The organism is Escherichia sp. MOD1-EC6819, assembly GCF_002965765.1.
GTDB classification, from domain to species: Bacteria; Pseudomonadota; Gammaproteobacteria; order Enterobacterales; family Enterobacteriaceae; genus Escherichia; species Escherichia ruysiae.
Map to the genome: position 1 here is coordinate 1 of NZ_PTRG01000010.1, position 57671 is coordinate 57671.

Consider the following 57671-nt stretch of genomic DNA (forward strand, 5'->3'; position numbering starts at 1 on the left):
CTATTTGTGCCGTCATTTTCGGGGCTGAAGGATAGGAAGATATAGAGGATTTTGGAGAAACACATCTCGATTTTTTGAAGCAATATGGTCATTTTAAAAATGGCATCCCCGTTCACGATTCCATTGCCAGAGTTGGATCCTGTATCAGTCCTGCAAAATTTTAACTGGATGCGTGACTGCCATTCCTCAAATGATAAAGACGTCATTGCAATTGATGGAAAAACGCTCCAGCACTCTTATGATAAGAGTCGCCGCAAGGGAGCGATTCATGTCATTAGTGCGTTCTCAACTACGCACAGTCTGAGCCCCTTTGGCAGATTAAGACGGATGAGAAATCCAATGAGATTACAGCTATTCCTGAACATCTTAACATGTTGGAGATTAAAGGGAAAATTATCACAACTGATGTGATGGGTTGCCAGAAAGATATTGCAGAGAAGAAATCCGTCTTCATATTGTTTGCGATGTCCCTGATGAACTTATTGATTTTACGTTTGAATGGAAAGGACTGAAAAAATTATGCGTGGCAGTCTCCTTTCGGTCAATAATAGCAGAACAAAAGAAGGAGCCAGAAATAACGGTCAGATATTATATCAGTTCTGCTGATTTAACCGCAGAAAAGTTTGCGGCAGCGATTCGAAATCACTGGCACGTGGATGTGGTAATGAATGAAGACGACTGCAAAATAAGAAGAGGAAATACAGCAGAATTATTTTCAGGGTTCAGGTATATCGCCATTAATATTTTGACGAAATATAAGGTATTCAGGCAGGGTTAAGACGTAAGACGCGAAAAGCAGCCATGGACAGAGACTACATCGCATCAGTCCTTGCGGGAAGCGGGCTTTAGTAATCTTGCTCTGGTTTTCAATTAAATACCAAAAATATGAAAGCGTGAAGGATGAAAAATACCCAGAAATTCTGATTTATTATGGTATTAAAGGTTCGGGGATAAATAGAGTAGATGGATGATTTTTCTCATGTACAAAGGATGGGGGAGCTCGTGGTTTAGGTTTAATTTGCATGGCTGACGTTGGTGAAAGTCGCTATTTTAAATCTGCAAAAATATCTATGGATAAGAATAATTTGATTATAAAGATGAGTAATGTAGAAATAGTATTTAAGATAGCAAAGTGAATATTTATTTTAACAGTATTTATGTTTTTTAAAAAGAGAAAAATGGTGTACGATTATTGGTTTACAATACAATTAATAGTGAGATAATCAAGCATTGAGAACTGTTACTTCCTAAAAATAAAAAAGTACAAAAATTAATGCAGCTCGGAAAATAGTGGAATAATTCACGCTCAGATGAAGTTGATAATATTTTTACCAACAAAATGCTTCCCCGCAAAAACGCTGCCCCACAAATATCATTCTCCATCGTCTACACTTACTCCTGTAAACCGTTCAGGAGCAGTAATGAATCAGCAACGATTTGATGACAGCACCCTTATCCGCATTTTTGCTTTGCACGAGTTACACCGTCTTAAAGAGCGAGGCTTAACTCGCGCGGCGCTTTTCGATTATCACAGCCGCTATAAACTCGTATTTCTGGCTCATTCTCAGCCCGAGTACCGCAAGCTCGGCCCGTTCGTGGCAGATATTCACCAGTGGCATAATCTGGAGGAGTATTACAACCAGTATCGCCAGCGCGTAATTATTTTGCTTTCTCACCCCGCCAACCCGCGCGATCACACCAACGTTTTGATGCACGTTCAGGGGTATTTTCGTCCCCATCTTGATTCCACAGAACGTCAGCAACTGGCGGCGCTTATCGACAGTTATCGATGTGGCGAGCAACCGCTTCTTGCGCCGCTGATGCGTATCAAACACTATATGGCGCTTTATCCTAATGCCTGGCTTTCAGGGCAACGTTATTTCGAACTTTGGCCGCGTGTTATTAACTTGCGCCATGCAGGAGTTTTATGACCACCCATCTGGTCTGGTTTCGCCAGGATTTACGTCTGCACGATAATCTCGCGCTGGCTGCTGCCTGCCGCAATTCATCTGCACACGTGGTGGCGCTGTTTATTGCCACACCGCAGCAGTGGGCAGCGCATAATATGTCGCCGCGTCAGGCTGAACTTATCAATGCTCAACTGAACGGGCTACAAATCGCGCTGGCGGAAAAAGGTATTCCTTTGTTATTTCATGAAGTGGATGACTTTGCTGCCAGCGTCGAAATGGTTAAACAGGTGTGCGTGGAAAACGGCATTACCCATTTGTTTTATAACTATCAGTATGAAGTGAATGAGCGAGCGCGGGATGCTCTGGTTGAGAAAACGCTTTGTAACGTGGTGTGTGAAGGATTTGATGACAGCGTGATCCTGCCACCTGGCGCGGTGATGACCGGTAACCATGAGATGTACAAAGTCTTTACGCCATTTAAAAATGCCTGGCTGAAACGGCTGCGGGAAGGGATGCCGGAGTGCGTCGCTGCACCAAAAGTACGTAGTAGCGGATCGATAGACCCCGCACCATCCATTTCGCTGAATTACCCTCGTCAGCCTTTCGACACAGCATATTTCCCGGTGGAAGAAAAAGTGGCGATTGCGCAATTACGCCAGTTTTGCCAGAACGGAGCAGGGCTGTACGAGCAACAGCGTGATTTCCCGGCAGTGGAAGGCACCAGCCGTTTGTCCGCTAGTCTGGCAACGGGAGGATTATCGCCTCGCCAGTGTTTACATCGCCTGCTGGCGGAACAACCGCAGGCGATGGAGGGCGGGGCAGGTAGCGTCTGGCTTAATGAGTTGATTTGGCGCGAGTTTTACCGTCACCTGATAACGTATTACCCCTCGCTGTGTAAACATCGTCCGTTTATTGCCTGGACTGACCGCGTACAGTGGCAAAGCAATCCCGCGCATTTAAAGGCCTGGCAGGAAGGCAAAACGGGATACCCGATTGTCGATGCCGCCATGCGTCAGCTTAACAGCACTGGCTGGATGCATAACCGTCTGCGGATGATCACAGCTAGCTTTCTGGTGAAAGATTTGTTGATCGACTGGCGCGAAGGGGAGCGGTATTTCATGTCGCAGCTGATTGATGGTGATTTGGCAGCCAATAACGGTGGCTGGCAGTGGGCGGCTTCCACCGGAACCGATGCTGCGCCGTATTTTCGTATTTTCAACCCGACAACCCAGGGCGAGAAATTTGACCGCGAAGGCGAGTTTATCCGCCAGTGGTTACCGGAGCTGCGCGATGTGCCGGGAAAATCGGTGCATGAGCCGTGGAAGTGGGCAGAGAAAGCGGGTGTGAAGCTGGATTATCCAGAGCCGATTGTCGATCACAAAGAAGCGAGAGTACGAACGCTGGCAGCGTATGAGGCGGCGAGGAAGGGGAAATAACAGACGCGTCGGGCAATTGTGCCCAGTTGCCGGATGCGGCGTGAACGCCGTATCCGGCCTGATAGTGCAAATTTAATGAGCCATTCAGGCGTGATAAGACGCGTCAGCGTCGCATCAGGCGCTTATTAAGACTCCAGCGCCAGCGCGCGGTTTCTGAATTTCAGCGTCTGGTACAGCCAAATCATCAGTACCAGTCCTACACACGCCAGTGCGCCCCAGGTGATTTGATCAAACACTTCAATATATGCATTGATGGAATAGTTGATCGCCCCGGAAGCATCAAACGAAGCTTGCGATGTCTGATCGGCAATGACGCCAGCCAGATAGTTCGCAATCGCGCCGGAAAGCAGCATATAAATTCCGGTTAATACGCCGGTCACGCCGGGGATTTCAATACGCGTAATTTGCGACATGGCTACCGGATCGATAAACAGTTCGGCAAAGCCCATCACTGCCAGCCCCAGAACCATCAGCGGCAGGGAAGAGTGTCCATACATCGCAGACCAGCGGGCGCTTAAGGTCAGAATGCAGAATCCGGCGCTCATCAGACCGAGGCCAAGAGCAAATTTCCCCCAAATGCGCACGGTACGATTTCCCGCGACGCTCTCTTTTACCACCCACGCAAGGAACATCCCACACAGCATGACTGCGAAGGCATTAATCGACTGGAACATCGCCGTAGGAACGGTATAACCGAAAATATCGCGGTTAACGAAACGGTCGATATAAAGGCTAATCGAACTGCCGCCCTGTTGTGCGAAGGCCCAGAACAACATACTGAAGAAGGTAAGGGTAACAATCAGCCCCAGTTCTTTACGCTGTTTCTGATTTTCTGCCTGGCGATAAATTTTTGCCAGCACCGCCAGTCCAATCACCGTGGCAACAACTAAGGCGTATACCGACCATTCTTTCCAGAACAATACAGTAATCAGCGCAGGTGTTGCGACCAGCAGAACCAGCAGCCATCCCCAGTTCGGCAGGAGAAAGTTTTTCGCACACAGCACCTCCTTATTAACGCCCCGAGTATGAGCGAAATGACGATTGCCGCATAAGAAAATGACCAGCCCGGCGATCATCCCGACCGCAGCCAGGCCAAAGCCCATTGCCCAGCTGTATTCTTCCTGGGCGTAACCACAGGCGATAGGGGCGATAATAGAACCCACGTTACCTGCCGCATACATCAGCGAGAAACCGCCATCACGACGCGGATCGGTTGGCTCATAGAGTTCGCCAAGCAGGCAACTGACGTTGGATTTAAACAGGCCATAGCCGCAGACGATAATCGCCAGCGACAAATAGAGGAATGTCGGATGGATCTCGCTGGCGCCCAGCACCAGATGCCCGATCGCCATCAACAACGCTCCCAGCATTACCGCCATACGGTTGCCGAGCACTTTATCGGCCAGGAAACCGCCAAGAATTGGCGTGACATATACCAGTGAACAGTAGGCACTGAATAACGCGTAAGCGTGGGTATCGTTGTACTTCAGTTGATTGGTGAGATAGAGAATCAGCAGGGCGCGCATTCCGTAGAAGCTAAAATATTCCCAGATTTGTAGCGCGACAACGTAGTAGATAGCGCGCGGCTGTGATGCGTGTTTATTCATAATAATTCCACAGTTGGATGCGACGCCACGTAATAAAAGCGCGGTGTGCGTGTGTTTCCTTAAAGTTAAAACCTTGATACAGATCTGATTATTTATGCAATATGCTGTCTGTTTGCATAAATATACATGAACTGAGGTGTGGTGAAATAAACAATTTGCGCCTTTTGGCCGCCTGTTTGTTTCTTAATATGTCAAAAGATTGGCTATCGACGAACAGGCGAGGTAACGCTATGTTAACGGTGTAGCTATCAGAATACGGAAGGCGCGAAGATGAAAAACACCGAACTGGAACAACTGATTAACGAAAAACTGAACAGCGCGGCGATAAGTGATTACGCGCCGAATGGTTTGCAGGTGGAAGGCAAAGAGACGGTGCAAAAAATTGTTACCGGTGTCACCGCCAGCCAGGCGCTGCTCGATGAAGCGGTGCGTCTGGGCGCGGATGCGGTCATTGTGCATCATGGCTATTTCTGGAAAGGCGAATCGCCGGTAATTCGCGGCATGAAGCGTAACCGTTTAAAAACCTTGCTGGCGAATGATATCAACCTGTATGGCTGGCATCTGCCACTGGACGCACATCCGGAGCTGGGTAATAACGCACAACTGGCGGCGTTACTGGGGATCACGGTCATGGGCGAAATTGAGCCGTTGGTGCCGTGGGGCGAACTGACCATGCCTGTGCCGGGGCTGGAACTGGCTTCCTGGATTGAAGCGCGTCTGGGACGCAAGCCGTTGTGGTGTGGCGATACCGGACCTGATGTAGTGAAACGCGTCGCCTGGTGCACGGGCGGCGGGCAAAGTTTTATCGATAGCGCCGCGCGTTTTGGTGTGGATGCATTTATTACTGGCGAAGTTTCTGAACAGACCATTCATTCAGCCCGCGAGCAGGGATTGCATTTTTATGCCGCAGGTCACCATGCCACTGAACGCGGCGGTATTCGCGCGTTGAGCGAGTGGCTGAATGAAAATACCGATCTTGATGTGACCTTTATTGATATTCCTAATCCTGCATAACGAATAATCAGAGGGATCGAAAGTGCAACGAGCGCGTTGTTATCTGATAGGTGAAACGGCGGTAGTGCTGGAACTGGAACCGCCAGTGACGCTGGCTAGCCAGAAACGGATCTGGCGACTGGCGCAGCGTCTGGTGGATATGCCGAATGTGGTGGAAGCCATTCCCGGCATGAACAATATCACGGTGATTTTGCGCAATCCTGAGTCGCTGGCGCTGGATGCCATTGAGCGTTTGCAACGCTGGTGGGAGGAGAGTGAGGCGCTGGAACCGGAGTCACGCCATATCGAAATCCCGGTGGTTTACGGCGGCGCTGGCGGGCCGGATTTGGCGGTGGTCGCGGCGCATTGTGGGTTGAGCGAAAAACAGGTTGTTGAATTGCACTCCTCCGTGGAATACGTGGTCTGGTTTTTAGGTTTTCAACCGGGCTTCCCGTATCTCGGGAGCTTGCCGGAACAACTACACACGCCACGGCGCGCTGAACCGCGCTTGCTCGTTCCGGCAGGTTCTGTCGGGATCGGCGGGCCGCAGACCGGTGTTTATCCGCTGGCAACGCCGGGTGGCTGGCAGTTGATTGGTCATACTTCACTCAGCCTGTTTGATCCGGCGCGTGACGAACCCATCTTATTACGTCCTGGAGATAGCGTGCGCTTTGTGCCGCAGAAGGAGGGAGTATGTTGAAAATTATTCGTGCGGGGATGTATACCACCGTGCAGGATGGTGGTCGTCACGGTTTTCGCCAGTCGGGTATCAGCCATTGCGGCGCACTGGATATACCCGCGCTGCGCATTGCTAATCTGCTGGTGGGGAATGATGCCAACGCTCCCGCACTGGAAATTACGCTCGGTCAGTTAACGGTTGAATTTGAACGCGATGGTTGGTTTGCCCTGACCGGCGCAGGTTGTGAAGCGCGGCTGGATGATAACGCCGTCTGGACCGGCTGGCGCTTGCCGATGAAAGCAGGCCAGCGTTTAACCCTTAAACGTCCGCAACATGGTGTTCGTAGCTATCTGGCGGTGGCGGGTGGTATTGATGTCCCGCCAGTGATGGGGTCATGCAGTACCGATCTCAAAGTGGGGATTGGCGGGCTGGAAGGGCGTTTACTAAAGGATGGTGACCGACTCCCGATTGGCAAAGCGAAGCGGGATTTTATGGAAGCACAGGGCGTTAAACAGCTACTGTGGGGCAACCGCATTCGCGCCTTGCCGGGGCCGGAATATCATGAGTTCGATCGCGCCTCGCAGGATGCATTCTGGCGTTCGCCCTGGCAACTTAGCCCGCAAAGCAACCGGATGGGCTATCGCTTGCAAGGGCAAATCTTAAAACGCACCACCGATCGTGAACTGTTATCTCACGGTTTGCTGCCGGGCGTGGTGCAGGTGCCGCATAACGGGCAGCCCATTGTGCTGATGAACGACGCGCAAACCACCGGCGGTTACCCGCGCATTGCCTGCATTATTGAAGCCGACATGTATCATCTGGCGCAAATCCCACTCGGACAGCCCATTCATTTTGTCCAGTGTTCACTGGAAGAGGCACTAAAAGCGCGGCAAGATCAGCAACGTTATTTCGAACAATTAGCGTGGCGGCTGCACAATGAAAATTGACCTGAACGCCGATCTGGGCGAAGGCTGTGCCAGTGACGCTGAACTGTTAACGCTGGTTTCCTCAGCCAATATTGCCTGTGGATTTCATGCAGGCGACGCGCAAACCATGCAGGCTTGCGTGCGTGAAGCAATAAAAAATGGCGTAGCGATTGGCGCGCACCCGAGTTTTCCCGACAGGGAAAATTTTGGTCGTAGCGCCATGCAACTGCCGCCGGAAATGGTTTATGCCCAGACGCTGTATCAAATTGGCGCGCTGGCAGCGATTGTCCGTGCAGAAGGTGGTGTGATGCGCCACGTCAAACCGCACGGTATGTTGTATAACCAGGCGGCGAAAGACGCACAACTGGCAGATGCCATCGCCAGAGCGGTATACGCTTGCGATCCGGCATTGATTCTTGTCGGGCTGGCGGGAAGCGAGCTGATCCGTGCAGGCAAGCGTAATGGCCTGACAACGCGCGAGGAAGTGTTTGCCGATCGCGGTTATCAGGCTGACGGCTCGCTGGTGCCGCGAAGCCAGCCAGGCGCGTTGATTGAAAACGAAGAACAGGCGCTGGCGCAGACGCTGGAGATGGTGCAACACGGCAGAGTCAAAAGTATCACCGGCGAATGGGCGAAGGTCACGGCGCAAACGGTCTGCCTGCATGGCGACGGCGAGCACGCACTGGCGTTCGCCCGCCGACTACGCGCTACATTTACCAAAAAGGGGATTGTTGTCGCAGCATAATCCCGCTGAACAAAGAACGAAAAAAGGATATCACCATGCCTGAAGGCCCGGAGATCCGCCGTGCAGCGGATAACCTGGAGGCGGCGATCAAAGGCAAACTACTAACTGATGTCTGGTTTGCCTTCCCGCAGTTAAAACCGTATCAATCACAACTTATTGGTCAACACGTCACCCATGTGGAAACTCGTGGTAAGGCGTTGTTAACTCATTTTTCTGATGGTTTAACGCTCTATAGCCATAATCAGCTTTACGGCGTGTGGCGCGTGGTTGATACCGGCGAAGAGCCGCAGACCACGCGGGTGCTGCGGGTAAAACTGCAAACGGCTGACAAAACCATTCTGCTTTATAGCGCCTCGGATATTGAGATGTTGACCCCGGAACAACTGACCACACATCCGTTTTTACAACGCGTTGGCCCCGATGTGCTGGATCCGAATCTGACGCCGGAGGTGGTGAAAGAACGGTTATTATCGCCGCGCTTTCGTAATCGGCAGTTTGCTGGATTACTGCTCGATCAGGCGTTTCTGGCAGGGCTTGGCAATTATTTGCGGGTGGAGATCCTCTGGCAGGTCGGGTTGACCGGAAGTCATAAAGCGAAAGATCTCAATGTGGCGCAACTGGATGCACTCGCGCACGCGCTACTGGATATTCCGCGTCTTTCTTACGCTACGCGGGGGCAGGTGGATGAGAATAAACATCATGGGGCGCTGTTTCGCTTTAAAGTTTTTCATCGTGATGGCGAGAAGTGCGAACGCTGTGGCGGCATCATTGAGAAAACCACGTTGTCATCGCGCCCGTTTTACTGGTGTCCAGGCTGCCAGCACTAGGCCGACCGCTTCGGCGCATAAGTTGAAATAAACCGCGCAATGGCAGGCCCCGTCAGCAAAATACTGAACAAGCGCAGGGTTTGCATCGCCATGATGAACGCCATATCGGCATTGCTCCCTGCGGCGATGACCGCCACCGTATCAAGCCCGCCGGGGCTGGTGGCGAGATAGGCGGTCATAAAATCAATATGCATAAACCGGGTCAGCCCCCACGCCATACCCGCACAAATAGCCAGCAGAGCAAAAATCGACAGCAGGATTTGCGGTAGTGGGCGCAATGCCCGCAGTAATATTTGTTTATCGAAACCAAGACCAATCCGCCAGCCAATTGCCATATACGCCATCGCCAGCAGCCATTCTGGTAGTTCGATGGTGATGAGCTGACCAGACTGGAGCACTGCGCCCGCCAGCATCGGGATGAGCATCGTGCCGGAAGGAAGACGTAGCAGGCATCCCACTGTACCGGCAACCACTGCGAGCAAAATCGTAAGCATGAGATTAATGCTCACTGGCGGGAACCAGATGATCTGTTGATTAACCGCTTCAGCGTTATCGCCCAGCATCATCCGCGTAACCAGAACTGCCGCACCTGCGACAAACAGTACCCGCAGATATTGCATAAACGCCACCAGACGGATATCTGCGCCGTAATCCTGCGCCATAGCGACCATTGCCGCCGCGCCGCCGGGGGAGGAGCCCCATGCACCGGTATTCCCAGGCAGTGAGCTATAGCGCACCAATAACCAGCCCACGATGGCGCTGGAAAGCAGCGTCACCAGTAAAATAGATAACACGATCGGCCAGTTAACGGCCAGGGTGGTGAGAATCGAACCAGTGAGGTTTTGCGCAATCATGCAGCCAAGAATGGCCTGCGCAGCAAGAAAAGCGGAGCGAGGGAGTTGCAGAGTCATTCCGCGCATACTGAAGATGATCCCGGCGATCATCGGCCCAAGTAATAGCGCCGCCGGGAGATGTACCGCGAGGAAGCCAATAGAAAGGAGAAGTGATAGTACACATAACATTCCCCACTGCAAAACTGGCATCCTTCGCTCCTTCATTATTATCTCTTTGGTGTATCGATACAGCATAAAGAAAGCCGGGTCTGGAAAAAATAACGGTAATCAAGGAAAAGGAGGAAATGAGTAATTATCTGAATGCGATACCCTTCTCGACTGAAAAGGGCATCATCTCGATTCAGTTGTAGTTAATCTTAAAAAGCACCACAGTATCGAAGGGACCAGCCTCGATGGGGGGGCCTGGTATGGATGACAATTCGGCGGTAAAGTTTTTTTCATAAACTAACATGTCGCTGGTGAAATCGGCATATTCGCTGTATTTATTGAAGGTATAGGGCGAGGCGTTTTCGTCCAGTAAACGTAGTTTAAGTCCATTACCAATCAACAATGCTTTATCTTCTTCAACCAACGTTTCTTCGGTATAAAACGAGGAACTGACTTTAAATCCGTCGGTGCACTGGTCATTTTGTGATTTCGTCGTCTTAATACTAAAATTTTTTGACATCGTGTGACGGCGAATATCCAGTACGTTAAATTTACCAAAATCAATCACCTGTGTTTCAGGCGAAATAGAAAAGTTAACGCTGCAATCCAGTACACGAATGTTTTCCAGACCGGTAATGTGATATTTCAGGTTTTGGGCAGAAGGATCTTCATTAACACTGCCAGCGCCATCGAATTGCACCACAATATAGTCGCTCAGCGTACTTTGATAATCATGCGGCGGCATTTCACGAACTTTAACATAGAGCCGCATACGAGCGAGAAATGTACGCGACATATGAATATTGTTGGAATCGCCGGAACAAATCTTATTTTGCCACCCCATAGCAATGATCTGCTCTGGTGTGTAGATATCAATTTTCTTGCTGTCGATACACTGGTTGGTGTCGATTCGACTTTTCCCGAGACTGGCATCGTAATCAACGCCGTTATATGTTACGCCAAGTTGATAATAGCGATCCTGCATTCCGGGGTAGGGGTTTACCCAGGCATAAACATGCTCGCTTTCAAAGTTGCCGTTAGTATTGTTGTCACAATAGACGGGAATTTTAATATCGTCAGATTCCCAGATTTTATCGCCAGGTTTAGCATTGCCCGGCACAGCAAAGGGTTGAATAGCTTCTGATTTTTCTACAGATCCGCCAGATGAGCCAAAATAGCAGTTCAGCGCCAGCGCAGACTTCAACGGCAGAAATAACAGACAGATAACGAACAACAATCCCTTGCCAGTACTCATTTCTTCGCCTCCACCGCCTGTAAACGACATTGTCCGTTACAGTTCAGAGTATTCATCCGTAATGCGCCGTAATCATCCATGTAACCCAGGTAAAATTGATTACCGTTATAGCTTCCTGTATGAGTTATGACGGTGCTAAAAGGGGCAATCATCACCGATTTAAAACCGGGGATCACACCTTTATCATTTTGCCCAAGATAGGCAATCGTCAAGTAATAGGCGGTAGGGTTTTTCAGGGTAAGTTCGTTGCCCTTCTGGCTAACCTGTAACTGTAACTCTATGTGTTCACCTGTTTTCTTGCGCAATGCCGCAGGTCGCCAGAACAACTTAATACGGCTTTGGATCGCGACCTGAAGTATCGCATGGTCGCTGCTTTTATCCGGCGCTGGCGGAATTTCGCGCATGTTGTAGTAAAACAGCGTTTCACGATCGCCGGGCAACTGTGTGGTTGACGCTTGCTTTACAATCCGCACCTGCGATGTTGCTTTTGGTTCCAGGCGCTGTATTGGTGGCAGGGCGACCAGAAGATCGTCGCTTTTCTCCCCTTTATCATTTTCTATCCAGGAATATGCAAGGTAAGGCAGTTTGTCACTCTGGTTTTCTATGCGCAGGCTGGTGGCTTTGTCGTTGGCGTTAAACACAACTCGTGTGCGATCGGGTTGCACTGCAGCGTTGCTACCCAGGCTGACGGCTAACAGAATCAGGGGTAATCCTTTAATAAATGTCATTCTCTTTTCCTTAATTAATGACAAGGTAAAATCAGGCGATTGGTCGTATCTTCCAGACGTTCTGGCAGATGAATAATGCAACTTTGTTTATCGCCCCAGAGCACAGTAAATTGCTGGTTTTCAGCTACTCCGCCAAGCCAGGCATGGCCTTCCTCGCTAACCATACCGACACTAATTCCACTGCCATTCTGCTGAATATTGGCACCGAGAGGGGGATAGTGACCGCTGGCGTCGCGAATAATAATGTTAACGTCTTTACCAGAACGGGAAGCCAGCGATTTGTAACCAATAGCGCCTTCAATCCACGTTTCTTTGATGATATTTTCAGCAACCGTTACGCCATCAGGTAAATCATTCATGTTGACTGCCACGGTGGAAGGTTGGTAACTGGAAATTAGCGGCACTACCGCAATACCAAAATGGTTGGTGTAGTCGAGATTACCCTGAACCGGAATATTTGCCACGCCGTCGGTGCTGACCATCAGCCGAGGCTCATTGGTTGAACTGCGGCGATGGAAGGCTGCGCCATATTGAGTGGCGGTAAAGGAACCGCTCCAGCTACTGCTGACAGAGCTGTAATCATTGGCGGCATAAGTGCCAGACAAATCCCATTCGCCGGCTGAACTCAGGTGTTGATAGTTACCACTCACCTGGGCGCCATTGTCAGGACGGTCGGATTGCAGCCCGGCAGACATGCCCCAGCTATTACGTTCATCCAGCGTATAGTTCCACGACATGCGGTGCGTGGTGCTGTTACTACTGTTTTGCATGTCATAGCCGACTCGACCACCGTTACCGATAGGTAATGAAATCGACAGGTAAATCTGGTTGTCGCGATCTTTGTTTTCGTAGTGGGTTGTGTTGAATGACGTCGAGATCGATATATCTTTCCAGTCACTGATATCAATATTAAAACCTGCCGTTATGTTGGCGGTCGTGGAGGTATTTGCGTTCCACCAGGTCTGATGTAACAGGTTGGCGTACAGGTTGAGGTTCAGAGGGGTTATCGGTTGGCCTACTGATAAGCTGATCGTCTGTTTTTCGTCTTGTGCATCGTTGTCGTTGTATTTGTGATCCAGATAGTTGGCGTAGCTGTGAAAATGACGATCGGAGAAGCGATAAGCAGCGAGTGAAATCGTACTATTTGTGGCGTCCACTTGTTTGCTGTAATTGAAACGGTAGCTTAAGCCCCGCTCGTCCTGCTGGGTATCAAATTGGCTACTGGCCCAGGTGACATCAAATGACAATGCCCCCAGCCAGAGCATATTTTGCCCGATGCCTATTGCGCCAGAATGGTAGTCATCTCCGGAGAGTAGCAAACCGCCATATAACGAGGTATTCGAGAGCATCCCCCAGGATATTTCATTACTAAAAAAGGTTTCATTTTCAGTTTGATGAGACATTGAGGTTCGCGGCTGACCAACAGCAAGTTTATAGCGAACCTGACCCTGGCGCGTCAGGAAGGGCGTCGAGGCGGCCGAAACCTGAAAGTTGTTCACCCGACCATCGTCTTCCGTTACTTTGACATCCAGCGTACCCTGGACAGACTGATTGATGTCATCAATGATAAACGGGCCTGGCGGGACTTTTTTCTGATAAATAACTCGCCCCGAATGACTTACGGTGACAGTGGCGTTGGTTTGCGCGATACCGCTGATTTGTGGGGCGTAACCACGCAATTCCCAGGGCAACATCCGGTCATCGCTGGTCAGTGCCGCACCGGTATAAGAAAAACCGTCGAAAATATTGGAACTAAAATCAGTTTCGCCCAGGGTTAATTTCGAACCTAATTGCGGTAGTGGGCGAAAAAGATAAGTACGTGATATTCCGCCGCTCTGGTCATGGGCATCGTCGCTTTCGGAGCGGCTCAGCTGGTAATCGCTGCGTAAGCGCCATGCACCCATGTTAATACCGGCAGTACCGTAAGCGTTCAGGTTGGTGTTGCTGCTACTGCCCTGTGGACGGTAGTTGCTGGCAAACAGGTTGTAATCCATCAGGACACCGGCTACACCTTCTTTCCATGTTGATGGCGGCATCCAGTTTTCTGAGTGCCATGCCAGCCACGCTTGCGGAATGGTGATATTGAGTTGCTGATTGGCTTGATCGAAATTGAAGAGTATTTCTGGATGCGAACTAAAATCAACACACTGATTTATCTGTACTAATGATTGACGGAAGTCTGGTTTTAAACCAAATTTATCCACCAGTGATTCATCGATGCACGGAATGGTTTTATCACCGCTTTTTTGCCAGCTAATTTTTTTCCCGTTACTTATTTGGTTATTATTAACGGTAATGCTAACAAAATATTCACCGGGGGCAATCACCCCTTTGTCTTTTAATAATGAAATATCAATGCTATCACGCATCGATTTGTCGAGGACGCTCAGGTTAAATTCGACCGCCAGCGCGGACGGCATTACCATCGTCAGGCAGGAAATAAAAGAAAGTCGATAAATATTCACGGTGTCCATACCTGATAAATATCTGCAGAAAGGCGGCTACGTCGCCGCCATAATTATTCTTATTTATAATCCAGAACGTAGGTCGCGTTAGCGGTTACGGCACCGGCAGTGACATTGACTGCATTGTCAATTTGTTCCATCCAGGCAAAGAAGTTCAGCGTTTGTTCTGTTGAGCTTGCATCCAGGTCGAGGTCTGGCGCAGCTGTACCCAATACGATGTTTGTGTCATTTTTGTCCATCAGTCTTACGCCGACACCTGTTGCTTCGCCAGCACTGGTATTGCTCAACAGAGGTGTTGCCCCCGTCGTTTTAGCCGAACCGTCGAAGGTTACGGCAACTTTGGATATTGGCGAACCGCTACCATTATCAGAACCTGGCAGGTCACAGTTTATTAAGCGAATGTCGACGGCCACTTTATTGCTGTGATGATCCCGGTTTATATGGGTTGTCGTGACTTGTCCAAGGTCAATATTTTTATCAACATCATCTGGATGAATGTCACAAGGTGCTTCAATAATTTCACCTTTAAAGTGAATTTCACCAGAGCCTTCGTCTGCGGCATAAACAGGAGCAGTGAACAACAGAGATACGGCCAATGCGGCCAATGTTTTTTGTCCTTTAAACATAACAGAATCCTTTAAGGAAATAGAAAAATAGTATAGCTCTACCAGATTATCTGATTTTGCGTGTGGAGTGTTTTTAGTTTTGCTTAAAAATATATTTAGTTTTATTAAATGCAAATGCAATTGATTGGTGTTGTGAATTAATTAAGGCGTAGAAAATAGAAGTGAATTATGGATATGCATAATACTCAGTGGATTATAAACAGGACGGAGAGATCAATTATTTTTATGAAGATATTGCATTGACTGCTATTTGAACTGGTTGTTTTTTATTTGGCGTCCGGTTTTTGATTTTATTTTTACAATTTTTTATGCTTAAACCAACAAAAAATAACCCGCCATATAAACGGCGGGCTAAATTATTTGCTGCTCAGTAATCACCGATTAACGTTTGATATCGCTTTTAAAGTCACGTTTTTCATAGCCAGTATACAGCTGACGCGGACGGGCAATTTTCATGCCGTCACTGTGCATTTCGCTCCAGTGGGCGATCCAGCCAACGGTACGTGCCATTGCGAAAATGACGGTGAACATGGAAGACGGAATACCCATCGCTTTCAGGATGATACCGGAGTAGAAATCGACGTTCGGGTACAGTTTTTTCTCGATAAAGTACGGGTCGTTCAGCGCGATGTTTTCCAGCTCCATTGCCACTTCCAGCAGGTCATCTTTGGTGCCCAGCTCTTTCAGGACTTCATGGCAGGTTTCACGCATTACGGTGGCGCGCGGGTCGTAATTTTTGTACACGCGGTGACCGAAGCCCATCAGGCGGAAAGAGTCATTCTTATCTTTCGCACGACGAACAAATTCCGGAATGTGTTTAACGGAGCTGATTTCTTCCAGCATTTTTAGCGCAGCTTCGTTAGCACCACCGTGAGCCGGCCCCCACAGCGAAGCAATACCTGCTGCGATACAAGCAAACGGGTTCGCACCCGAAGAACCAGCGGTACGCACGGTGGAAGTCGAGGCGTTCTGTTCGTGGTCAGCGTGCAGGATCAGAATACGATCCATTGCACGTTCCAGAATTGGATTGACTTCATACGGTTCGCACGGGGTGGAGAACATCATGTGCAGGAAGTTTCCGGCGTAGGAAAGGTCATTGCGCGGGTAAACAAATGGCTGACCGATGGAGTATTTGTAACACATCGCTGCCATGGTCGGCATTTTCGACAGCAGACGGAACGCGGCGATTTCACGATGACGCGGATTATTGACGTCAAGTGAATCGTGATAAAACGCTGCCAGCGCGCCGGTGATACCGCACATGACCGCCATCGGATGAGAGTCGCGACGGAAGGCGTGGAACAGACGGGTAATCTGTTCGTGGATCATCGTATGACGGGTAACGGTAGTTTTAAACTCGTCATACTGTTCCTGGGTCGGTTTTTCACCATTCAGCAGAATGTAACAGACTTCCAGGTAGTTAGAATCGGTCGCCAGCTGATCGATCGGGAAACCGCGATGCAGCAAAATACCTTCATCACCATCAATAAAAGTAATTTTAGATTCGCAGGATGCGGTTGAAGTGAAGCCTGGATCAAAGGTGAATACACCTTTTGAACCGAGAGTACGGATATCAATAACATCTTGACCCAGCGTGCCTTTCAGCACATCCAGTTCAACAGCTGTATCCCCGTTGAGGGTGAGTTTTGCTTTTGTATCAGCCATTTAAGGTCTCCTTAGCGCCTTATTGCGTAAGACTGCCGGAACTTAAATTTGCCTTCGCACATCAACCTGGCTTTACCCGTTTGTTATTTGGCTCGCCGCTCTGCGAAAGAGGGGAAGACCTGGGTACAGAGCTCTGGGCGCTTGCAGGTAAAGGATTCATTGATGACGAATAAACGGCGAATCAAGCACTTAGCAATCCGAATTATTAAACCTGTCTATCACTAATAACTGTCCTGGATGGATTGGTCAATACTTCCACACTGTTACATAAGTTAATCTTAGGTGAAATAGTGACCCCATAACTTTTACGCATTATATGCTTTTCCTGATGATGTTTGTAACAACTTTGTTGAATGATTGTCAAATGAGATGGTTAAAAATTAAATAAATGTTGTTATCGTGACTTAGATCACTGTTCTGGATAAAACCCGACAAAGCATATGTAGGTTAATTGTAATGATTTTGTGAACGGCCTATACTGCCGCCAGGTCTCCGGAACACCCTGCAATCCCGAGCCACCCAGCGTTGTAACGTGTCGTTTTCGCATCTGGAAGCAGTGTTTTGCATGACGCGCAGTTATAGAAAGGACGCTGTCTGACCCGCAAGCAGACCGGAGGAAGGAAATCCCGACGTCTCCAGGTAACAGAAAGTTATCCTCTGTACCCGTAGTCCCCAGGGAATAATAAGAACAGCATGTGGGCGTTATTCATGATAAGAAATGTGAAAAAACAAAGACCTGTTAATCTGGACCTACAGACCATCCGGTTCCCCGTCACGGCGATAGCGTCCATTCTCCATCGCGTTTCCGGTGTGATCACCTTCGTTGCAGTGGGCATCCTGCTGTGGCTTCTGGGTACTAGCCTCTCTTCCCCTGAAGGTTTCGAGCAAGCTTCCGCCATTATGGGCAGCTTCTTCGTCAAATTTATCATGTGGGGCATCCTTACCGCTCTGGCGTATCACGTCGTCGTAGGTATTCGCCACATGATGATGGATTTTGGCTATCTGGAAGAAACATTCGAAGCGGGTAAACGCTCCGCCAAAATCTCCTTTGTCATTACTGTCGTGCTTTCAATTCTTGCAGGAGTCCTCGTATGGTAAGCAACGCCTCCGCATTAGGACGCAATGGCGTACATGATTTCATCCTCGTTCGCGCTACTGCTATCGTCCTGACGCTCTACATCATTTATATGGTCGGTTTTTTCGCTACCAGTGGCGAACTGACATATGAAGTCTGGATCGGTTTCTTTGCCTCTGCGTTCACTAAAGTGTTCACCCTGCTGGCGCTGTTTTCCATCTTGATCCATGCCTGGATCGGCATGTGGCAGGTGTTGACCGACTACGTTAAACCGCTGGCTTTGCGCCTGATGCTGCAACTGGTGATTGTCGTTGCACTGGTGGTTTACGTGATTTATGGATTCGTTGTGGTGTGGGGTGTGTGATGAAATTGCCAGTCAGAGAATTTGATGCAGTTGTGATTGGTGCCGGCGGCGCAGGTATGCGCGCGGCGCTGCAAATTTCCCAGAGCGGCCAGACCTGTGCGCTGCTCTCTAAAGTCTTCCCGACCCGTTCCCATACCGTTTCGGCGCAGGGCGGCATTACCGTTGCGCTGGGTAATACCCATGAAGATAACTGGGAATGGCATATGTACGACACCGTAAAAGGGTCGGACTATATCGGTGACCAGGACGCGATTGAATATATGTGTAAAACCGGGCCGGAAGCGATTCTGGAACTGGAACACATGGGACTGCCGTTCTCGCGCCTTGATGATGGTCGTATCTATCAACGTCCGTTTGGCGGTCAGTCGAAAAACTTCGGCGGCGAGCAGGCGGCACGTACAGCGGCAGCGGCTGACCGTACCGGTCACGCACTGTTGCACACCCTTTATCAGCAGAACCTGAAAAACCACACCACCATTTTCTCCGAGTGGTATGCGCTGGATCTGGTGAAAAACCAGGATGGCGCAGTGGTCGGTTGTACCGCACTGTGCATCGAAACCGGTGAAGTGGTTTATTTCAAAGCCCGCGCTACCGTGCTGGCGACTGGCGGAGCAGGGCGTATTTATCAGTCCACCACCAACGCCCACATTAACACCGGCGACGGCGTCGGCATGGCTATCCGTGCAGGCGTACCGGTGCAGGATATGGAAATGTGGCAGTTCCACCCGACGGGTATTGCCGGTGCGGGCGTACTGGTCACCGAGGGTTGCCGTGGTGAAGGCGGTTATCTGCTGAACAAACATGGCGAACGCTTTATGGAGCGTTATGCGCCGAACGCCAAAGACCTGGCGGGGCGTGATGTGGTGGCGCGTTCCATCATGATCGAAATTCGTGAAGGTCGTGGCTGTGATGGCCCGTGGGGACCACACGCAAAACTGAAACTCGACCACCTGGGTAAAGAAGTTCTCGAATCCCGTCTGCCGGGCATTCTTGAACTCTCCCGTACCTTCGCTCACGTCGATCCGGTGAAAGAGCCGATTCCGGTTATCCCAACCTGTCACTACATGATGGGCGGTATTCCGACCAAAGTGACCGGGCAGGCGCTGACCGTGAACGAGAAGGGCGAAGATGTGGTGATTCCTGGCCTGTTCGCGGTGGGTGAAATTGCTTGCGTATCGGTACACGGCGCTAACCGTCTTGGCGGCAACTCGCTGCTGGACCTGGTGGTCTTTGGTCGTGCGGCAGGTCTGCATCTGCAAGAGTCTATCGCCGAACAGGGCGCACTGCGCGATGCCAGCGAGTCTGATGTCGAAGCTTCTCTGGAGCGCCTGAACCGCTGGAACAACAACCGTAACGGTGAAGATCCGGTGGCGATTCGTAAAGCACTGCAAGAATGTATGCAGCATAACTTCTCGGTCTTCCGTGAAGGTGATGCGATGGCGAAAGGGCTTGAGCAGTTGAAAGTGATCCGCGAGCGTCTGAAAAATGCCCGTCTGGATGACACCTCCAGCGAGTTCAACACCCAGCGCGTTGAATGCCTGGAACTGGATAACCTGATGGAAACGGCGTATGCAACGGCTGTTTCTGCCAACTTCCGTACCGAAAGCCGTGGCGCGCATAGCCGCTTCGACTTCCCGGAGCGTGATGATGAAAACTGGCTGTGTCACTCCCTGTATCTGCCAGAGTCGGAATCCATGACGCGACGTAGCGTCAACATGGAACCGAAACTGCGCCCGGCATTCCCGCCGAAGATTCGTACTTACTAATGCGGAGACAGGAAAATGAGACTCGAGTTTTCAATTTATCGCTATAACCCGGATGTTGATGATGCTCCGCGTATGCAGGATTACACCCTGGAAGCGGAAGAAGGTCGCGACATGATGCTGCTGGATGCGCTTATCCAGCTGAAAGAGAAAGATCCCAGCCTGTCGTTCCGTCGCTCCTGCCGTGAAGGTGTGTGTGGTTCCGACGGTCTGAACATGAACGGCAAGAATGGTCTGGCCTGTATTACCCCGATTTCGGCACTCAACCAGCCGGGCAAGAAGATTGTAATTCGTCCGTTGCCAGGTTTACCGGTGATCCGCGATTTGGTGGTAGACATGGGACAATTCTATGCGCAATATGAGAAAATTAAGCCTTACTTGTTGAATAATGGACAAAATCTACCAGCTCGTGAGCATTTACAAATGCCCGAGCAACGTGAAAAACTCGACGGGCTGTATGAATGTATTCTCTGCGCATGTTGTTCAACCTCTTGTCCGTCTTTCTGGTGGAATCCCGATAAGTTTATCGGTCCTGCAGGCTTGTTAGCGGCGTATCGTTTCCTGATTGATAGCCGTGATACTGAGACTGACAGCCGCCTCGACGGTTTGAGTGATGCATTCAGTGTATTCCGCTGTCACAGCATCATGAACTGCGTCAGTGTATGTCCGAAAGGGCTGAACCCGACGCGCGCCATCGGTCATATCAAGTCGATGTTGTTGCAACGTAATGCGTAATGTCCTGGCCTGATGGCCAAGGCAAAAATGTGCACGAACGGTTCCCTCTCCCTGGAAGGGCGAGGGGGAAAATCGAGCCTGCGTTAACAATTAAGCAGGTTTGTTAGAAACCGTAGGCCTGATAAGACGCGCAAGCGTCGCATCAGGCAACCAGCGCCGGATGCGGCGTGAATGCCTTATCCGGTCTACAAAAGAAATGCAGGAAATCTTTAAAAACTGCCCCTGACACTAAGACAGTTTTTAAAGGTTCCTTAGCGGACGCAGAAAATACGACAAGTCCGCAACAAGTGAACCCCGGCACGCACATCACTGTGCGTGGTAGTATCCACGGCGAAGTAAGCATAAAAAAGATGCTTAAGGGATCACGATGCAGAACAGCGCTTTGAAAGCCTGGTTGGACTCTTCTTACCTCTCTGGCGCAAACCAGAGCTGGATAGAACAGCTCTATGAAGACTTCTTAACCGATCCTGACTCGGTTGACGCTAACTGGCGTTCGACGTTCCAGCAGTTACCTGGTACGGGAGTCAAACCGGATCAATTCCACTCTCAAACGCGTGAATATTTCCGCCGCCTGGCGAAAGACGCTTCACGTTACTCTTCAACGATCTCCGACCCTGACACCAATGTGAAGCAGGTTAAAGTCCTGCAGCTCATTAACGCATACCGCTTCCGTGGTCACCAACATGCGAATCTCGATCCGCTGGGACTGTGGCAGCAAGATAAGGTGGCCGATCTGGATCCGTCTTTCCACGATCTGACCGAAGCAGACTTCCAGGAGACCTTCAACGTCGGTTCATTTGCCAGCGGCAAAGAGACCATGAAACTCGGCGAGCTGCTGGAAGCCCTGAAGCAAACCTACTGCGGCCCGATTGGCGCCGAGTATATGCACATTACCAGCACCGAAGAAAAACGCTGGATCCAACAGCGTATCGAGTCTGGTCGCGCGACGTTCAATAGCGAAGAGAAAAAACGCTTCTTAAGCGAACTGACCGCCGCTGAAGGCCTTGAACGTTACCTTGGCGCAAAATTCCCTGGCGCAAAACGCTTCTCGCTGGAAGGCGGCGACGCGTTAATCCCGATGCTTAAAGAGATGATCCGCCACGCTGGCAACAGCGGCACCCGTGAAGTGGTTCTCGGGATGGCGCACCGTGGTCGTCTGAACGTGCTGGTGAACGTGCTGGGTAAAAAACCGCAAGACTTGTTCGACGAGTTTGCCGGTAAACATAAAGAACACCTCGGCACAGGTGACGTGAAATACCACATGGGCTTCTCGTCTGACTTCCAGACCGATGGCGGCCTGGTGCACCTCGCGCTGGCGTTTAACCCGTCTCACCTTGAGATTGTAAGCCCGGTAGTTATCGGTTCTGTTCGTGCCCGTCTGGACAGACTTGATGAGCCGAGCAGCAACAAAGTGCTGCCAATCACCATCCACGGTGACGCCGCAGTGACCGGGCAGGGCGTGGTTCAGGAAACCCTGAACATGTCGAAGGCGCGTGGCTATGAAGTTGGCGGTACGGTACGTATCGTTATCAACAACCAGGTTGGCTTCACCACCTCTAACCCGCTGGATGCCCGTTCTACGCCGTACTGTACGGATATCGGTAAGATGGTTCAGGCACCGATTTTCCACGTTAACGCGGACGATCCGGAAGCCGTTGCCTTTGTGACCCGTCTGGCGCTCGATTTCCGTAACACCTTTAAACGTGATGTCTTCATCGACCTGGTATGCTACCGCCGTCACGGCCACAACGAAGCCGACGAGCCGAGCGCAACCCAGCCGCTGATGTATCAGAAAATCAAAAAACATCCGACACCGCGCAAAATCTACGCTGACAAGCTGGAGCAGGAAAAAGTCGCGACGCTGGAAGATGCCACCGAGATGGTTAACCTGTACCGCGATGCGCTGGATGCGGGTGATTGCGTGGTGGCAGAGTGGCGTCCGATGAACATGCACTCCTTCACCTGGTCGCCGTACCTCAACCACGAATGGGACGAAGAGTACCCGAACAAAGTTGAGATGAAGCGCCTGCAGGAGTTGGCTAAACGCATCAGTACGGTGCCAGAAGCCATTGAAATGCAGTCTCGTGTTGCCAAGATTTATGGCGACCGTCAGGCAATGGCGGCTGGTGAAAAACTGTTCGACTGGGGCGGCGCGGAAAACCTCGCTTACGCCACACTGGTTGATGAAGGCATTCCGGTTCGCCTGTCGGGTGAAGACTCTGGTCGCGGTACGTTCTTCCACCGCCACGCGGTGATCCACAACCAGTCCAACGGTTCCACTTACACGCCGCTGCAACATATTCATAACGGCCAGGGCGCGTTCCGTGTCTGGGACTCCGTACTGTCTGAAGAAGCAGTGCTGGCGTTTGAATATGGTTATGCCACCGCAGAACCACGCACTCTGACCATCTGGGAAGCACAGTTCGGTGACTTCGCCAACGGCGCACAGGTGGTTATCGACCAGTTTATCTCCTCTGGCGAACAGAAATGGGGCCGGATGTGTGGCCTGGTGATGTTGCTGCCGCACGGTTACGAAGGGCAGGGGCCGGAGCACTCCTCCGCGCGTCTGGAACGTTATCTGCAACTTTGCGCTGAGCAAAACATGCAGGTGTGCGTACCGTCTACCCCGGCACAGGTTTACCACATGCTGCGTCGTCAGGCGCTGCGCGGGATGCGTCGTCCGCTGGTCGTGATGTCGCCGAAATCGCTGCTGCGTCATCCGCTGGCGGTCTCCAGCCTCGAAGAACTGGCGAACGGCACCTTCCTGCCAGCCATCGGTGAAATCGACGAGCTTGATCCGAAGGGCGTGAAGCGCGTAGTGATGTGTTCTGGTAAGGTTTATTACGACCTGTTGGAACAACGCCGTAAGAATAATCAACACGATGTCGCCATTGTGCGTATCGAGCAACTCTACCCGTTCCCGCATAAAGCGATGCAGGAAGTGTTGCAGCAGTTTGCTCACGTCAAGGATTTTGTCTGGTGCCAGGAAGAGCCGCTCAACCAGGGCGCATGGTACTGCAGCCAGCATCATTTCCGCGAAGTGATTCCGTTTGGGGCTTCTCTGCGTTATGCAGGCCGCCCGGCCTCCGCCTCTCCGGCGGTAGGGTATATGTCCGTTCACCAGAAACAGCAACAAGATCTGGTTAATGACGCGCTGAACGTCGAATAAATAAAGGATACATAATGAGTAGCGTAGATATTCTGGTCCCTGACCTGCCTGAATCCGTAGCCGATGCCACCGTCGCAACCTGGCATAAAAAACCCGGCGACGCAGTCGTACGTGATGAAGTGCTGGTAGAAATCGAAACTGACAAAGTGGTACTGGAAGTACCGGCATCAGCAGACGGCATTCTGGATGCGGTTCTGGAAGATGAAGGTACAACCGTAACGTCTCGTCAGATCCTTGGTCGCCTGCGTGAAGGCAACAGCGCCGGTAAAGAAACCAGTGCCAAATCTGAAGAGAAAGCGTCCACTCCGGCGCAACGCCAGCAGGCGTCTCTGGAAGAGCAAAACAACGATGCGTTAAGCCCGGCGATCCGTCGTCTGCTGGCTGAACACAACCTCGACGCCAGCGCGATTAAAGGCACTGGTGTCGGTGGTCGTCTGACCCGTGAAGATGTGGAAAAACATCTGGCGAAAGCCCCGGCGAAAGAGTCTGCACCGGCAGTTGCTGCTCCGGCGGCGCAACCGGCACTGGCTGCACGTAGCGAAAAACGTGTACCAATGACTCGCCTGCGTAAGCGTGTGGCAGAGCGTCTGCTGGAAGCGAAAAACTCCACCGCCATGCTGACCACGTTCAACGAAGTCAACATGAAGCCGATTATGGATCTGCGTAAGCAGTACGGTGAAGCGTTTGAAAAACGCCACGGCATCCGTCTGGGCTTTATGTCTTTCTACGTGAAAGCGGTGGTTGAAGCCCTGAAACGTTACCCGGAAGTGAATGCTTCTATCGATGGCGATGATGTGGTTTACCACAACTATTTCGACGTCAGCATGGCGGTTTCTACACCGCGCGGTCTGGTGACGCCGGTTCTGCGTGATGTCGATACCCTCGGCATGGCAGATATCGAGAAGAAAATCAAAGAGTTGGCTGTTAAAGGCCGTGACGGTAAGCTGACGGTTGAAGATCTGACCGGTGGTAACTTCACCATCACCAACGGTGGTGTGTTCGGTTCCCTGATGTCTACGCCTATCATCAACCCGCCGCAGAGCGCAATTCTGGGTATGCACGCTATCAAAGATCGTCCGATGGCCGTGAATGGTCAGGTTGAGATCCTGCCGATGATGTACCTGGCGCTGTCCTACGATCACCGTCTGATCGATGGTCGCGAATCCGTAGGCTTCCTGGTAACCATCAAAGAGTTGCTGGAAGATCCGACGCGTCTGCTGCTGGACGTGTAGTAGTTTAAGCCTCACCTGCACTGTAGACCGGATAAGGGATCGCCCTCTTCGGCAATGGAAGCCTGATGCGACGCTAACGCGTCTTATCAGGCCTACGGGTGACCGACAATGCCCGGTAGCGATACGTCATACTCGGTCTACGGTTTAAAAGATAACGATTACTAAAGGATGGACAGAACACATGAACTTACATGAATACCAGGCAAAACAACTTTTTGCCCGCTATGGCTTACCGGCGCCAGTGGGTTATGCCTGTACTACTCCGCGCGAAGCAGAAGAAGCCGCTTCAAAAATCGGTGCTGGTCCGTGGGTAGTGAAATGTCAGGTTCACGCTGGTGGCCGTGGTAAAGCGGGCGGTGTGAAAGTTGTAAACAGCAAAGAAGATATCCGTGCTTTTGCAGAAAACTGGCTGGGTAAACGTCTGGTAACGTATCAAACAGACGCCAATGGCCAACCGGTTAACCAGATTCTGGTTGAAGCAGCGACCGATATCGCTAAAGAGCTGTATCTCGGTGCTGTTGTTGACCGTAGTTCCCGTCGCGTGGTCTTTATGGCCTCCACCGAAGGCGGCGTGGAAATCGAAAAAGTGGCGGAAGAAACCCCGCACCTGATCCACAAAGTTGCGCTTGATCCGCTGACTGGCCCGATGCCGTATCAGGGACGCGAGCTGGCGTTCAAACTGGGTCTGGAAGGTAAACTGGTTCAGCAGTTCACCAAAATCTTCATGGGTCTGGCGACCATTTTCCTTGAGCGCGACCTGGCGCTTATCGAAATCAACCCGCTGGTTATTACCAAACAGGGCGATCTTGTCTGCCTCGACGGCAAACTGGGCGCTGACGGTAACGCACTGTTCCGCCAGCCTGATCTGCGCGAAATGCGCGACCAGTCGCAGGAAGATCCGCGTGAAGCGCAGGCTGCTCAGTGGGAACTGAACTATGTTGCGCTGGACGGTAACATCGGTTGTATGGTTAACGGCGCAGGTCTGGCGATGGGTACGATGGACATCGTTAAACTGCACGGCGGCGAACCGGCTAACTTCCTGGACGTTGGCGGCGGCGCAACCAAAGAACGCGTAACCGAAGCGTTCAAAATCATCCTCTCTGACGACAAAGTGAAAGCCGTTCTGGTTAACATCTTCGGCGGTATCGTTCGTTGCGACCTGATCGCTGACGGTATCATCGGCGCGGTAGCGGAAGTGGGTGTTAACGTACCGGTTGTGGTACGTCTGGAAGGTAACAACGCCGAACTCGGCGCGAAGAAACTGGCTGACAGCGGCCTGAATATTATTGCAGCAAAAGGTCTGACGGATGCAGCTCAGCAGGTTGTTGCCGCAGTGGAGGGGAAATAATGTCCATTTTAATTGATAAAAACACTAAGGTTATCTGCCAGGGCTTTACCGGTAGCCAGGGGACTTTCCACTCTGAACAGGCCATTGCATACGGCACTAAAATGGTTGGCGGCGTAACCCCAGGTAAAGGCGGCACTACCCACCTCGGCCTGCCGGTATTCAACACCGTGCGTGAAGCCGTTGCCGCCACTGGCGCTACCGCTTCTGTTATCTATGTACCAGCGCCGTTCTGCAAAGACTCCATTCTGGAAGCCATCGACGCAGGCATCAAACTGATTATCACCATCACTGAAGGCATCCCGACGCTGGATATGCTGACTGTGAAAGTGAAACTGGATGAAGCGGGCGTTCGTATGATTGGCCCGAACTGCCCGGGCGTAATCACTCCGGGTGAATGCAAAATCGGTATTCAGCCGGGTCACATTCACAAACCGGGTAAAGTGGGTATCGTTTCCCGTTCCGGTACACTGACCTATGAAGCGGTTAAACAGACCACGGATTACGGTTTCGGTCAGTCTACCTGTGTCGGTATCGGCGGCGATCCGATCCCTGGCTCTAACTTTATCGACATTCTCGAAATGTTCGAAAAAGATCCGCAGACTGAAGCGATCGTGATGATCGGTGAGATCGGCGGTAGCGCCGAAGAAGAAGCGGCTGCGTACATCAAAGAGCACGTCACCAAGCCAGTTGTTGGTTACATTGCCGGTGTGACTGCGCCGAAAGGCAAACGTATGGGTCATGCTGGCGCTATCATTGCCGGTGGTAAAGGGACTGCGGATGAGAAATTCGCCGCTCTGGAAGCCGCAGGCGTGAAAACTGTTCGCAGCCTGGCTGATATCGGTGAAGCACTGAAAACTGTTCTGAAATAAATATCTGTAATAAGAAATAGCCCTCGCCGCTTCCCTCTACAGGAATGGCGAAGGGCTGTCGGTTTCGACATGGTTGGCCATCTTATGATGGCCTTTTTTGTTTTTATTCGGGCGCTAATCTGAAAAGCTTTCCCGCTGCTTTTTTTCCCATCCCTTGCGCAATAATGCCCGGCGAAATATCTCTTCTCCATTCAGTAAAAGGATTTATACATGAAGACAATTATTCTGCCGGTTGCTCTGACCCTGATGGGTATAAATGCGGACGTTTATGCGGCCGATGTAAAGATCGATATTTTAAGTGCGACAGTGAAAGATAAACGCATTGAGGGGGCATCGGTGACGCTGCAACGCAATGGCGCACAATCCGTTTCTGGCACCACAAATGCATCGGGCAGCGTTAGTCTGGGTTCTTCATTTGCTGATGATCAAGATGCGTTATTAATCGTCAAAAAAGACGGTTACTCCAATCTTTTAACGACACCACATTAGACGTCAGTGATTTAGCCACTGTGATAACGCCAGCGACAGGTACTTCAACTCCGGCTTCGCCTGCGATGCAAAACAGTGGCGATACTCAACTGGCAAGAAAATATAATCGTGAAGGTGAAGCTGTTTACAAAACCGGTCAACTTGAGCAAGCCATTCAACTCTTCCAACAGGCAACAGAATTAGACGGCAATTACGGACAGGCATTTAGTAACCTGGGTCTGGCTTATCAGAAAAATGGCAACATAGCAGAAGCGATTTGGGCAAATCGTAAAGCGATCTCGTTAGCCAGTGGAGCAAATGCGGCGACAACGCGCGCTAACTCCTATTATAACATTGCTAAAATTTATGAAATCGCAGGTCAGAACGCCGATGCCTTGCAGCATTATCAACTGTCGTATGCGGAAAAAAATAAGCCCTCTTATGAAGAAGCTATCGCACGTGTAAAAGCAAAAATGTAAATCAGCTGTATTTTGAGGGCAACTGATGATGCCCACTGTTTACGAACATTTTATTTTCCGGTTACACAGTTTCCTGATTTGACCTGCGTGAGAGGCGCAGGTCATTAATCATTTCAAACGTGAACTACGGTCGAAAATATTATTTCAGTATGAATTAATATATATTTTTTTTGGGGCTTTATAAGTAGCTGGTGCTTCTTTACAATGCGATTGTATAAAAAACTTTTTTAATATAATTAGTTATATCACTCGATGTACTACTGAATTATCAACTATTACTTTAAGGTTCAGTAGTCGTAAAGCTGTATCTCCAGATAACTAAATTTCTGACATCTTACAACATCATCATCTTCAAATAGTTAATTTTAGAATATTACACTGCTAAAACAGGTAAAATAAAGCAATCTATTAGATGTTGCAGAACAACCTTGATTCCAACGGCGAAATCGCTGCTGCTCATATGGAGCTGAATATCACTCAGTTCATGCTTGATGAGTCGATATCGCTATATCCATAGATAGAGGAGAGTACAATCGCATCAACGCCAATCACATGTGTTGCTTTCTTCATGGGGAGTCCTCTGTAAGGCAGAGAGTTAATATTTTTTAGACAAGGTAGCGTGTATCCGAGAATATCCGGTGTTTTCTAACGCCTGGTTATAATTCCGTTTGGTTGTTTCGTATCACTGCTATAACAATTTCTCTTGATTTTCAATCGTTGAGCGAATCATTGAATACCGATCGGGAAATATCAATACCATATATAATTTCTTTTGAAAATTCTTGTTCTATCTGACTATACCGAAGACATCTATTTCTTTTCGTGATTATTACCAGAAAAACAATAAGTGACGGATTTACAGTATGTTGCTCATAAAGACAACAATCAATTAACTTTGATAAAAATTTGTTATGTGAAATAGCAACAAATTGGCTACTCTAATCAATTAGGATTACAAAAAGCCGATAAGGCGGCTCTGTTAAATAAAATACTGGTTTTTTATCTATATATTTCCATGTCGGTAATTTTACTGTGTTATTTGGTTACAATAAATTAACAATAAAATTACTAGTGGCTCATGATTTACACATAATTAACATATCCGATTGATTTTGATATAAATCAATTTTTAATTCTTGAAAAAAATCTGCAAAACGAGATAAATTGTCGTAGATCAAATTGGTGAGATGGTGACAATTTCGCTATAAATTGATCACTGTCGAAAAATGCAATTTTGCTCAATAAAAACCTGTTTATTGTAAGGATTTTGCGGCGTAATATAATTACGGGATCAATTTGGTTTATTCATTAACATATTTGTAACTTTTTTATCATTGTCTTTCCTCTTTTGATGAAATGGCAACGGTAGGGGCGAGCAAATAATTTTGTATTGGGGCATGCGTGTGACCCTTTCTAACGGGGTTCACTCTCGGAGTCTTCATGCGATGAGCAAGGAGTCATGATGTTAGATATAGTCGAACTGTCGCGCTTACAGTTTGCCTTGACCGCGATGTACCACTTCCTTTTTGTGCCGCTGACGCTCGGTATGGCGTTCCTGCTGGCCATCATGGAAACGGTTTACGTCCTTTCCGGCAAACAGATTTATAAAGATATGACCAAGTTCTGGGGCAAGTTGTTTGGTATCAACTTTGCTCTGGGTGTGGCAACCGGTCTGACCATGGAGTTCCAGTTCGGGACTAACTGGTCTTACTATTCCCACTATGTAGGGGATATCTTCGGTGCGCCGCTGGCAATCGAAGGTCTGATGGCCTTCTTCCTCGAATCCACCTTTGTAGGTCTGTTCTTCTTCGGTTGGGATCGTCTGGGTAAAGTTCAGCATATGTGTGTCACCTGGCTGGTGGCGCTCGGTTCAAACCTGTCCGCACTGTGGATTCTGGTTGCGAACGGCTGGATGCAAAACCCAATCGCGTCCGATTTCAATTTCGAAACTATGCGTATGGAGATGGTGAGCTTCTCCGAGCTGGTGCTTAACCCGGTTGCTCAGGTGAAATTCGTTCACACTGTAGCGTCTGGTTATGTGACTGGCGCGATGTTCATCCTCGGTATCAGCGCATGGTATATGCTGAAAGGTCGTGACTTCGCCTTCGCAAAACGCTCCTTTGCTATTGCTGCCAGCTTCGGTATGGCTGCCGTCCTGTCTGTTATTGTTCTGGGTGATGAATCTGGTTACGAAATGGGCGATGTGCAGAAAACCAAACTGGCTGCTATTGAAGCCGAGTGGGAAACTCAACCTGCGCCCGCCGCCTTTACTCTGTTTGGTATTCCTGATCAGGAAGAGCAGACGAACAAATTTGCGATCCAGATCCCTTACGCGCTGGGTATTATCGCAACGCGTTCCGTGGATACACCGGTTATCGGCCTGAAAGAACTGATGGTGCAGCACGAAGAACGTATTCGTAACGGGATGAAAGCGTACTCTCTGCTCGAACAACTGCGTTCTGGTTCCACCGATCAGGCTGTACGTGACCAGTTCAATAGCATGAAGAAAGACCTCGGTTACGGTCTGCTGCTGAAACGCTATACGCCAAACGTGGCAGATGCGACTGAAGCGCAGATTCAACAGGCAACCAAAGACTCCATTCCACGTGTAGCGCCGCTGTACTTTGCGTTCCGTATCATGGTGGCGTGTGGCTTCTTGCTGCTGGCAATCATCGCGCTCTCTTTCTGGAGTGTCATCCGCAACCGCATTGGCGAGAAAAAATGGCTGCTGCGCGCTGCGCTGTACGGTATTCCGCTGCCGTGGATTGCTGTAGAGGCGGGCTGGTTCGTTGCTGAATATGGTCGTCAACCGTGGGCTATCGGTGAAGTGTTGCCTACCGCAGTAGCGAACTCGTCGCTGACTGCAGGCGATCTCATCTTCTCGATGGTGCTGATTTGCGGCCTGTATACCCTGTTCCTGGTGGCAGAATTGTTCTTAATGTTCAAATTTGCACGCCTTGGCCCAAGCAGCCTGAAAACCGGTCGCTATCACTTTGAGCAGTCTTCAACGACTACTCAGCCGGCACGCTAAGACAGGAGTCGTCAAATGATCGATTATGAAGTATTGCGTTTTATCTGGTGGCTGCTGGTTGGCGTTCTGCTGATTGGTTTTGCAGTCACTGACGGTTTCGACATGGGGGTGGGGATGCTCACCCGTTTCCTCGGTCGTAACGACACCGAGCGTCGAATTATGATTAACTCTATCGCGCCACACTGGGACGGTAACCAGGTATGGCTGATCACCGCAGGCGGCGCGCTGTTCGCTGCCTGGCCGATGGTCTATGCCGCTGCGTTCTCCGGCTTCTATGTCGCGATGATCCTCGTGCTGGCGTCTTTGTTCTTCCGTCCGGTCGGTTTTGATTACCGTTCCAAGATTGAAGACACCCGTTGGCGCAACATGTGGGATTGGGGCATCTTCGTAGGTAGCTTCGTTCCACCGCTGGTGATTGGCGTAGCATTCGGTAACCTGTTGCAGGGCGTACCGTTCAACGTGGATGAGTATCTGCGTCTGTATTACACCGGTAACTTCTTCCAGTTGCTTAACCCGTTCGGCCTGCTGGCAGGTGTGGTGAGCGTAGGGATGATCATTACTCAGGGCGCGACCTATCTGCAGATGCGTACCGTGGGCGAACTGCACCTGCGTACCCGTGCAACAGCTCAGGTGGCGGCGCTGGTGACACTGGTCTGCTTCGCACTGGCTGGCGTATGGGTGATGTACGGTATCGACGGTTATGTCGTTAAATCGACAATGGACCATTACGCAGCATCTAACCCGCTGAATAAAGAAGTTGTTCGTGAAGCTGGCGCATGGTTGGTGAACTTCAACAATATGCCGATTCTGTGGGCTATTCCGGCGCTGGGTGTTGTTCTGCCGCTGCTGACCATCCTGACTGCACGTATGGATAAAGCCGCGTGGGCGTTTGTGTTCTCCTCCCTGACGCTGGCCTGCATTATCCTGACTGCCGGTATCGCAATGTTCCCGTTTGTGATGCCGTCCAGCACCATGATGAACGCAAGTCTGACAATGTGGGATGCAACTTCCAGCCAGCTGACTCTTAACGTCATGACCTGGGTTGCGGTGGTTCTGGTTCCGATCATTCTTCTCTACACCATCTGGTGTTACTGGAAAATGTTCGGACGTATCACCAAAGAAGATATTGAACGTAACACCCACTCTCTGTACTAAGTAAGGAGCTAATAATGTGGTATTTCGCATGGATTCTGGGAACGCTTCTTGCCTGTTCATTTGGGGTAATCACCGCGCTGGCGCTTGAGCACATCGAATCAGGTAAAGCCGGTCAAGAAGACAGCTAATGAGCAAGATTATCGCAACCTTGTATGCGGTAATGGACAAGCGCCCTCTGCGGGCGCTTTCCTTCGTGATGGCGCTTCTGTTAGCAGGATGTATGTTTTGGGATCCATCACGTTTCGCCGCGAAGACCAGTGAACTGGAAATCTGGCATGGTTTATTGCTGATGTGGGCCGTCTGTGCTGGCGTGATTCACGGCGTGGGTTTTCGTCCGCAGAAGGTTCTTTGGCAAGGGATTTTTTGCCCACTGCTTGCCGATATTGTTCTCATTGTCGGGCTGATTTTCTTCTTCTTTTAAATCAGAATTCTCTTTAAAAATTTATGGACCTTCAACAGTCCATAAATTTTTACGCTCCCTTAACTTGCCCTCATTCCCAAACCTCAATCGCACGCGTATAGTAGCAGCGTTTAAAAGTTCTAACTTTTGTTGCATTACCGGGATGTAAAGTGAATACAACGCTGTTTCGATGGCCGGTTCGCGTCTACTATGAAGATACCGATGCCGGTGGTGTGGTGTACCACGCCAGTTACATCGCTTTTTATGAAAGAGCACGCACAGAGATGCTGCGTCACCATCACTTCAGTCAACAGGCGCTGATGGCTGAGCGTGTTGCCTTCGTGGTACGTAAAATGACGGTGGAATATTACGCACCTGCACGGCTCGACGATATGCTCGAAATACAGACTGAAATAACATCAATGCGTGGCACCTCTTTGGTTTTCACGCAACGTATTGTCAACGCTGAGAATACTCTGCTGAATGAAGCCGAGGTTCTGATTGTTTGCGTTGACCCACTCAAAATGAAGCCTCGTGCGCTTCCTAAGTCTATTGTCGCGGAGTTTAAGCAGTGACTGACATGAATATCCTTGATTTGTTCCTGAAGGCTAGCCTTCTGGTTAAACTTATCATGTTGATTTTGATTGGTTTTTCAATCGCATCCTGGGCCATTATTATCCAGCGGACCCGTATTCTGAACGCTGCGGCGCGTGAAGCCGAAGCGTTTGAAGATAAATTCTGGTCTGGAATCGAACTTTCTCGCCTCTATCAGGAGAGCCAGGGAAAACGGGATAATCTCACTGGTTCGGAACAAATCTTTTACAGCGGGTTCAAAGAATTTGTGCGCCTGCATCGTGCCAATAGCCATGCGCCGGAAGCCGTAGTAGAAGGGGCCTCACGAGCGATGCGTATCTCGATGAACCGTGAACTGGAAAATCTGGAAACGCACATTCCATTCCTCGGTACGGTAGGTTCCATCAGTCCATATATTGGTCTGTTTGGTACAGTCTGGGGGATCATGCATGCCTTTATCGCTCTTGGCGCAGTGAAGCAGGCAACGCTGCAAATGGTTGCGCCCGGTATCGCAGAAGCGTTGATTGCGACGGCAATTGGTCTGTTCGCCGCAATTCCAGCGGTAATGGCTTATAACCGCCTCAACCAGCGCGTAAACAAACTGGAACTGAATTACGACAACTTTATGGAAGAGTTTACCGCGATTCTGCACCGCCAGGCGTTTACCGTTAGTGAGAGCAACAAGGGGTAAGCCATGGCCAGAGCGCGTGGACGAGGTCGTCGCGATCTCAAGTCCGAAATCAACATTGTTCCGTTGCTGGACGTACTGCTGGTGCTGTTGCTGATCTTTATGGCGACAGCGCCCATCATTACCCAGAGCGTGGAGGTCGATCTGCCAGACGCTACTGAATCGCAGGCGGTGAGCAGTAACGATAACCCGCCAGTGATTGTTGAAGTGTCTGGTATTGGTCAGTACACCGTGGTGGTTGAGAAAGATCGTCTGGAGCGTTTACCCCCAGAGCAGGTGGTGGCGGAAGTGTCCAGCCGTTTCAAGGCTAATCCGAAAACGGTCTTTCTGATCGGTGGCGCAAAAAATGTGCCTTACGATGAAATAATTAAAGCACTGAACTTGTTACATAGTGCGGGTGTGAAATCGGTTGGTTTAATGACGCAGCCTATCTAAGCATCTGCGTTTCCCTTGCTTGAAAGAGAGCGGGTAACAAGCGAACAGTTTTTGGGAACCGAGAGTGTCAAAGGCAACCGAACAAAACGACAAGCTCAAGCGGGCGATAATTATTTCAGCAGTGCTGCATGTCATCTTATTTGCGGCGCTGATCTGGAGTTCGTTCGATGAGAATATAGAAGCTTCAGCCGGAGGCGGCGGTGGTTCGTCCATCGACGCGGTAATGGTTGACTCAGGTGCGGTAGTTGAGCAGTACAAACGTATGCAAAGCCAGGAATCAAGCGCGAAGCGTTCCGAAGAGCAGCGCAAGATGAAGGAACAGCAGGCTGCAGAAGAACTGCGTGAGAAACAAGCGGCTGAACAGGAACGCCTGAAGCAACTTGAGAAAGAGCGGTTAGCTGCTCAGGAACAGAAAAAGCAGGCTGAAGAAGCCGCTAAACAGGCCGAGTTAAAGCAGAAGCAAGCGGAAGAGGCGGCAGCGAAAGCGGCAGCAGATGCCAAAGCGAAGGCCGAAGCGGATGCCAAAGCAGCCGCAGAAGCTGCGAAGAAAGCGGCTGCAGACGCGAAGAAAAAAGCGGAAGCAGAAGCCGCCAAAGCCGCTGCTGAAGCACAGAAAAAAGCCGAGGCTGAAGCCGCTAAAGCTGCTGCGGCGCTGAAGAAGAAGGCGGAAGCAGCAGAAGCCGCAGCAGCAGAAGCGAGAAAAAAAGCGGCTGCCGAAGCTGCTGAAAAAGCGAAGGCCGAAGCTGAGAAGAAAGCAGCGGCAGAAAAAGCTGCTGCTGATAAGAAAGCGGCAGCAGAGAAAGCCGCAGCAGAGAAAAAAGCAGCAGAAAAAGCGGCTGCTGAAAAGGCTGCTGCTGATAAGAAAGCAGCTGCAGAAAAAGCCGCCGCAGACAAAAAAGCGGCAGCGGCAAAAGCAGCCGCTGAAAAAGCCGCTGCAGCAAAAGCTGCCGCAGAGGCAGATGATATTTTCGGTGAGCTAAGCTCTGGTAAGAATGCACCGAAAACCGGTGGTGGTGCGAAAGGGAACAATGCTTCGCCTGCCGGGAGTGGTAATACTAAAAACAATGGCGCATCAGGCGCAGATATCAATAACTATGCCGGGCAGATTAAATCTGCTATCGAAAGTAAGTTCTATGACGCATCGTCCTATGCAGGCAAAACCTGTACGCTGCGCATAAAACTGGCGCCAGATGGTATGTTACTGGATATCAAACCTGAAGGTGGCGATCCCGCACTTTGTCAGGCTGCGTTGGCAGCAGCTAAACTTGCGAAGATCCCGAAACCACCAAGCCAGGCAGTATATGAAGTGTTCAAAAACGCACCATTGGACTTCAAGCCGTAATCGCGATGTTGACCGTCACGGCGGTTAACATCAAACATCGGTTGTCGCTGGGTTCTGGTAGTTTTGTGTATTTGAGTTTGTTAACATTCTGCTAAATTATCGTGGGCTATCTGTCCAGATAAGGGAGATATGATGAAGCAGGCATTACGAGTAGCATTTGGTTTTCTCATACTGTGGGCATCAGTTCTGCACGCTGAAGTCCGCATTGTGATCGACAGCGGTGTAGATTCCGGTCGTCCTATTGGTGTAGTTCCTTTCCAGTGGGCAGGCCCTGGCGCGGCACCCGAAGATATTGGTGGCATCGTTGCTGCTGACTTGCGTAACAGCGGTAAGTTTAATCCGTTAGATCGCGCTCGTCTGCCACAGCAGCCGGGTAGTGCGCAAGAAGTTCAACCTGCTGCATGGTCTGCATTGGGCATTGATGCTGTCGTTGTAGGTCAGGTCACTCCGAATCCTGACGGCTCTTACAATGTTGCTTATCAGCTGGTTGATACCGGCGGTGCGCCGGGTACTGTACTTGCTCAGAACTCATATAAAGTTAACAAGCAATGGCTGCGTTATGCTGGTCATACCGCCAGTGACGAAGTGTTTGAAAAACTGACCGGCATTAAAGGTGCGTTCCGTACCCGTATTGCCTACGTTGTTCAGACCAATGGCGGTCAGTTCCCGTATGAACTGCGCGTATCTGACTATGACGGTTACAACCAGTTTGTGGTTCATCGCTCACCGCAGCCGCTGATGTCTCCGGCGTGGTCACCGGATGGCTCTAAACTGGCATATGTCACCTTCGAAAGCGGTCGTTCCGCGCTGGTCATCCAGACGCTGGCAAATGGTGCTGTACGTCAGGTAGCCTCATTCCCTCGTCACAATGGTGCGCCTGCATTCTCGCCAGACGGCAGCAAGCTGGCATTCGCTCTGTCGAAAACCGGTAGCCTGAACCTGTACGTAATGGATTTAGCTTCTGGTCAGATTCGTCAGGTGACTGATGGTCGCAGCAACAACACCGAACCGACCTGGTTCCCGGACAGCCAGAACCTGGCATTTACTTCTGACCAGGCCGGTCGTCCACAGGTTTATAAAGTGAATATCAACGGCGGTGCGCCACAACGTATTACCTGGGAAGGTTCGCAGAACCAGGATGCGGATGTCAGCAGCGACGGTAAATTTATGGTAATGGTCAGCTCCAATGGTGGGCAGCAGCACATTGCCAAACAAGATCTGGCAACGGGAGGCGTACAAGTTCTGTCGTCCACGTTCCTGGATGAAACGCCAAGTCTGGCACCTAACGGCACTATGGTAATCTACAGCTCTTCTCAGGGGATGGGATCCGTGCTGAATTTGGTTTCTACAGATGGGCGTTTCAAAGCGCGTCTTCCGGCAACTGATGGACAGGTCAAATTCCCTGCCTGGTCGCCGTATCTGTGATAATAATTAATTGAATAGTAAAGGAATCATTGAAATGCAACTGAACAAAGTGCTGAAAGGGCTGATGATTGCTCTGCCTGTTATGGCAATTGCGGCATGTTCTTCCAACAAGAACGCCAGCAATGACGGCAGCGAAGGCATGCTGGGTGCCGGCACTGGTATGGATGCGAACGGCGGCAACGGCAACATGTCTTCCGAAGAGCAGGCTCGTCTGCAAATGCAACAGCTGCAGCAGAACAACATCGTTTACTTCGATCTGGACAAGTACGATATCCGTTCTGACTTCGCTCAAATGCTGGATGCACATGCAAACTTCCTGCGTAGCAACCCGTCTTACAAAGTCACCGTAGAAGGTCACGCGGACGAACGTGGTACTCCGGAATACAACATCTCCCTGGGTGAACGTCGTGCGAACGCCGTTAAGATGTACCTGCAGGGTAAAGGCGTTTCTGCAGACCAGATCTCCATCGTTTCTTACGGTAAAGAAAAACCTGCAGTACTGGGTCATGACGAAGCGGCATACTCCAAAAACCGTCGTGCGGTACTGGTTTACTAAGAGAATTGCATGAGCAGTAACTTCAGACATCAACTATTGAGTCTGTCGTTACTGGTTGGTATAGCGGCCCCCTGGGCCGCTTTTGCTCAGGCACCAATCAGTAGTGTCGGCTCAGGCTCGGTCGAAGACCGCGTCACTCAACTTGAGCGTATTTCAAATGCTCACAGCCAGCTTTTAACCCAACTCCAGCAACAACTCTCTGATAATCAATCCGATATTGATTCCCTGCGCGGTCAGATTCAGGAAAATCAGTATCAACTGAATCAGGTCGTGGAGCGGCAAAAGCAGATCCTGTTGCAGATCGACAGCCTCAGCAGCGGTGGTGCAGCGGCGCAATCAACCAGCGGTGATCAAAGCGGTGCGGCGGCATCAACGACGCCGACAGCTGATGCTGGTACTGCGAATGCTGGCGCGCCGGTGAAAAGCGGCGATGCAAACACGGATTACAATGCAGCAATTGCGCTGGTGCAGGATAAATCCCGCCAGGATGACGCAATGGTGGCATTTCAGAATTTCATCAAAAATTACCCTGATTCAACTTACCTGCCAAACGCCAATTATTGGCTGGGTCAGTTAAACTACAACAAGGGTAAAAAAGATGATGCGGCGTACTATTTTGCTTCGGTAGTAAAAAACTATCCGAAGTCGCCAAAGGCTGCAGATGCGATGTTTAAAGTCGGTGTCATCATGCAGGACAAAGGTGACACCGCAAAAGCGAAAGCCGTATACCAGCAGGTTATCAGTAAATACCCTGGTACTGATGGCGCTAAACAGGCACAAAAACGTCTGAACGCGATGTAATGCATAACACACGACCAGAAGTCGCATTATTTCTGGTCGTGTCGTGCGAATCATAAGCAGTTGAGTGATCTACATCGAAATTTTTGTTGCGCTCAAGTCTGAAATCAGTAATATATGCCGCCGTTGCCACGGGATATCAAACAAACCGAAAGCAACGAAAAAGTGGGTCGTTAGCTCAGTTGGTAGAGCAGTTGACTTTTAATCAATTGGTCGCAGGTTCGAATCCTGCACGACCCACCACTAACATAGTTAGTTGTAGTATCCAGCGTAGTATCGGGTGATTAGCTCAGCTGGGAGAGCACCTCCCTTACAAGGAGGGGGTCGGCGGTTCGATCCCGTCATCACCCACCACCGGGTCGTTAGCTCAGTTGGTAGAGCAGTTGACTTTTAATCAATTGGTCGCAGGTTCGAATCCTGCACGACCCACCACTAATTACGGTGGGTTCGGTGGAAGTAGTTTGTAGTATCCAGCGCAGTATCGGGTGATTAGCTCAGCTGGGAGAGCACCTCCCTTACAAGGAGGGGGTCGGCGGTTCGATCCCGTCATCACCCACCACTCGGGTCGTTAGCTCAGTTGGTAGAGCAGTTGACTTTTAATCAATTGGTCGCAGGTTCGAATCCTGCACGACCCACCAATTTTAACATCAAACTCAGATGTTAAGCGTGAAGGATAACGTTGCGCCAGCAACGGCTCGTAGGGCGAGCGAAGCGAGTCATCCTGCACGACACACCAATTTTAAAGATTGGTTCCGAGTAGAAATCTTTCAGGTAACACCCGTATGGGTCGTTAGCTCAGTTGGTAGAGCAGTTGACTTTTAATCAATTGGTCGCAGGTTCGAATCCTGCACGACCCACCATCCTGAATGATTAAAGCAGCATAATCCCGCAAGGGGTCGTTAGCTCAGTTGGTAGAGCAGTTGACTTTTAATCAATTGGTCGCAGGTTCGAATCCTGCACGACCCACCAATGTAAAAAAGCGCCCTAAAGGCGCTTTTTTGCTATCTGAGATATTCAAAGATTCGAACCTGCAGCAGGTTCGAGTTGAGCGCAGCGAAACAACGGAGCCGCTCGCGGCGACGGCCCGAAGGGCGAGCGAAGCGAGTCATCCTGCACGACCCACCAATGTAAAAAAGCGCCCTAAAGGCGCTTTTTTGCTATCTGAGATATTCAAAGATTCGAACCTGCAGCAGGTTCGAGTTGAGCGCAGCGAAACAACGGAGCCGCTCGCGGCGACGGCCCGAAGGGCGAGCGAAGCGAGTCATCCTGCACGACCCACCAATGCAAAAAAGCGCCCTAAAGGCGCTTTTTTGCTATTCAGGCATCTCTCAATTTCAATTCTTGACCCTGATGACATACTCCGCGCTTGCTGCGTAAACAACTCTACGTCGGAGGAATAAGACGCAAAGTGTGGCATTCGGCATCTCATACGTAATTCGAGTGACTTTTCCCCACCATTCGACTATCTTGTTTAGCATATAAAACAAATTTCACCGATAACAGCGAATATTACGCTCATGTCGGTTTTAACGTTAAGCCTGTAAAACGAGATGGTAAGATGAGCGTGATGTTTGATCCAGACACGGCGATTTATCCTTTCCCCCCGAAGCCGACGCCGTTAAGCATTGATGAAAAAGCGTATTACCGCGAGAAGATAAAACGTCTGCTAAAAGAACGTAATGCGGTGATGGTTGCCCATTACTATACCGATCCCGAAATTCAACAACTGGCAGAAGAAACCGGTGGCTGTATTTCTGATTCTCTGGAAATGGCGCGCTTCGGTGCAAAGCATCCCGCTTCTACGTTGTTAGTCGCTGGGGTGAGATTTATGGGAGAAACCGCCAAAATTCTCAGTCCGGAAAAAACAATTCTGATGCCGACACTTCAGGCTGAATGTTCACTGGATCTCGGCTGCCCTGTTGAAGAATTTAACGCATTTTGCGATGCCCATCCCGATCATACTGTCGTCGTCTACGCCAACACTTCTGCTGCGGTAAAAGCGCGGGCAGATTGGGTGGTAACTTCAAGCATTGCCGTCGAACTTATTGATCATCTGGATAGTTTGGGTGAAAAAATCATCTGGGCACCCGACAAACATCTGGGACGTTACGTGCAAAAACAGACGGGCGCAGACATTTTATGCTGGCAGGGTGCCTGCATTGTGCATGATGAATTTAAGACTCAGGCGTTAACCCGCTTGCAAGAAGAATACCCGGATGCTGCCATACTGGTGCATCCAGAATCACCACAAGCTATTGTCGATATGGCAGATGCGGTCGGTTCCACCAGTCAACTGATCGCTGCTGCGAAAACATTGCCACATCAGCGGCTTATCGTGGCAACCGATCGGGGCATTTTCTACAAAATGCAGCAGGCGGTGCCAGATAAAGAGTTACTGGAAGCACCAACCGCAGGTGAGGGCGCAACCTGCCGCAGCTGCGCGCATTGTCCGTGGATGGCCATGAATGGCCTTCAGGCCATCGCAGAGGCATTAGAAGAGGAAGGAAGCAATCACGAGGTTCATGTTGATGAAAGGCTGCGAGAGAGGGCGCTAGTGCCGCTCAATCGTATGCTGGAATTTGCGGCTACACTACGTGGATAACGAATAATAAGGCGTAACGTTACGCTTTGGGGGAAAGATGGATTTTTTTAGTGTACAGAATATCCTGGTACATATACCAATAGGGGCAGGCGGTTATGATCTCTCATGGATCGAAGCGGTAGGCACGATCGCCGGGTTGCTGTGTATTGGCCTTGCCAGTCTGGAGAAGATCAGCAACTACTTCTTTGGCCTGATCAACGTCACCTTGTTTGGCATTATTTTCTTTCAGATTCAGCTGTATGCCAGCCTGCTATTACAGGTGTTTTTCTTTGCCGCGAATATTTACGGCTGGTATGCGTGGTCGCGACAAACCAGTCAGAACGAGGCGGAGTTGAAAATTCGCTGGTTACCATTGCCGAAGGCATTAACCTGGCTGGCGGTTTGTGTCATTGCTATTGGTCTGATGACGGTATTTATCAATCCGGTGTTTGCATTTTTGACCCGCGTGGCAGTCATGATCATGCAAGCATTAGGATTAGAGGTTGCGATGCCTGAACTGCAACCGGACGCTTTCCCGTTCTGGGATTCATGCATGATGGTGTTATCTATCGTGGCAATGATTCTGATGACGCGTAAGTATGTGGAAAACTGGCTGTTGTGGGTGATTATTAACGTGATTAGCGTCGTTATTTTTGCACTTCAGGGCGTTTACGCCATGTCTCTGGAGTACATCATCCTGACCTTTATTGCCCTCAACGGCAGCCGGATGTGGATCAACAGCGCACGCGAAAGAGGTTCACGCGCGCTGTCCCATTAATGGTGATGATGTGAATGGCCAGACACCCCTTCATTCAGGTGGCAGTCTGACCCATGACAAGGTTGATATTCCATCTGAATAGTGGCGTGCTCAATCTGATAGTGATCCATCAGGTAGTGTTGGATCTGATCTAACAAGGCATCGTGATCGTGTGGCGGGATCACCTGCACATGCAGCGTCATCACCGGCTTCTCGCCTACCATCCATACATGTACATGGTGCACATTGCGGACTTCCGGGATTTCCCGGCACATACGACGCTTCAGTTCGGCGATATCCAGCGATACCGGTGCACCTTCAAGTAATTCATTCACGCTATCTTTCAACAGTCGCCACGCGCTACGCAGAACCAGAAGCGACACCAGTATTGAGAGAATGGGGTCAGCAGGTGTCCAGCCGGTCCAGATAATAATCAACGCGGCAATAATAGCCCCAACCGAACCCAGCAGGTCCCCGAGCACATGCAGTGCCGCTGCTCGCACGTTGAGGTTTTTCTCTTCGCTGCCGTGATGAAGTAACCAGAAAGAAAGTATATTTGCCAGCAACCCAGCCACGGCAATTGCCATCATCATGCCGCCCTCGACCGGACGCGGCGTGCGGAAGCGTTCTATCGCCTCCCAGACAATCAAAATGGTAATCACCACCAGGGCGATGGCATTCACAAACGCCGCAAGCGTGGTCAATCTTAGCCAACCGAAAGTGTGGCGGATGGTGGGAGGACGACGTGAAAATTGTACGGCAAGCAGGGCGAAAAGCAGGGCGGCAGTATCGGTCAACATATGACCCGCGTCGGCCAGCAACGCCAGAGAGCCTGAGAGAAAACCGCCAATAACCTCAACCAGCATAAACCCGGCAGTCACGCCGAAAGCATACAACAAGCGACGAGCATTATTATCTTCTGGCAGGTGTGAGGAAGCGTGTGAGTGTGAGTGCGCCATGACGAGTCATCCCTTAATTTATCTCACTTAACTTTATGACATCATACTGCTTTTAGAAGGGAAAAATTAAAAAGGAGAGCCTCCGCTCTCCCATTATCAGCCATATATCCTGGCTTACTGCGTAGTACCGTCGGTTTTGGTATCGACATCACTGTTGATGCCATCACCGGTTTGTACTTTTTTATTAATGTCCGGGCAGCGACCATCTTTGCACATCGTATTTTTGTGCTCTTCATCTTTGGTCATGCCGTCATTGTCCATTGATGAACCGTTCGGGTGCAGCATGGTGCCGCCTGAGTTGTTATTAACCCCGCTATTATCAACGTTATTTGGTGCGACATTTTCACGGGCGTCCGGGGCAACCTGACCCGCATCAGCTGCGGCGTTTGCCTGGCCATTATTGGTTTGCGCTCCGCTATCGGCAGCCAGCGCGGCACCGCTGGCAAGGCTTAGAGTGGCAGTCAGAAATAGTGTGGCCAGTTTTGTCATTTTCATAGGATGCTCCTGTTATGGTCGTTATGTCGGATAACCTCTTCCAACAGTGCATTTGCAGGTGAATATCAGGTAATGGTTTAAGATTTCAGCCAGAAGAATAAATCCAGCAGAGAATCTTGAAAAAATTAATAAACAGAGAAGTTACAGTTAGAAATTGTAGGTCAGATCTCGTTTTTCGCGACAATCTGGCGTTTTTCTTGCTAATTCCAGGATTAATCCGTTCATAGTGTAAAACCCCGTTTACACATTCTGACGGAAGATATAGATTGGAGGGATTGCATTCACCAAGATAAGTATGGCAACACTGGAACAGACATGAATTATCAGAACGACGATTTACGTATCAAAGAAATCAAAGAGTTACTTCCACCTGTCGCACTGCTGGAAAAATTCCCTGCTACCGAAAATGCCGCGAATACGGTTGCCCATGCCAGAAAAGCGATCCATAAGATCCTGAAAGGTAATGATGATCGCCTGTTGGTGGTGATTGGCCCGTGTTCTATTCATGATCCCGTCGCGGCTAAAGAGTATGCCACTCGCTTGCTGGCGCTGCGTGAAGAGCTGAAAGATGAGCTGGAAATCGTTATGCGCGTCTATTTTGAAAAGCCGCGCACCACGGTGGGCTGGAAGGGGCTGATCAACGATCCGCATATGGACAACAGCTTCCAGATCAACGACGGTTTGCGCATTGCCCGTAAGTTGCTGCTCGATATTAACGACAGTGGTCTGCCAGCGGCGGGTGAATTTCTCGATATGATCACCCCGCAGTATCTCGCTGACCTGATGAGTTGGGGCGCAATTGGTGCACGTACAACCGAATCTCAGGTTCACCGCGAACTGGCGTCCGGTCTTTCTTGCCCGGTAGGTTTCAAAAATGGCACCGACGGTACGATTAAAGTGGCTATCGATGCTATTAATGCCGCCGGTGCGCCGCACTGCTTCCTGTCTGTAACCAAATGGGGGCATTCGGCGATTGTGAATACCAGCGGTAACGGCGATTGCCATATCATTCTGCGCGGCGGTAAAGAGCCTAACTACAGCGCGAAGCACGTTGCTGAGGTGAAAGAAGGGCTGAACAAAGCAGGCCTGCCAGCACAGGTGATGATCGATTTCAGCCATGCAAATTCGTCCAAACAGTTCAAAAAGCAGATGGATGTTTGTGCTGACGTTTGCCAGCAGATTGCCGGTGGCGAAACAGCCATTATTGGCGTGATGGTGGAAAGCCATCTGGTGGAAGGCAATCAGAGCCTCGAGAGCGGGGAGCCGCTGGCCTACGGTAAGAGCATCACCGATGCCTGCATCGGCTGGGAAGATACCGATGCTCTGTTACGTCAACTGGCGAATGCAGTAAAAGCGCGTCGCGGGTAAGGTTTAATTGTCGGATGCACCGCCAGAGTGGCGTATCCGATTAATCACTGTAGGCATGATAAGACGCGCAGCGTCGCATCAGGCAATGTGCTCCATTGTTAGCAACAAAAAAGCCGACTCACTTGCAGTCGGCTTTCTCATTTTTAAACGAATGACGTTTACTTCGCTTTACCCTGGTTAGCCACCGCCGCTGCTTTCGCCGCGATCTCGTCAGCATTACCCAGATAATAGCGTTTCAGTGGTTTGAAGTTCTCGTCAAACTCATAAACCAGCGGCACGCCGGTCGGAATATTCAGCTCAAGAATCTCTTCTTCGCTCATGTTATCGAGATATTTCACCAGCGCACGCAGGGAGTTACCATGAGCGGCGATGATCACGCGCTCACCGCTCTTCATACGCGGCAGAATGGTTTCATTCCAGTAAGGGATCACGCGGTCAATGGTCAGCGCCAGACTTTCAGTCAGCGGCAGTTCTTTCTCGCTCAGTTTCGCGTAACGCGGATCGTGACCCGGATAACGCTCATCATCTTTAGTCAGTTCCGGCGGAGTCACTGCAAAACCACGACGCCACTGTTTCACCTGCTCGTCGCCATACTTTTCAGCGGTTTCTGCTTTGTTCAGACCCTGCAACGCACCGTAGTGACGTTCGTTCAGTTTCCAGGATTTCTCAACGGGCAGCCATGCCTGATCCAGTTCGTCCAGCACATTCCACAGGGTATGGATAGCGCGTTTCAGCACAGAGGTGTAAGCAAAGTCAAAGCTGTAACCTTCCTCTTTCAGCAGCTTACCTGCTGCTTTTGCTTCGCTTACGCCTTTCTCAGACAGATCCACGTCGTACCAACCGGTGAAACGGTTTTCTTTGTTCCACTGACTTTCGCCATGACGAACCAGAACCAGCTTAGTTACAGCCATATACTTACTCCTCAAATCATCTTTTAATGATAATAATTCTCATTATATTGCCGTGGCGAAGCAACAGCAATGCTTACGCATAACCATAGCGAAAATAGTGTCGCAGTGTAAGGTTGTTGTGAATATTGAGTTGCAAATATGTCGGTGTTTGCTGGTGATTTGAACAATATGAAGATAAAGCCCTCATGACGAGGGCTTAACATTACTCAGCAATAAACTGATATTCCGTCAGGCTGGAATACTCTTCGCCAGGACGCAGGAAGCAGTCCGGTTGCGGCCATTCAGGGTGGTTCGGGCTGTCCGGCAGAAACTCGCTTTCCAGAGCCAGCCCTTGCCAGTCGGCGTAAGGTTCGGTTCCTCGTGACGGCGTGCCGCCGAGGAAGTTGCCGGAGTAAAATTGCAAAGCCGGAGCGGTGGTGTAGACCTTCAGCTGCAATTTTTCATCTGCTGACCAGACATGCGCCGCCACTTTCTTGCCATCACCTTTGGCCTGCAACAAAAACGCGTGATCGTAACCTTTCACTTTGCGCTGATCGTCGTCGGCAAGAAACTCACTGGCGATGATTTTGGCACTGCGGAAATCAAAAGATGTCCCGGCGACAGATTTCAGGCCGTCGTGCGGAATGCCGCCTTCATCAACCGGCAGATATTCGTCCGCCAGAATCTGCAACTTGTGATTACGCACGTCAGACTGCTCGCCGTCGAGGTTGAAATAGACGTGGTTAGTCATATTCACCGGGCAAGGTTTATCAACTGTGGCGCGATAAGTAATAGAGATACGGTTATCGTCGGTCAGACGATACTGCACCGTCGCGCCGAGATTCCCCGGAAAGCCTTGATCGCCATCTTCTGAAGTCAGGGCAAACAGCACCTGACGATCGTTCTGGTTAACAATTTGCCAGCGGCGTTTGTCGAACCCTTCCGGGCCGCCATGCAGCTGGTTAACACCCTGACTTGGCGAAAGCGTCACGGTTTCACCGCCAAAGGTATAACGACTATTGGCGATACGGTTGGCATAACGACCAATAGAGGCTCCCAGAAACGCGGCCTGATCCTGGTAGCATTCCGGGCTGGCGCAGCCGAGCAGCGCCTCGCGGACGCTGCCATCGGAAAGCGGAATACGGGCTGAAAGTAAAGTCGCACCCCAGTCCATCAGCGTGACTACCATCCCTGCGTTGTTACGCAAAGTTAACAGTCGGTACGGCTGACCATCGGGTGCCAGTGCGGGAGTTTCGTTCAGCACTGTCCTGCTCCTTGTGATGGTTTACAAACGTAAAAAGTCTCTTTAATACCTGTTTTGGCTTCATATTGTTCAGCGACAGCTTGCTGTACGGCAGGCACCAGTTCTTCCGGGATCAGCGCGACGATACAGCCGCCAAATCCGCCACCGGTCATGCGTACGCCACCTTTGTCGCCAATCACAGCTTTTACGATTTCTACCAGAGTGTCAATTTGCGGCACGGTGATTTCGAAATCATCGCGCATAGAGGCATGAGACTCCGCCATCAGCTCGCCCATACGCTTCAGGTCGCCTTGCTCCAGCGCGCTGGCTGCTTCAACGGTACGGGCGTTTTCAGTCAGGATATGACGCACGCGTTTCGCCACGATCGGATCCAGTTCATGCGCAACCGCGTTGAACTCTTCAATGGTGACATCGCGCAGGGCTGGCTGCTGGAAGAAACGCGCACCGGTTTCGCACTGTTCACGACGGGTGTTGTATTCGCTGCCAACCAGGGTACGTTTGAAGTTACTGTTGATGATGACGACAGCCACACCTTTCGGCATGGAAACGGCTTTGGTTCCCAGAGAGCGGCAATCGATCAGCAAGGCATGATCCTTCTTACCCAGTGCGGAAATTAGCTGATCCATGATCCCGCAGTTACAGCCAACAAACTGGTTTTCTGCTTCCTGACCGTTAAGCGCGATTTGTGCGCCGTCCAGCGGCAGATGATAAATCTGCTGCAATACGGTTCCGACCGCGACTTCCAGTGAGGCGGAAGAACTTAACCCGGCACCCTGCGGCACATTGCCGCTGATCACCATGTCCACACCGCCGAAGCTGTTGTTACGCAGTTGCAGATGTTTCACCACGCCACGAACGTAGTTCGCCCATTGATAGTTTTCATGCGCGACAATGGGCGCATCGAGGGAAAACTCGTCAGTCTGATTTTCATAATCGGCTGCCATTACGCGAACTTTACGGTCATCGCGTGGCGCACAGCTAATCACGGTTTGATAATCAATCGCGCAGGGCAGAACGAAACCGTCGTTGTAGTCGGTGTGTTCGCCAATAAGATTCACGCGCCCAGGCGCCTGAATGGTATGAGTGGCAGGGTAGCCAAATGCGTTGGCAAACAGAGATTGTGTTTTTTCTTTCAGACTCATTTCTTACACTCCGGATTCGCGAAAATGGATATCGCTGACTGCGCGCAAACGCTCTGCTGCCTGTTCTGCCGTCAGGTCACGCTGGGTCTCTGCCAACATTTCATAACCGACCATAAATTTACGTACAGTGGCAGAGCGCAACAGAGGTGGATAAAAGTGCGCGTGCAGCTGCCAGTGTTGATTCTCTTCGCCATTAAACGGCGCGCCGTGCCAGCCCATAGAATAGGGGAAGGAACACTGGAAGAGGTTGTCATAACGACTGGTCAGCTTTTTCAACGTCAGCGCCAAATCGCTGCGCTGGACGTCGGTCAAATCGGTGATCCGCAAAACGTGGGCTTTAGGCAACAGTAGCGTTTCGAACGGCCAGGCAGCCCAGTAGGGCACTATGGCTAACCAGTGCTCGGTTTCGACAACGGTACGACTACCGTCTGCCAGTTCACGCTGGACATAATCCACCAGCATTGGCGATTTCTGTTCGGCGAAATATTCTTTTTGCAGGCGGTCTTCACGCTCAGCTTCGTTAGGCAGGAAGCTATTTGCCCAAATCTGACCGTGCGGATGCGGGTTAGAGCACCCCATCGCCGCACCTTTGTTTTCAAAAACCTGCACCCACGGGTATGTTTTCCCTAGTTCTGCGGTTTGCTCTTGCCAGGTTTTGACGATTTCTGTCAATGCTGCAACGCTGAGTTCTGGCAGTGTTTTACTGTGATCCGGTGAAAAGCAGATCACCCGGCTGGTGCCACGCGCGCTCTGGCAACGCATCAGCGGATCGTGACTTTCCGGCGCGTCTGGCGTGTCGGACATCAGCGCCGCAAAGTCATTGGTAAAAACGTAAGTCCCGGTGTAATCGGGGTTTTTATCGCCTGTCACCCGCACATTACCTGCGCAAAGGAAGCAATCTGGATCGTGCGCAGGTAACACCTGTTTGGCTGGCGTTTCCTGCGCCCCCTGCCAGGGGCGCTTAGCGCGGTGCGGTGAAACCAGAATCCATTGCCCGGTGAGTGGGTTATAGCGGCGATGTGGATGATCAACGGGATTAAATTGCGTCATGGTCGTTCCTTAATCGGGATATCCCTGTGGATGGCGTGACTGCCAGTGCCAGGTGTCCTGCGCCATTTCGTCAAGAGTGCGCGTTACGCGCCAGTTCAGTTCGCGCTCGGCTTTGCTGGCGTCCGCCCAGTAGGCCGGAAGGTCGCCTTCGCGACGCGGTGCAAAATGATAATTAACCGGTTTGCCGCAGGCTTTGCTGAAGGCATTAACCACGTCCAGCACGCTGCTGCCTACGCCTGCGCCGAGGTTGTAGATGTGTACGCCAGGCTTGTTCGCCAGTTTTTCCATCGCCACGACGTGACCGTCTGCCAGGTCCATTACGTGGATGTAATCGCGCACGCCAGTACCGTCTTCGGTCGGATAATCGTTACCAAAAATCGCCAGCGAGTCGCGACGGCCTACAGCAACCTGGGCGATGTATGGCATCAGGTTATTCGGAATGCCTTGCGGATCTTCGCCCATATCGCCCGACGGATGCGCGCCAACCGGGTTGAAGTAGCGCAGCAGGGCAATGCTCCAGTCCGGCTGGGCTTTTTGCAGGTCGGTAAGGATTTGTTCCACCATCAGCTTGCTTTTGCCGTAAGGGCTTTGCGGTGTGCCGGTCGGGAAACTTTCAACGTATGGAATTTTGGGCTGATCGCCATAGACGGTGGCGGAGGAGCTAAAAATAAAGTTTTTGACGTTCGCGGAGCGCATGGCGCTAATCAGGCGCAGAGTACCGTTGACGTTGTTGTCGTAATATTCCAGCGGTTTTTGTACCGATTCGCCAACGGCTTTCAGCCCGGCGAAGTGGATCACGGTGTCGATAGCGTGATCGTGCAGGATCTCGGTCATCAACGCTTCGTTACGGATATCGCCTTCAACAAACGTCGGATGTTTGCCGCCTAAACGCTCGATAACAGGCAGTACGCTGCGCTTACTGTTACAGAGGTTATCAAGAATGATGACATCATGACCGTTTTGCAGTAATTGCACACAGGTATGACTTCCAATGTAACCGCTACCACCGGTAACCAGAACTCTCATAATTCGCTCCATCAGGCTTATGGTATGAAATAACCATAGCATAACAAAGATGCGAAAAGTGTGACATGGAATAAATTAGTGGAATCGTTTACACAAAAATTTAGCCATTTTCTATGCGCAATTAAATGATTATAAAACAGAGGGTTTATGAATGATTGCGCCTTTTATCTGAAAAAAAGCGCGTTTTCATGCCTGGATGCGTTAAACCGTAGGCCGAATAAGGCGTTCACGCCGCATCCGGCACAGTCACTCAATTTATTTTGGTAAGCGCATAACGATAGAGGTCACCGTCCGGCACGAACTCCAGACGATGGGTAATACAGGCTGGCGCATCTTCGGCGTGGTGTGAAACAAACAACAACTGCGTTTCACCTTCGCTAATCAGCACATCAACAAATCTACGGATAAGCTGGCGATTGAGTGGATCAAGCCCCTGCAATGGTTCATCAAGAATAAGCAAGGTCGGATGCTTCACCAGTGCCCGGACGATCAATGCCAGACGCTGTTGTCCCCAGGAAAGGCTATGGAAAGGGGCGTCTGCGGTGCGTTTATCAATGCCGAGAATATCCAGCCACTGTTGCACCAGTTTTTGCTGGCGATCCGAAACGGCCTGATAAATGCCAATCGAATCAAAATAGCCAGAAAGGATCACATTACGCACAGTGGTGCTGACGCGGTAATCCAGATGCAAACTACTGCTGACGTAACCGATATGCTTTTTGATATCCCAGATGGTTTCGCCGCTGCCACGGCGTCGTCCGAAAAGCGTCAAATCGTTGCTGTAACCTTGCGGGTGATCGCCAGTAATCAGGCTTAATAACGTCGATTTTCCCGCGCCATTTGGCCCGATAATTTGCCAGTGTTCGCCTGGATTCACCTGCCAGCTAAGGTTATTAAGAATGGGGCGATCATTATAAGAAACCACGCCGTTGTTCAGCACAATGCGCGGTTCGCTGGCGGGTAAGGCGTGACGTGCTGAAGGTTCATCTGGCTCTGGTAGCTGCACGCCAGCAAGTTTCTCGCTGTGCGCCAGTTGTGCGACGAGTGCCTGTTGGAACAGTTCTTCTTTCGCGCCAGTTTCCGCTAACGTGCAATCCGCCAGCACTCCGGCAAACTGGACAAATTCCGGGATCTCATCGAAGCGATTGAGCACCAGTACCAGAGTAATACCAGACTGATGTAACGAGGCGAGCAGTTTTGCCAGTTGCTGACGTGAGGCAACATCAAGGCCATCGAATGGTTCATCAAGAATCAGTAAATCAGGATCTGACATCAGCGCCTGACAGAGCAGGGTTTTACGCGTCTCGCCAGTGGAAAGGTATTTAAAGCGTCGGTCGAGGAGGGCGGTAATACCGAACTGCTGTGCCAGCTGCGCACAACGCTGTGCATCTTTAACGTCATCCTGAATGATCTCAGCCGTGGTACGCCCGGTGTCAGCTTCGCCAGGACTCAGCATATCGGTATTATTCCGCTGCCATTCGTCGCTGACGAGCTTTTGTAACTGCTCGAAGGAGAGACGAGTGATGCGGGAAAACTGGTTTTGCCGTTCGCCTTTCAAAAGCGAAAGTTCACCGGCCAGCGCGCGAGCCAGCGCCGACTTCCCGCTGCCATTTGAACCGACAAACGCCCAACTATCACCCGCGTTTAACGTTAGCTGAGACAATTGCAGCGTTTTTGTGTCGCTAAGACGAAACGTGCCTTGCAAAATTTGCAACGATGACATTTTGTATCCCATTTTTTGCAGCGATTACTGACAGGGATACGTGTTTCATAACAAATTGTCAACACGCTTAGCACAGCGTGGCGATAATTACGCTGTCGGCATTAAAGTAGGCCGTGACATTCTGCCCTTGCTCAAGAGAAGCTGCTTCATTTAACGGCACCGTAGCGCACAGGGTTTGCCCGTCGGGTAGCGCCATTAATACTTCGCACTGCTCCGCGCCGCGCTCAATATGACTAATAATGCCCGGCAATTGGTTGTCGGCGTTTTGTGCGACCGCCTTGTCCTGAGTAATACCTACCCACGGCGCTTTCAGCAGTATCAATACTTCTTTGCCTTCATCCAGACCCAGGCGCGCGCCGCTTTGCGCGGTAATCGCGACTTTTAATCGTGTTTTACCATCAGCCAGTAAGACATCAACATGCTGTTGAACGTCATCATGATCGCGGGCGGTGATGGTGCCGAACCACTGGTTACGGGCGCTGGTCTGCAGTGAAAAACGTGAGATAGCTGCCAGCAGGCTGTTCAGCGGCAGGGCGTCGTCGTCACTTAATACATCAAAGGCTTTTTGCTGGATCTGCGCCAGGAGGTCATAGAGCTGAATCAGCCGCTGACCATAGCGGGTCAGTACTGCGCCGCCGCCACCTTTACCGCCTGTTGCACGCTCAACCAGAATATGCTCACTTAACTGATTCATCTCGTTAATGGCATCCCAGGCACTTTTATAGCTGATACCGGCATCTTTCGCCCCCTGGCTGATAGAACCGGAAAGGGCAATGTGTTTTAGTAGCGAAATGCGGCGTGGGTCGGCAAAGAGCTTTTGTTGAAGCTTAAGGGTGAGAAGGATTTCGGCCTGCATAACAATGTCCTGGCAAAAGTCTTATTGTGACGGAAAACGAACGCCACGCAAAGCTGACCGCACAAAAGGGGAGTGCTTTTCTGTGCTTAGCGGTTAGAATAGTGACAGGACTATATCTGGAGTTGACCATGTTAGAGTTATTAAAAAGTCTGGTATTCGCCGTAATCATGGTACCTGTCGTGATGGCCATCATCCTGGGTCTGATTTACGGTCTTGGTGAAGTATTCAACATCTTTTCTGGTGTTGGTAAAAAAGACCAGCCCGGACAAAATCATTGATTCCCTAAATGCCCGCTTAGTCGGGCATTTTCTTTTTTCTCAACTTCCTGCTTTTCCTGCCGATATTTTTTCTAGCTACCTCTCAAAGGTTAACAATAACTGCTGGGAAAATTCTGAATCAGTCGTTATATTGTTGCCTACATAACGTTACATGAAGGGGTTACCAATGGCTCGTAAATGGTTGAACTTGTTTGCCGGAGCGGCGCTCTCTTTAACTCTTGCAGGCAATGCGCTGGCAGACGAAGGGAAGATTACAGTTTTTGCGGCAGCATCACTGACCAACGCAATGCAGGACATCGCTACGCAATATAAAAAAGAGAAAGGCGTGGACGTCGTTTCTTCTTTCGCCTCGTCTTCTACCCTGGCTCGTCAGATTGAAGCGGGTGCGCCTGCGGATCTGTTTATTTCTGCCGATCAGAAATGGATGGATTATGCGGTTGATAAAAAAGCGATCGATACTGCCACGCGCCAGACATTGCTCGGCAATAGTCTGGTCGTTGTAGCACCGAAAACCAGTGCACAGAAAGATTTCACTATCGACAGTAAAACCAACTGGACTTCGCTGCTGAATGGCGGTCGCCTGGCGGTTGGCGATCCGGAACATGTCCCCGCTGGCATTTATGCGAAAGAAGCACTGCAAAAACTGGGCGCATGGGATACGCTCTCCCCGAAACTGGCTCCGGCGGAAGATGTTCGTGGTGCGCTGGCGCTGGTTGAACGCAATGAAGCACCGCTGGGTATTGTTTACGGTTCTGACGCAGTTGCCAGCAAAGGGGTAAAAGTGGTTGCCACCTTCCCGGAAGATTCACATAAAAAAGTGGAATATCCGGTTGCTGTTGTTGAAGGGCATAACAATGCGGCAGTGAAAGCATTTTATGATTATCTGAAGGGACCGCAGGCTGCGGAAATCTTTAAACGTTACGGATTTACAACTAAGTAATGATACTGACCGATCCAGAATGGCAGGCGGTTTTACTAAGCCTGAAAGTTTCTTCCCTGGCTGTGCTGTTTAGCCTGCCGTTTGGGATCTTTTTTGCCTGGTTACTGGTGCGTTGCACGTTTCCGGGCAAAGCTCTGCTCGACAGCGTACTGCATCTACCGCTGGTGTTACCGCCCGTGGTCGTTGGTTACTTGCTGTTAGTCTCTATGGGACGGCGCGGATTTATCGGTGAACGCCTGTATGACTGGTTTGGCATTACCTTCGCCTTTAGCTGGCGCGGTGCGGTTCTCGCTGCCGCCGTCATGTCGTTTCCGCTGATGGTGCGGGCAATTCGTCTGGCGTTGGAAGGGGTTGATGTCAAACTGGAACAGGCCGCAAGAACACTGGGAGCCGGGCGCTGGCGCGTTTTCTTTACTATTACGTTACCGCTGACCTTACCAGGAATTATTGTCGGTACGGTGCTGGCTTTCGCTCGTTCGCTCGGTGAGTTTGGTGCAACTATCACCTTTGTTTCTAACATTCCTGGTGAAACGCGAACCATTCCTTCAGCCATGTATACTTTGATCCAGACTCCTGGCGGGGAAAGCGGTGCGGCGAGACTTTGCATCATCTCTATTGCGCTGGCGATGATCTCTCTGTTGATTTCAGAATGGCTGGCCAGAATCAGCCGTGAGCGGGCGGGGCGCTAATCATGCTGGAACTGAATTTTTCCCAGACGTTGGGCAACCATTGCCTGACCATTAATGAAACGCTGCCCGCCAACGGCATCACTGCTATCTTTGGCGTCTCCGGTGCCGGAAAAACCTCGCTGATTAACGCCATCAGTGGACTGACGCGTCCGCAAAAAGGGCGGATTGTCCTCAATGGTCGGGTACTAAATGATGCCGAAAAAGGTATCTGCCTGACGCCAGAAAAGCGTCGTGTTGGCTATGTGTTTCAGGATGCGCGGCTGTTTCCGCATTACAAAGTGCGTGGCAATCTGCGCTACGGCATGGCGAAAAGCATGGTCGATCAGTTCGACAAGCTGGTGGCGCTTTTAGGCATTGAACCGTTACTTGACCGTTTACCTGGCAGCCTGTCCGGTGGCGAAAAACAGCGTGTGGCGATTGGGCGGGCTTTGCTGACAGCGCCGGAATTGCTGTTGCTGGATGAACCGCTGGCGTCACTGGATATTCCGCGTAAACGCGAACTGTTGCCTTATCTGCAACGTCTGACGCGGGAAATCAACATTCCGATGTTGTATGTCAGCCATTCGCTGGATGAGATCCTCCATCTGGCAGACAGAGTGATGGTACTGGAAAACGGTCAGGTGAAAGCCTTTGGCGCGCTGGAAGAAGTCTGGGGTAGTAGCGTGATGAATCCGTGGCTGCCGAAAGAGCAACAAAGTAGCATTCTGAAAGTGTCGATACTGGAACATCACCCGCATTACGCAATGACCGCGCTGGCGCTGGGCGATCAGCATTTGTGGGTCAATAAGCTGGACGCGCCGCTGCAAGCTGCGCTACGTATTCGCATTCAGGCTTCCGATGTCTCGCTGGTTTTACAGCCTCCGCAGCAAACCAGCATTCGTAACGTGTTGCGCGCAAAAGTGGTCAATAGCTATGACGACAACGGCCAGGTGGAGGTCGAACTGGAAGTCGGGGGTAAAAAGCTGTGGGCGCGTATTAGCCCGTGGGCGAGGGATGAACTGGCAATCAGACCAGGCCTGTGGCTGTACGCGCAAATTAAAAGTGTGTCGATAACCGCCTGATTAAATCAGGTGGCTATAAATGAACTGAGCAATGCTGTCGGTGGTGTTATCTCCAATCACAATATTGGCGCGGGCTTTTACTGCGTCATCGGCATTGCCCATCGCCACACCCGTTCCGGCGGCTTCCAGCATACTGATATCATTAAAGTTATCGCCAAACGCAATCACATTTTCCATCGACCAGCCTTGCGCCTCAATCCATTTCGTCAGGCGTCTACCTTTGCTGTTGCCGCCGCGTGCAATATCAACCTGATCGTGCCAGGACCATTCGCACTCCAGTCCCAATTCATGTTCAACATGCTTACCAAAATGCTGCAATCGCGGCAGGTCATCGTGCGTCAGGGCGAACTTCCACACCGCCTTAACTTCTTGTGCCGTCTCGGCCAGTGAGGCAACCTGGGTAAAGGTAGGACGCTGTTCTGGTGGCAGGGTTTGCGCCCAGTTAGAAGTACGAATGACATGCCCGGTCGGGTGTTCATACACCATTGCATCATCCACATACATCAGGCCGTGAATGTGGTGTTCATTCAGCATCTCAATGAGTTGCAGGGCTTTGTTTACGGGCATTGGATCGGCTTCCAGCACGGTTTTTGCATGATAATCATACAAATAGGTGCCATTACAGCAAATAGCAGGTGTATCCAGCGCCAGCGCCTGATAAAAAGGATGAATAGCGACGTGATGGCGACCTGTGACGATGATTAATTGATAGCCTGCTTCGCGAGCGCGGGCCAGGGCTTCTATCGATGAAGGAAGCAAGGTCTTTTTCGGGGTCAATAAGGTGCCGTCTAAGTCGAGAGCAATCACGCGTGTGGTCATGGCGTATTCCAGATTAAGGTTAAGAATTTTCGTCTGAGCGAATGGTACACCGATACCACTATCGGACAAAATTCTGCGCTTTAATTCAGCATTCACCGCCAAAAGCGACTAATTTTAGCTGTTACAGTCAGTTGCTAAATGCAAAGGAGCATTCATGAAGCAAACAGTTTATATCGCCAGCCCTGAGAGCCAGCAAATTCACGTCTGGAACCTGAATCATGAAGGCGCACTGACGCTGACGCAGGTTGTTGATGTGCCGGGGCAGGTGCAGCCGATGGTGGTCAGCCCGGACAAACGTTATCTCTACGTTGGCGTTCGCCCTGAGTTTCGCGTCCTGGCGTATCGTATCGCCCCGGACGATGGTGCACTGACATTCGCCGCAGAGTCGGCGCTGCCGGGTAGCCCGACGCATATTTCTACCGATCACCAGGGACAGTTTGTCTTTGTAGGTTCTTACAATGCGGGTAACGTGAGCGTAACGCGACTGGAAGATGGCCTGCCAGTGGGCGTCGTCGATGTGGTCGAGGGGCTGGACGGCTGCCATTCCGCCAATATCTCACCGGATAACCGCACGCTGTGGGTTCCGGCATTAAAGCAGGATCGCATCTGCCTGTTTACGGTCAGCGATGATGGTCATCTGGTAGCGCAGGACCCGGCGGAAGTGACGACCGTTGAAGGCGCCGGGCCGCGTCATATGGTGTTCCATCCAAACGAACAATATGCGTATTGCGTCAATGAGTTAAACAGTTCAGTGGATGTCTGGGAACTGAAAGATCCGCACGGCAATATCGAATGTGTCCAGACGCTGGATATGATGCCGGAAAACTTCTCCGACACCCGTTGGGCGGCTGATATTCATATTACTCCGGATGGTCGTCATTTATACGCCTGTGACCGTACCGCCAGTCTGATTACCGTTTTCAGCGTTTCGGAAGATGGCAGCGTGTTGAGCAAAGAAGGTTTCCAGCCAACGGAAACCCAGCCGCGCGGCTTTAACGTTGATCA

52 protein-coding genes, 7 tRNA genes, 2 other RNA genes and 2 pseudogenes (1 of these 63 running past the window's edge) are annotated in these 57671 nt (G+C 50.6%); 45 read left to right on the forward strand and 18 right to left on the reverse strand.

Annotation, left to right across the window (positions count from 1 at the left end; genetic code table 11):
* From A7Z06_RS15185 to phrB, 3 genes and pseudogenes are all read left to right on the forward strand, one after another.
* Positions 1-849 (forward strand): annotated as a pseudogene (locus A7Z06_RS15185) (ISAs1 family transposase); the annotation flags it as partial.
* Between the two features lie 572 nt (positions 850-1421).
* Positions 1422-1931, forward strand: coding sequence for a YbgA family protein (locus A7Z06_RS15195; protein WP_001076011.1), 510 nt, complete (start codon positions 1422-1424; stop codon positions 1929-1931).
* Positions 1928-3346: a deoxyribodipyrimidine photo-lyase gene (gene phrB, locus A7Z06_RS15200; RefSeq protein WP_000207115.1), complete on the forward strand. Its 1419-nt coding sequence runs from the start codon at positions 1928-1930 to the stop codon at positions 3344-3346. The genes A7Z06_RS15195 and phrB overlap by 4 nt, the downstream gene beginning before the upstream one ends.
* 125 nt (positions 3347-3471) lie before the next feature.
* Here the strand turns inward: phrB and dtpD are convergent, their stop codons facing one another.
* A complete protein-coding gene (gene dtpD / locus A7Z06_RS15205; RefSeq protein ID WP_001032668.1) occupies positions 3472-4953 on the reverse strand; it encodes a dipeptide permease DtpD in 1482 nt (493 codons plus the stop codon).
* Positions 4954-5223: 270 nt separating this feature from the next.
* Between dtpD and ybgI the strand changes: the two genes are divergently transcribed.
* Genes ybgI through nei form a run of 5 tightly spaced genes read left to right on the forward strand, consistent with a single transcriptional unit; the run spans position 5224 to position 9123 of the window.
* Entirely contained in the window at positions 5224-5967 is a 744-nt protein-coding gene (gene ybgI / locus A7Z06_RS15210; protein ID WP_000798867.1) for a radiation resistance protein YbgI, read from the forward strand.
* 22 nt (positions 5968-5989) lie between these two features.
* A complete protein-coding gene (gene pxpB / locus A7Z06_RS15215; RefSeq protein WP_001188352.1) occupies positions 5990-6646 on the forward strand; it encodes a 5-oxoprolinase subunit PxpB in 657 nt (218 codons plus the stop codon).
* Positions 6640-7572, forward strand: a complete 933-nt coding sequence (gene pxpC / locus A7Z06_RS15220) for a 5-oxoprolinase subunit PxpC (protein WP_000912703.1) — start codon at positions 6640-6642, stop codon at positions 7570-7572. Before pxpB ends, pxpC begins: the two co-directional genes overlap by 7 nt.
* Positions 7562-8296, forward strand: coding sequence for a 5-oxoprolinase subunit PxpA (pxpA, locus tag A7Z06_RS15225; protein WP_000687119.1), 735 nt, complete (start codon positions 7562-7564; stop codon positions 8294-8296). Before pxpC ends, pxpA begins: the two co-directional genes overlap by 11 nt.
* Before the next feature lie 35 nt (positions 8297-8331).
* Positions 8332-9123, forward strand: coding sequence for an endonuclease VIII (gene nei / locus A7Z06_RS15230; RefSeq protein ID WP_001113956.1), 792 nt, complete (start codon positions 8332-8334; stop codon positions 9121-9123).
* Here nei and A7Z06_RS15235 read toward each other — a convergent pair.
* The 7 genes from A7Z06_RS15235 to A7Z06_RS21715 all read right to left on the reverse strand — a co-directional run bounded on the left by A7Z06_RS15235 (position 9120) and on the right by A7Z06_RS21715 (position 17176).
* The gene (locus A7Z06_RS15235) at positions 9120-10166 is read right to left on the reverse strand and encodes an AbrB family transcriptional regulator (RefSeq protein ID WP_105279484.1); all 1047 of its coding nucleotides are present in this window, start codon (positions 10164-10166) and stop codon (positions 9120-9122) included. The genes nei and A7Z06_RS15235 overlap by 4 nt on opposite strands.
* A gap of 151 nt (positions 10167-10317) precedes the next feature.
* Positions 10318-11379: a fimbrial protein gene (locus A7Z06_RS15240; RefSeq protein ID WP_000103072.1), complete on the reverse strand. Its 1062-nt coding sequence runs from the start codon at positions 11377-11379 to the stop codon at positions 10318-10320.
* On the reverse strand, positions 11376-12107 hold the full coding sequence (locus tag A7Z06_RS15245) for a fimbrial biogenesis chaperone (RefSeq protein WP_000142796.1): 732 nt from the start codon (positions 12105-12107) through the stop codon (positions 11376-11378). The genes A7Z06_RS15240 and A7Z06_RS15245 overlap by 4 nt, the downstream gene beginning before the upstream one ends.
* 14 nt (positions 12108-12121) lie before the next feature.
* Positions 12122-14581, reverse strand: coding sequence for a fimbria/pilus outer membrane usher protein (locus A7Z06_RS15250; protein WP_198599655.1), 2460 nt, complete (start codon positions 14579-14581; stop codon positions 12122-12124).
* Between the two features lie 50 nt (positions 14582-14631).
* Complete coding sequence (locus A7Z06_RS15255; protein WP_000472409.1) at positions 14632-15198, reverse strand: fimbrial protein; 567 nt, start codon at positions 15196-15198, stop codon at positions 14632-14634.
* Positions 15199-15579: 381 nt separating this feature from the next.
* Positions 15580-16863, reverse strand: a complete 1284-nt coding sequence (gltA, locus tag A7Z06_RS15260) for a citrate synthase (protein ID WP_000785828.1) — start codon at positions 16861-16863, stop codon at positions 15580-15582.
* A 205-nt stretch (positions 16864-17068) separates the two neighbouring features.
* Positions 17069-17176, reverse strand: coding sequence for a hypothetical protein (locus tag A7Z06_RS21715; RefSeq protein ID WP_122983127.1), 108 nt, complete (start codon positions 17174-17176; stop codon positions 17069-17071).
* Positions 17177-17556: 380 nt separating this feature from the next.
* Here A7Z06_RS21715 and sdhC point away from each other — a divergent pair, with 380 nt between their 5' ends.
* From sdhC to pnuC, 31 genes and pseudogenes are all read left to right on the forward strand, one after another.
* Complete coding sequence (sdhC, locus tag A7Z06_RS15275; protein WP_000263354.1) at positions 17557-17961, forward strand: succinate dehydrogenase cytochrome b556 subunit; 405 nt, start codon at positions 17557-17559, stop codon at positions 17959-17961.
* A complete protein-coding gene (gene sdhD / locus A7Z06_RS15280) occupies positions 17955-18302 on the forward strand; it encodes a succinate dehydrogenase membrane anchor subunit (RefSeq protein WP_000254365.1) in 348 nt (115 codons plus the stop codon). Before sdhC ends, sdhD begins: the two co-directional genes overlap by 7 nt.
* Positions 18302-20068: a succinate dehydrogenase flavoprotein subunit gene (gene sdhA / locus A7Z06_RS15285; protein ID WP_000775531.1), complete on the forward strand. Its 1767-nt coding sequence runs from the start codon at positions 18302-18304 to the stop codon at positions 20066-20068. Before sdhD ends, sdhA begins: the two co-directional genes overlap by 1 nt.
* A gap of 15 nt (positions 20069-20083) precedes the next feature.
* Complete coding sequence (sdhB, locus tag A7Z06_RS15290) at positions 20084-20800, forward strand: succinate dehydrogenase iron-sulfur subunit SdhB (RefSeq protein ID WP_001235258.1); 717 nt, start codon at positions 20084-20086, stop codon at positions 20798-20800.
* A gap of 367 nt (positions 20801-21167) precedes the next feature.
* The gene (sucA, locus tag A7Z06_RS15295) at positions 21168-23969 is read left to right on the forward strand and encodes a 2-oxoglutarate dehydrogenase E1 component (protein ID WP_001181468.1); all 2802 of its coding nucleotides are present in this window, start codon (positions 21168-21170) and stop codon (positions 23967-23969) included.
* A gap of 14 nt (positions 23970-23983) precedes the next feature.
* The gene (gene odhB / locus A7Z06_RS15300; protein ID WP_032224967.1) at positions 23984-25201 is read left to right on the forward strand and encodes a 2-oxoglutarate dehydrogenase complex dihydrolipoyllysine-residue succinyltransferase; all 1218 of its coding nucleotides are present in this window, start codon (positions 23984-23986) and stop codon (positions 25199-25201) included.
* A 181-nt stretch (positions 25202-25382) separates the two neighbouring features.
* The gene (gene sucC, locus A7Z06_RS15305) at positions 25383-26549 is read left to right on the forward strand and encodes an ADP-forming succinate--CoA ligase subunit beta (protein WP_001048608.1); all 1167 of its coding nucleotides are present in this window, start codon (positions 25383-25385) and stop codon (positions 26547-26549) included.
* Positions 26549-27418 (forward strand): succinate--CoA ligase subunit alpha, encoded by an 870-nt coding sequence (gene sucD, locus A7Z06_RS15310; RefSeq protein WP_000025458.1) that lies wholly within the window; start codon positions 26549-26551, stop codon positions 27416-27418. Before sucC ends, sucD begins: the two co-directional genes overlap by 1 nt.
* Positions 27419-27664: 246 nt before the next feature.
* Positions 27665-28365 (forward strand): annotated as a pseudogene (locus tag A7Z06_RS15315) (tetratricopeptide repeat protein).
* 1462 nt (positions 28366-29827) lie between these two features.
* Positions 29828-31396, forward strand: a complete 1569-nt coding sequence (gene cydA, locus A7Z06_RS15320; protein ID WP_010345240.1) for a cytochrome ubiquinol oxidase subunit I — start codon at positions 29828-29830, stop codon at positions 31394-31396.
* Positions 31397-31411: 15 nt separating this feature from the next.
* A complete protein-coding gene (cydB, locus tag A7Z06_RS15325) occupies positions 31412-32551 on the forward strand; it encodes a cytochrome d ubiquinol oxidase subunit II (protein ID WP_000568270.1) in 1140 nt (379 codons plus the stop codon).
* A 14-nt stretch (positions 32552-32565) separates the two neighbouring features.
* Positions 32566-32679 carry a cytochrome bd-I oxidase subunit CydX gene (gene cydX, locus A7Z06_RS15330; RefSeq protein WP_000270281.1) on the forward strand — a complete coding sequence of 38 codons (114 nt, stop codon included), beginning with the start codon at positions 32566-32568 and terminating at the stop codon, positions 32677-32679.
* Positions 32679-32972 carry a cyd operon protein YbgE gene (ybgE, locus tag A7Z06_RS15335; protein ID WP_000034602.1) on the forward strand — a complete coding sequence of 98 codons (294 nt, stop codon included), beginning with the start codon at positions 32679-32681 and terminating at the stop codon, positions 32970-32972. The genes cydX and ybgE overlap by 1 nt, the downstream gene beginning before the upstream one ends.
* Positions 32973-33121: 149 nt before the next feature.
* On the forward strand, positions 33122-33526 hold the full coding sequence (gene ybgC, locus A7Z06_RS15340) for a tol-pal system-associated acyl-CoA thioesterase (RefSeq protein WP_001098372.1): 405 nt from the start codon (positions 33122-33124) through the stop codon (positions 33524-33526).
* Positions 33523-34215: a Tol-Pal system protein TolQ gene (gene tolQ, locus A7Z06_RS15345; protein WP_000131314.1), complete on the forward strand. Its 693-nt coding sequence runs from the start codon at positions 33523-33525 to the stop codon at positions 34213-34215. Before ybgC ends, tolQ begins: the two co-directional genes overlap by 4 nt.
* A gap of 3 nt (positions 34216-34218) precedes the next feature.
* Positions 34219-34647, forward strand: coding sequence for a colicin uptake protein TolR (tolR, locus tag A7Z06_RS15350; protein ID WP_000090099.1), 429 nt, complete (start codon positions 34219-34221; stop codon positions 34645-34647).
* 64 nt (positions 34648-34711) lie between these two features.
* Complete coding sequence (gene tolA / locus A7Z06_RS15355; protein WP_000030705.1) at positions 34712-35989, forward strand: cell envelope integrity protein TolA; 1278 nt, start codon at positions 34712-34714, stop codon at positions 35987-35989.
* A 132-nt stretch (positions 35990-36121) separates the two neighbouring features.
* Positions 36122-37414, forward strand: coding sequence for a Tol-Pal system beta propeller repeat protein TolB (gene tolB, locus A7Z06_RS15360; protein WP_001295307.1), 1293 nt, complete (start codon positions 36122-36124; stop codon positions 37412-37414).
* A 34-nt stretch (positions 37415-37448) separates the two neighbouring features.
* The gene (pal, locus tag A7Z06_RS15365; protein ID WP_001295306.1) at positions 37449-37970 is read left to right on the forward strand and encodes a peptidoglycan-associated lipoprotein Pal; all 522 of its coding nucleotides are present in this window, start codon (positions 37449-37451) and stop codon (positions 37968-37970) included.
* Positions 37971-37979: 9 nt separating this feature from the next.
* Positions 37980-38771 carry a cell division protein CpoB gene (cpoB, locus tag A7Z06_RS15370; protein ID WP_000097569.1) on the forward strand — a complete coding sequence of 264 codons (792 nt, stop codon included), beginning with the start codon at positions 37980-37982 and terminating at the stop codon, positions 38769-38771.
* Between the two features lie 164 nt (positions 38772-38935).
* Positions 38936-39011 (forward strand) — tRNA-Lys (locus tag A7Z06_RS15375).
* 35 nt (positions 39012-39046) lie between these two features.
* Positions 39047-39122: transfer RNA gene (locus tag A7Z06_RS15380), tRNA-Val, on the forward strand.
* Between the two features lie 2 nt (positions 39123-39124).
* Positions 39125-39200, forward strand: a tRNA-Lys gene (locus tag A7Z06_RS15385).
* Between the two features lie 51 nt (positions 39201-39251).
* Positions 39252-39327, forward strand: a tRNA-Val gene (locus A7Z06_RS15390).
* Between the two features lie 3 nt (positions 39328-39330).
* Positions 39331-39406: transfer RNA gene (locus A7Z06_RS15395), tRNA-Lys, on the forward strand.
* A gap of 146 nt (positions 39407-39552) precedes the next feature.
* A tRNA-Lys gene (locus A7Z06_RS15400) sits at positions 39553-39628 on the forward strand.
* A 33-nt stretch (positions 39629-39661) separates the two neighbouring features.
* Positions 39662-39737: transfer RNA gene (locus A7Z06_RS15405), tRNA-Lys, on the forward strand.
* Positions 39738-39761: 24 nt separating this feature from the next.
* Positions 39762-39893: non-coding RNA, RtT sRNA (locus A7Z06_RS15410), on the forward strand.
* Positions 39894-39917: 24 nt separating this feature from the next.
* A non-coding RNA gene (locus A7Z06_RS15415) (RtT sRNA) lies at positions 39918-40049 on the forward strand.
* A gap of 277 nt (positions 40050-40326) precedes the next feature.
* Entirely contained in the window at positions 40327-41370 is a 1044-nt protein-coding gene (gene nadA, locus A7Z06_RS15420) for a quinolinate synthase NadA (RefSeq protein WP_000115270.1), read from the forward strand.
* A 37-nt stretch (positions 41371-41407) separates the two neighbouring features.
* The gene (gene pnuC, locus A7Z06_RS15425) at positions 41408-42127 is read left to right on the forward strand and encodes a nicotinamide riboside transporter PnuC (protein WP_000345418.1); all 720 of its coding nucleotides are present in this window, start codon (positions 41408-41410) and stop codon (positions 42125-42127) included.
* Here the strand turns inward: pnuC and zitB are convergent.
* Complete coding sequence (zitB, locus tag A7Z06_RS15430) at positions 42124-43065, reverse strand: CDF family zinc transporter ZitB (protein ID WP_000951261.1); 942 nt, start codon at positions 43063-43065, stop codon at positions 42124-42126. The two genes, pnuC and zitB, sit on opposite strands and share 4 nt — an antisense overlap.
* Before the next feature lie 114 nt (positions 43066-43179).
* Entirely contained in the window at positions 43180-43560 is a 381-nt protein-coding gene (locus A7Z06_RS15435) for a YbgS-like family protein (protein WP_000784356.1), read from the reverse strand.
* Positions 43561-43875: 315 nt separating this feature from the next.
* Here A7Z06_RS15435 and aroG point away from each other — a divergent pair, with 315 nt between their 5' ends.
* The gene (gene aroG, locus A7Z06_RS15445) at positions 43876-44928 is read left to right on the forward strand and encodes a 3-deoxy-7-phosphoheptulonate synthase AroG (RefSeq protein ID WP_001109199.1); all 1053 of its coding nucleotides are present in this window, start codon (positions 43876-43878) and stop codon (positions 44926-44928) included.
* 158 nt (positions 44929-45086) lie between these two features.
* Here aroG and gpmA read toward each other — a convergent pair whose 3' ends face one another.
* From gpmA to modE, 7 genes are all read right to left on the reverse strand, one after another.
* Positions 45087-45839, reverse strand: a complete 753-nt coding sequence (gene gpmA / locus A7Z06_RS15450) for a 2,3-diphosphoglycerate-dependent phosphoglycerate mutase (protein ID WP_001295305.1) — start codon at positions 45837-45839, stop codon at positions 45087-45089.
* A gap of 202 nt (positions 45840-46041) precedes the next feature.
* Positions 46042-47082, reverse strand: a complete 1041-nt coding sequence (gene galM / locus A7Z06_RS15455; protein ID WP_000931411.1) for a galactose-1-epimerase — start codon at positions 47080-47082, stop codon at positions 46042-46044.
* Positions 47076-48224: a galactokinase gene (gene galK / locus A7Z06_RS15460; protein ID WP_000053447.1), complete on the reverse strand. Its 1149-nt coding sequence runs from the start codon at positions 48222-48224 to the stop codon at positions 47076-47078. Before galK ends, galM begins: the two co-directional genes overlap by 7 nt.
* Positions 48225-48227: 3 nt before the next feature.
* Positions 48228-49274, reverse strand: coding sequence for a galactose-1-phosphate uridylyltransferase (gene galT / locus A7Z06_RS15465; RefSeq protein WP_000191495.1), 1047 nt, complete (start codon positions 49272-49274; stop codon positions 48228-48230).
* 9 nt (positions 49275-49283) lie between these two features.
* Positions 49284-50300, reverse strand: coding sequence for a UDP-glucose 4-epimerase GalE (gene galE, locus A7Z06_RS15470; protein ID WP_001265450.1), 1017 nt, complete (start codon positions 50298-50300; stop codon positions 49284-49286).
* A gap of 250 nt (positions 50301-50550) precedes the next feature.
* A complete protein-coding gene (gene modF, locus A7Z06_RS15475) occupies positions 50551-52023 on the reverse strand; it encodes a molybdate ABC transporter ATP-binding protein ModF (RefSeq protein ID WP_105279485.1) in 1473 nt (490 codons plus the stop codon).
* 67 nt (positions 52024-52090) lie between these two features.
* Complete coding sequence (modE, locus tag A7Z06_RS15480; RefSeq protein WP_001147441.1) at positions 52091-52879, reverse strand: molybdenum-dependent transcriptional regulator; 789 nt, start codon at positions 52877-52879, stop codon at positions 52091-52093.
* Positions 52880-53007: 128 nt separating this feature from the next.
* Here modE and acrZ point away from each other — a divergent pair, with 128 nt between their 5' ends.
* The 4 genes from acrZ (at position 53008) to modC (ending at position 55847) form a co-directional block, all read left to right on the forward strand.
* Positions 53008-53157 (forward strand): multidrug efflux pump accessory protein AcrZ, encoded by a 150-nt coding sequence (acrZ, locus tag A7Z06_RS15485; protein WP_000891515.1) that lies wholly within the window; start codon positions 53008-53010, stop codon positions 53155-53157.
* Between the two features lie 166 nt (positions 53158-53323).
* Positions 53324-54097 carry a molybdate ABC transporter substrate-binding protein gene (gene modA, locus A7Z06_RS15495; protein ID WP_000113010.1) on the forward strand — a complete coding sequence of 258 codons (774 nt, stop codon included), beginning with the start codon at positions 53324-53326 and terminating at the stop codon, positions 54095-54097.
* Complete coding sequence (gene modB, locus A7Z06_RS15500; protein WP_000604034.1) at positions 54097-54786, forward strand: molybdate ABC transporter permease subunit; 690 nt, start codon at positions 54097-54099, stop codon at positions 54784-54786. The genes modA and modB overlap by 1 nt, the downstream gene beginning before the upstream one ends.
* Before the next feature lie 2 nt (positions 54787-54788).
* The gene (gene modC, locus A7Z06_RS15505) at positions 54789-55847 is read left to right on the forward strand and encodes a molybdenum ABC transporter ATP-binding protein ModC (protein ID WP_000891678.1); all 1059 of its coding nucleotides are present in this window, start codon (positions 54789-54791) and stop codon (positions 55845-55847) included.
* On the opposite strand, the gene ybhA is transcribed toward modC, so the two are convergent.
* Entirely contained in the window at positions 55848-56666 is an 819-nt protein-coding gene (gene ybhA / locus A7Z06_RS15510; RefSeq protein ID WP_010347396.1) for a bifunctional pyridoxal phosphate/fructose-1,6-bisphosphate phosphatase, read from the reverse strand. It abuts the gene before it with no gap.
* Positions 56667-56820: 154 nt separating this feature from the next.
* Between ybhA and pgl the strand changes: the two genes are divergently transcribed.
* Positions 56821-57671, forward strand: partial view of a 6-phosphogluconolactonase gene (gene pgl, locus A7Z06_RS15515; RefSeq protein WP_000815435.1) — the 5' portion only. Its footprint extends 145 nt past the window's final position; only the first 851 of its 996 coding nucleotides appear in the window; the start codon lies at positions 56821-56823; its stop codon lies off the right edge, out of view.

Bases quoted from the DNA above. Each gene is read 5' to 3' on its own strand.
- A7Z06_RS15195 (WP_001076011.1), top strand. From the start codon at position 1,422: ATGAATCAGCAACGATTTGATGACAGCACCCTTATCCGCATTTTTGCT.
- phrB (WP_000207115.1), top strand. From the start codon at position 1,928: ATGACCACCCATCTGGTCTGGTTTCGCCAGGATTTACGTCTGCACGAT.
- dtpD (WP_001032668.1), bottom strand. From the start codon at position 4,953: ATGAATAAACACGCATCACAGCCGCGCGCTATCTACTACGTTGTCGCG.
- ybgI (WP_000798867.1), top strand. From the start codon at position 5,224: ATGAAAAACACCGAACTGGAACAACTGATTAACGAAAAACTGAACAGC.
- pxpC (WP_000912703.1), top strand. From the start codon at position 6,640: ATGTTGAAAATTATTCGTGCGGGGATGTATACCACCGTGCAGGATGGT.
- pxpA (WP_000687119.1), top strand. From the start codon at position 7,562: ATGAAAATTGACCTGAACGCCGATCTGGGCGAAGGCTGTGCCAGTGAC.
- nei (WP_001113956.1), top strand. From the start codon at position 8,332: ATGCCTGAAGGCCCGGAGATCCGCCGTGCAGCGGATAACCTGGAGGCG.
- A7Z06_RS15235 (WP_105279484.1), bottom strand. From the start codon at position 10,166: ATGCCAGTTTTGCAGTGGGGAATGTTATGTGTACTATCACTTCTCCTT.
- A7Z06_RS15240 (WP_000103072.1), bottom strand. From the start codon at position 11,379: ATGAGTACTGGCAAGGGATTGTTGTTCGTTATCTGTCTGTTATTTCTG.
- A7Z06_RS15245 (WP_000142796.1), bottom strand. From the start codon at position 12,107: ATGACATTTATTAAAGGATTACCCCTGATTCTGTTAGCCGTCAGCCTG.
- A7Z06_RS15250 (WP_198599655.1), bottom strand. From the start codon at position 14,581: ATGGACACCGTGAATATTTATCGACTTTCTTTTATTTCCTGCCTGACG.
- A7Z06_RS15255 (WP_000472409.1), bottom strand. From the start codon at position 15,198: ATGTTTAAAGGACAAAAAACATTGGCCGCATTGGCCGTATCTCTGTTG.
- gltA (WP_000785828.1), bottom strand. From the start codon at position 16,863: ATGGCTGATACAAAAGCAAAACTCACCCTCAACGGGGATACAGCTGTT.
- A7Z06_RS21715 (WP_122983127.1), bottom strand. From the start codon at position 17,176: ATGCGTAAAAGTTATGGGGTCACTATTTCACCTAAGATTAACTTATGT.
- sdhC (WP_000263354.1), top strand. From the start codon at position 17,557: ATGTGGGCGTTATTCATGATAAGAAATGTGAAAAAACAAAGACCTGTT.
- sdhD (WP_000254365.1), top strand. From the start codon at position 17,955: ATGGTAAGCAACGCCTCCGCATTAGGACGCAATGGCGTACATGATTTC.
- sdhA (WP_000775531.1), top strand. From the start codon at position 18,302: ATGAAATTGCCAGTCAGAGAATTTGATGCAGTTGTGATTGGTGCCGGC.
- sdhB (WP_001235258.1), top strand. From the start codon at position 20,084: ATGAGACTCGAGTTTTCAATTTATCGCTATAACCCGGATGTTGATGAT.
- sucA (WP_001181468.1), top strand. From the start codon at position 21,168: ATGCAGAACAGCGCTTTGAAAGCCTGGTTGGACTCTTCTTACCTCTCT.
- odhB (WP_032224967.1), top strand. From the start codon at position 23,984: ATGAGTAGCGTAGATATTCTGGTCCCTGACCTGCCTGAATCCGTAGCC.
- sucC (WP_001048608.1), top strand. From the start codon at position 25,383: ATGAACTTACATGAATACCAGGCAAAACAACTTTTTGCCCGCTATGGC.
- sucD (WP_000025458.1), top strand. From the start codon at position 26,549: ATGTCCATTTTAATTGATAAAAACACTAAGGTTATCTGCCAGGGCTTT.
- cydA (WP_010345240.1), top strand. From the start codon at position 29,828: ATGTTAGATATAGTCGAACTGTCGCGCTTACAGTTTGCCTTGACCGCG.
- cydB (WP_000568270.1), top strand. From the start codon at position 31,412: ATGATCGATTATGAAGTATTGCGTTTTATCTGGTGGCTGCTGGTTGGC.
- cydX (WP_000270281.1), top strand. From the start codon at position 32,566: ATGTGGTATTTCGCATGGATTCTGGGAACGCTTCTTGCCTGTTCATTT.
- ybgE (WP_000034602.1), top strand. From the start codon at position 32,679: ATGAGCAAGATTATCGCAACCTTGTATGCGGTAATGGACAAGCGCCCT.
- tolR (WP_000090099.1), top strand. From the start codon at position 34,219: ATGGCCAGAGCGCGTGGACGAGGTCGTCGCGATCTCAAGTCCGAAATC.
- tolB (WP_001295307.1), top strand. From the start codon at position 36,122: ATGAAGCAGGCATTACGAGTAGCATTTGGTTTTCTCATACTGTGGGCA.
- pal (WP_001295306.1), top strand. From the start codon at position 37,449: ATGCAACTGAACAAAGTGCTGAAAGGGCTGATGATTGCTCTGCCTGTT.
- cpoB (WP_000097569.1), top strand. From the start codon at position 37,980: ATGAGCAGTAACTTCAGACATCAACTATTGAGTCTGTCGTTACTGGTT.
- nadA (WP_000115270.1), top strand. From the start codon at position 40,327: ATGAGCGTGATGTTTGATCCAGACACGGCGATTTATCCTTTCCCCCCG.
- pnuC (WP_000345418.1), top strand. From the start codon at position 41,408: ATGGATTTTTTTAGTGTACAGAATATCCTGGTACATATACCAATAGGG.
- zitB (WP_000951261.1), bottom strand. From the start codon at position 43,065: ATGGCGCACTCACACTCACACGCTTCCTCACACCTGCCAGAAGATAAT.
- A7Z06_RS15435 (WP_000784356.1), bottom strand. From the start codon at position 43,560: ATGAAAATGACAAAACTGGCCACACTATTTCTGACTGCCACTCTAAGC.
- aroG (WP_001109199.1), top strand. From the start codon at position 43,876: ATGAATTATCAGAACGACGATTTACGTATCAAAGAAATCAAAGAGTTA.
- gpmA (WP_001295305.1), bottom strand. From the start codon at position 45,839: ATGGCTGTAACTAAGCTGGTTCTGGTTCGTCATGGCGAAAGTCAGTGG.
- galK (WP_000053447.1), bottom strand. From the start codon at position 48,224: ATGAGTCTGAAAGAAAAAACACAATCTCTGTTTGCCAACGCATTTGGC.
- galT (WP_000191495.1), bottom strand. From the start codon at position 49,274: ATGACGCAATTTAATCCCGTTGATCATCCACATCGCCGCTATAACCCA.
- galE (WP_001265450.1), bottom strand. From the start codon at position 50,300: ATGAGAGTTCTGGTTACCGGTGGTAGCGGTTACATTGGAAGTCATACC.
- modF (WP_105279485.1), bottom strand. From the start codon at position 52,023: ATGTCATCGTTGCAAATTTTGCAAGGCACGTTTCGTCTTAGCGACACA.
- modE (WP_001147441.1), bottom strand. From the start codon at position 52,879: ATGCAGGCCGAAATCCTTCTCACCCTTAAGCTTCAACAAAAGCTCTTT.
- acrZ (WP_000891515.1), top strand. From the start codon at position 53,008: ATGTTAGAGTTATTAAAAAGTCTGGTATTCGCCGTAATCATGGTACCT.
- modA (WP_000113010.1), top strand. From the start codon at position 53,324: ATGGCTCGTAAATGGTTGAACTTGTTTGCCGGAGCGGCGCTCTCTTTA.
- modB (WP_000604034.1), top strand. From the start codon at position 54,097: ATGATACTGACCGATCCAGAATGGCAGGCGGTTTTACTAAGCCTGAAA.
- modC (WP_000891678.1), top strand. From the start codon at position 54,789: ATGCTGGAACTGAATTTTTCCCAGACGTTGGGCAACCATTGCCTGACC.
- ybhA (WP_010347396.1), bottom strand. From the start codon at position 56,666: ATGACCACACGCGTGATTGCTCTCGACTTAGACGGCACCTTATTGACC.